This window comes from Jiangella anatolica (assembly GCF_003236295.1).
GTDB classification, from domain to species: Bacteria; Actinomycetota; Actinomycetes; order Jiangellales; family Jiangellaceae; genus Jiangella; species Jiangella anatolica.
Window position 1 is genome coordinate 1 of the sequence record NZ_POTW01000053.1, and the last position, 46473, is coordinate 46473.

Genomic DNA, 46473 nt, shown 5'->3' on the forward strand with positions numbered 1-46473 from the left:
CGGAGCTGACCGCAGCCAAGATCGTCGGCGAGACCGCCGGCATCACCCGGTTCGCCAGCGAAGCCAAGTACGCCATGCACGCCGGTGTCGCCCCCGTCCCCGTGTGGTCGGGCCGGACCAAGGGCCGCGTGCGCATGAACAAATCCGGCAACCGGCAACTCAACGCCGCCCTGCACCGCATCGCGGTCACCCAAATCAGACTGCACGGACTCGGCCGTGCCTACTACAACAAACGCATCGCCACCGGCGACACCACCACCGAAGCCCTGCGAGCCCTCAAACGACGACTCGCCCGAACCGTCTTCAACACCCTGAAGAACAACCCATCAACCGCAACCGCGCCGAACCTCGCAGCAGCGGCTTGACATAGGAGAAACGCATGACGCCCGAGTCCGAGCCCGCGGTCACGAAGATCCTCATCGTCGACGACGACGCGCTCGTGCGGGCCGGTCTGTCGATGATGCTGGCCGGCGCGCCGGACCTGGAGATCGTCGGCGAGGCGGCCGACGGCGCCGATGTGCCGGCGATGGTCGAGTCGGCCCGGCCCGACGTCGTGCTGATGGACATCCGGATGCCGAAGGTCGACGGGCTCGCCGCCACCGAGGCGCTGCGCCGGCGCGCCGACCCGCCCGAGATCGTCATCCTCACCACGTTCGACACCGACGACCACGTGCTGCGCGCGCTGCGGGCCGGCGCGACCGGGTTCCTGCTGAAGGACACTCCCCCGGCCGACATCGTCGCAGCGGTCCGCCGGGCGGCGGCCGGCGAGCCGATCCTGTCCCCGACGGTGACCCGGCAGCTGATCGCGCACGTTTCCGACGGCGACGGCGGCGGCCGCACGCAGCGGGCCAAGGCGCAGCTGGCCGGCCTGTCCGAGCGGGAGCTGGAGGTCGCGGTCGCGATCGCGCACGGCAGGTCCAACGCCGAGATCAGCGCGGAGCTGTTCATGAGCGTGGCGACGGTGAAGGCGCACGTGTCGCGGGTGCTGACGAAGCTGGACCTCAACAACCGGGTCCAGATCGCGCTGCTCGTGCACGACGCGGGGCACGTCTAGCCCGTGCGCTCCGCCCACTCCGTGGCCAGCATCGCGTAGTCGTACTCGCTCGCCCACACGCCCTTGACCAGCTCGTTCTCGATGAGGTGAGCCTCGCGGCGCATGCCGAGGCGCTCCATCAGCCCGGCGGACGCGGCGTTGTCGGCGTCGCAGCGGCCGATGACGCGCCGCATGCCCAGCGACCCGAACGCCAGCCGCAGCAGCTCCGTCGCCGCCTCCTGGGCGTAGCCCTGGCCGTGGTGCTCGGGATGGAACGCGAACCCGATCTCGGCGGTGCGGTGCTGCTCGCTGGCGATGTGCAGGTGCACCTCGCCCAGGTAGACCGCGCCGGCGGTCCGCTCGACGACGAGGTCCAGCGCGTCGCCCTCGCGCTCGGGCATGGTCTCCTGCATGCGCATGCCCAGCCGTTGCATCGCGTAGGCGCGCGACCACGGGTCCCGGTACAGGTACCGGGCGACGTCGGGGTTGGAGTGCAGGCGGTGGAACTCGTCCAGGTCGGTCTCGGTGTAGATGCGCAGCGTCAGGCGGTCGGTGGTCAGCGGGAACGGGAGTTCGGCCACCACGCCATCCTAGGCAGCGCCGACGCCAGGTCCGATTCCCGCCAGTACCGCCCCGGCCGGCGACGCAGGCTGGAGTCATGCACACCTACGAGTACCGCGCGATCCCGGCCGAGGTCACCGCCCGGCTGCGCGAGCGCGACGACGCTGGCCAGGTCCGCGAGCCGTTCACCGACGACGAAGGCGGCGCGCCGCTGCGCTGCTGCCTGACCCGCAGCGTCCGCGGCGACCGGCTGGTCCTGGTGTCCTACGCGCCGCTGCGCCGCTGGGCCGGCGAGCACGGCGCGGACCCGGGCGCCTACGACGAGACCGGGCCGGTGTTCCTGCACGCGCGGGACTGCGGCGGCCCGCGGCACGACGGGTTCCCTGCCGAGGTCGCGTCGTCGCGGCGGGTGTTCCGCGGCTACGACAAGCGCGGCCACATCGTCGGCGGCCGGCTGGTCGCGCCGGCGCCGGGCCACGCCGAGGAGGTCGCGGCGGCCGCGCTGGACGACCTGTTCGCCGACCCGGCGGTCGAGGTCGTGCACGTGCGGGCCGTGGAGTTCGGCTGCTTCCACGCCGAGGTGCGCCGGCCGGCCTGACGGCGGTTGACCCGGCCGCGAACGGGTACGAACCGGGGATGACTCACGGGAACGACGCCGCCGACCGGCTCGGCGAGGTGCGCGAAGGGATGACGGTGGTCGACGCCCTCGGAGAGGAGCTCGGCACCGTCGCGGAGGTCAAGTTGGGCGACCCGGAGGCGGTCACGACGGCCGGCCAGGAGCCCGCCGTCGGCGGTGACCTGCTCGGCACTGTCGGCCGGGCGGTCTGGAGCGGACCGGACCTGCCGGCCGAGGAGGTCGCCCGGCTGCGGCGAGCCGGCTACCTGCGGGTGGACCGGACGCTGGCCCGCGACCTCTACGCCGCGGCGGACGAGGTGCACCGGGTCGACGGCGAGATGGTCCGGCTGTCCGTGCCGGCCGACCACCTGCTGTCCTGACGGCTACGCGGTGACGCGCTCGCGGAACGTCCACCAGGTGAGCACCTGACCGGCGAGCAGGAGTGGCAGCATCGCGTAGACGGCCGGGACCAGCAGGTCCAGCGTCGCGCCGTCGGCGGCGGAGCCGGTCAGGTCCAGCCGCGCGCCCGCGGCGACGGGCAGCAGCGCCGCCAGCGTCGCGGTGACGGCGAACGTCGCCCGGTCCCCCGCGCCGCCGGAGACCGCGCGGGCCCGCTCGTAGGCGCGGCCGGTCAGCCGCAGCCGCGCGAACGCGAGCCCGTGCAGGACGAACAGCGCGACGACGAGACCGGCCAGCAGCACCACGTCGGCGCCACGAGCGACCGACGTCGAGCCGGTGAACAGCCCGGCCAGCAGCCACGCCCACGACCCGGCCACCGTCCACGAGCCCAGCGTCACCGCCGTGTCGCAGACCGCCGGCCAGACCCGGCCGCCGGCCCGGTTGCGCGTCCACAGCCCCATGTCGCGGACGATCCAGCCGGCCAGCAGCGCCACCACCAGGGGCAGCAGGCCGGGCAGCAGCCGCGCCTCCGCGTCGGGGAACGCGCCGATCAGCAGCCCGGCGGTCGCCACCAGCCACACCTCGTCGGCCAGGAAGAACGGCACGATCGCGGCGACGACCTGCCGCCGCTCACCGCCGTCGCGGCCCAGGAACGGCAGCAGCATGCCGGCCCCGATGTCGGCGCCGCCCAGCACGAAGTACCCGGCCGCGAAGAACCCGAGCAGCACGGCGGCCAGCGTCTCGGTCATACCAGCACCTCCAGCTCGACCCGTCCGGCCGGCTCCGGGCCGCGGCGCGCGTGCCGCGCCAGCAGCCACCCGTTGACGGCGATGAGCACGGCGAACAGCGACACGAACGCCGTGAACGACACCCGGATCGCGCCCGCCGACAGGTCCGACACCGCGTCCTCGGTGGTCAGCAGGCCGTCGACGACCCACGGCTGGCGGCCCAGTTCCCGGAACACCCAGCCGGAGATCATCGCGACGTACGGCAGCGGGATCGCCGCGATCAGCGCGACGTGCCACAGCCGCGCCGTCACGACGACCCGGCGCGACAGCGCCAGCAGCACGTTGAGCAGCGAGAAGAAGAACATCGCCGCGAACGCCGTCAGCATCAGCAGCGCGCCGATCCGGGCACCGCCGGCGCCGCCGGTGAACGCGTCCCACTTGTGCGGCTGGATCTCCTCGATCAGCTGCAGCTGACGCCCCCCGGTGACGGCCGACGCGAACAACGCCGGTGCCGCGACGAAGACGCCGATCCGCAGCGACCGGCCGAAGAACTCCTGCTCCGGCGTGCGCCGCAGCAGGTGCCACGCGCTCACCCCGGCGAGGAAGAACCCGGCCGTGACCAGGCCGCCGGCCAGCACGTGCCAGAACGCCTGCAGCGCGCTCGGGTTCGTCAGCACCGCCCCGGCGTCGGTGAGCCGCAGCCCGTCCGGGCCTGGCGCCGCGCCGACGGGGTGCTGCATGAACCCGTTCGCGACGAGGATCCAGTACGCCGACGCGTACGCCGTCAGCGTCACGACCCAGATCGTGGTCAGGTGCAGCCAGCGGTTCAGCCGGCCCCAGCCGAAGATCCACAGCCCGAGGAACGTCGACTCGACGAAGAACGCGACCAGCGTCTCCATCGCCAGCGACGCGCCCAGCACATTGCCGGCGAAGTGCGTCAGCCCGCTCCAGCTCAACCCGATCTGGAACTCCATGACCAGGCCGGTCACGATGCCCATCGCGTAGTTGATCACGTACAGCCGGCCCCAGAACCGGGTCATCCGCCGGTGGATCTCGCTGTCGCCCGCGGTGGCCCGGGTCTGCAGGACGGCGACGACGGTGGCCAGGCCCAGCGTCAGCGCGACGAAGAGGAAGTGGGCGCCCGCGGTCAGCGCGAACTGCAGGCGCGCCAGCTCCAGCACGTCCACGGGCTACCGTGCCGGTCCGGCGCCGACGGCGTCCGCGTCGTCCCGCGCCGGCGGCTCGGGCCGCTCCAGCGCGATGTGCGGCAGGATCCGGTCCAGCCAGCGAGGGAGCCACCAGGCCCGCTCACCCAGCAGGCTCATCACGGCCGGGACGATGAGGCAGCGGATGACGACGGCGTCGAGGAAGACCGCGACCGCGAGGCCGAGGCCGAACTGCTGCAGCATCCGGTCCGGGCTGAGCAGGAACGCCCCGAACACGACGACCATGATCGCGGCCGCGGCCGTGATGACGCCGCCGGTCGTGGCCAGGCCCTCGCGGACCGCGCGGACGGCGTTGCCGGAGCGGCGCCACTCCTCGTGCATCCGCGACACGAGGAACACCTCGTAGTCCATCGACAGGCCGAAGACGATCGCGAAGATCATCACCGGGACGAACGCCTCGACCGGCCCGGCGGAGACGCCGAACAGGCCCTCGCCGAACACCAGGGTCACGACGCCGAGCGATGCGCCGATGCTGAGCAGGTTCAGCAGCGCCGCCTTCAGCGGCACCCACACCGACCGGAACACCGCCATCAGCAGCAGCGCGGACAGCCCGACGACGACGGCGACGAACAGCGGCAGCCGGTCGCTGACGGCGGCGGCGAAGTCCTCCGCGGCCGCCGTCGAGCCGCCGACCAGGTACGTCGCGTCCGTCGACGACTCCAGCGGCGGGAGCACGTCGTCGCGCAGCCGGTGCACCAGGTCGGCGGTCGCGGCGTCCTGCGGCGCGGATTCCGGGAAGACGACGACCAGCGCGAGGTCGGTGTCCGGCAGCGGCTGCGGCGGCACGACGCCGGCCACCCCGGGCGTGTCCGTCAGCGCGGACGCGAGCGCGGCGCCGCCGTCGGAGGCGCCCTCGGCCAGCACGATCAGCGGGCCGTTGAAGCCCGGGCCGAACCCCTCGGCGAGCAGATCGTAGGCCTGCCGGCTGGTCGACGAGGTGGCCTCGTTGCCGGCGTCGGCGAACCCGAGCCGCATGCCCAGGGCCGGCGCGGACAGGGCGAGCAGGACGGCGACCGCGGCGATCAGCGGCGGCAGCGGGCGCCGGCGGACCGCGTCGGCCAGCCGCCGCCAGCGGGCGCCGGGCTGCCGCTTGGACTTGCCGGCGTGCGCGACGATGCGCTTCTCGATCCGACGGCCGAACACGGTCAGCAGCGACGGCAGCAGCGTCAGCGACGCGATCATGGTGACCAGCACTGTCAACGCGACGGCCAGCGCGACGCCCTGCAGCGAGCCCAGGCCCAGCACGAACAGGCCGAGCAGCGCGATGATCACGGTGCAGCCGGCGAAGATCACCGAACGGCCGGCGGTGTCCAGCGCGGTCCGGGCGGCCCGCTGGCGGTCGGCGCCGGCCAGCAGCTCGGAGCGGTACCGGGCGAACACCAGCAGCGCGTAGTCGATGCCGACACCGATGCCGACCAGCATCATCAGCGGCGGCGTGTAGGTCGCGATCGTGACGACGTTGGACAGCAGCACGATCACGCCGAGCGTGCTGCCGACCGCGAACAGCGCGGTGATCAGCGGCAGCGTCGCGGCCAGGAACGAGCCGAACATGAACACGAGGATCACCAGCGCGGCCAGCATCCCGGCGCCCTCGGCGGCGCCGCCGGCGGACTCCTCCGCGCCCCGGACGGCGTCGCCGCCCAGCTCGACCCGCAGGCCGTCCCCGTCGGCGGCCTGTGCGGTGTCGATGATGTCGCGGACGGCGTCGGCCGGCACGTCGGTGGCGGCGCCGTCGAGCGTCACGGACGCGTAGGCGATGGTCCCGTCCGCCGAGATCGCCCCCGGCGCGTCGAACGGGCTGGTCACGTACACGACGTGCGGCAGCATGCTCAGGTCGCCCAGCATCGCGTCGACGCGGTCGCGCTGGACCTCGACGCCGTCGCCGTCCTGCAGCACGACCTGGACGGAGTCGCCGGCCTGCGCGGGCGCGGCGCCCTCCAGGGTGTCGCTCAGCTGCTGCGACTCGGTGCCCGGCAGCCCGTGGTCGTCGTGGTAGTCGTCGCCGACGGCCTGCGACAGCGCCGTGACGCCGGCCAGCACGACCAGCCACAGGCCGATGGCCGGCCAGTGGTGCCGCTGCGACCAGGCGGCGAGCCGTTCCAGCCTCATGTTCGTTCCTTCCTCGTCCGTGCGGACTGCTCCGACACTGACGAGGATCGGCGGACGGTACGTGCCCGCGCGTCCGGCTGGGGCGGACACCTGGACTACACCCGCGGTTGTGCCCTACGGGGTTTCACGTACGCCTGGAGTCGACTGCCGTTCAGCCCAGCCAGCCGGGCGTCACCAGCCCGGCCTCGTAGGCGAGCACGACCAGCTGGGCCCGGTCGCGGGCCTGCAGCTTGGTGAGGATGCGGCTGACGTGCGTCTTCGCCGTCGCCGGGCTGAGCACGAGCCGCTCGGCGATCTCGTCGTTGGACAGCCCGGCCGCGACCAGCCGGAGCACCTCGCGCTCCCGCTCGGTCAGCGCGTTCAGCCGGGCGTTCGGCACCGGCTTGGCGGCCCGGCCGGCGATCTCGGAGATCAGCCGCCGGGTGATCGACGGCGCTATGAGCGCGTCGCCGCGAGCCACCACCCGTACGGCGTGGATCAGCTCCATCGGCTCGGTGTCCTTGACGAGGAACCCGCTGGCGCCGGCCCGCAGCGCGCCGTACACGTAGTCGTCGAGGTCGAACGTCGTGAGGATGACGACGCGCACGCCGGCCAGCGCCGGGTCGGCGACGATGCGCCGGGTGGCCTCCAGCCCGTCCAGCTCGGGCATCCGCACGTCCATCAGCACGACGTCCGGACGCAGCTCGCGTACCAGCGTCAGCGCCTCGGCGCCGTCGGCGGCCTCGCCGACGACCGTCAGGTCCGGCTCGCCGTCGAGGATGGAGCGGAACCCGGCGCGGACCAGTCGCTGGTCGTCGGCGAGCAGCACGGTCGTCGTCATGGCCGGCCACCGTACGGGAGCCGCGCCCTGACCCGGAACCCGCCGCCGGGCCGGTCGGCCGCCTCCAGCGTGCCGCCGAGCGCCTCGGCCCGTGACCGCATGCCGTCGATGCCGCTGCCGGTGCCGGCGCGGGAGCCGGCGCCACGCCCGTCGTCGCTCACGTCCACCGTCACATCATCGCGTCCGTAGCCGATCCTGACGGCGACCCGGCCGGCCCCGGCGTGCCGGGTGACGTTGGTGAGCGCCTCCTGCACGATCCGGTAGGCGGCGAGGTCGACCGCCGGTGTCAGCTCGGCCGGCTCGCCGTCGGTCTCGACGTCGACGGCCAGCCCGGCGGCCCGGCTCCGCTCGGCCAGCTCCGCGAGCCGGCGCAAGCCCGGCGCGGGCCCCGTCGGCGCCGCTTCGTCGACCTGGCGCAGCACGCCGAGGGTGCCGCGCAGCTCGCGCAGCGCCTCGCGGCTGGTCTCCTTGATCGCGGCCAGCGCGTCCGCGGCCGGGCCGCCCCGGCCGTCGCGCTCCAGGGCGTGCAGCGCAGCCCCGGCCTGGACGTTGATGAGCGAGATGTTGTGCCCGAGGACGTCGTGCAGCTCGCGGGCGATGCGCAGCCGCTCCTCCGTCGCCCGGCGGCGCAGCGCCTCCTCCCGCTCGCGCCGGGAGCTGTGCACGAACCCGCCGATCGCGACGGCCGCGACCAGCCAGCCGACCAGCAGGAACATGCCCGCGTCGCCGAGCGGAGAGGCGTCGGTGCCGTACTCGCCGAACGCCGAGCCGACGATCGCCAGCCCGCCGATGACCGCCGCCGCCACCGTCCGGCCCGTCGCCGCCAGCGTGTAGAGCGCGATGATCAGCGTGAGCAGGATGGCGCCGTCAGGGTTGACGACCGGGTAGTAGACGCTGGTCGCGACCAGCGTCACGACGGCGGTGGCGACGGGGAACCGGCGGCGCACCGCCAGCGCGGCGGACCCCGCGACGATCAGCAGCCAGCCCAGCGCCGGGACCGCCCGCAGCCCGACCGGGTCGCCGTCACCCACCACCGTCGTGAGCACCACGAACACCCCGACCGCGGCCGCGAGCAGCACGTCCGCGCGGGCGCCGTGCCGCCACGATCGCCGCTGCCCGCTCAACGACTCCTCATGTCTCGGGCCATGCATGTGGACTCCTTCGCTCCGGTCGTCTCACGGCCCGGACTGACGACTGGTGGGAGCCTCCGGCCCCCAGTCGCCGACAGTATGCCCGGCCCTCGACGGGTCGGCAGCTTGGATAAGGTCGGTGGAGTTCCGGCCACGTCCTCGCTAGGAGTCGCGACACATGAGCACTCGTTTCCCCGACGGCTTCCTCTGGGGGTCGGCGACGGCCTCGTACCAGATCGAGGGCGCGGCGAAGGAGGGCGGCCGCGGGCCGTCCATCTGGGACACGTTCTCGCACACGCCCGGCAAGACCCTGAACGGCGACACCGGCGACGTCGCCGACGACCACTACCACCGCTGGCCCGAGGACCTCGGCCACATCGCCGACCTGGGCCTGGGCGCGTACCGGTTCTCCACGGCGTGGCCGCGGGTGCAGCCGGGCGGGCGCGGCCCCGCCAACCGCGAGGGGCTGGACTTCTACTCGCGTCTCGTCGACGGCCTGCTGGAGCGCGGCGTCAAGCCGGTCCTGACGCTGTACCACTGGGACCTGCCGCAGGATCTCGAGGACGCCGGCGGCTGGGCCACCCGCGACACCGCGTACCGGTTCGCCGACTACGCCGAGATCGTGGCCCGCGAGCTGGGCGACCGCGTCGACCTGTGGACGACGTTGAACGAGCCGTGGTGCAGCGCCTACCTCGGGTACGCGTCCGGCGCGCACGCGCCCGGCCGGGCCGAGCCGGCCGCCGCCCTGGCCGCCGTCCACCACCTCAATCTGGCGCACGGCCTGGGCGTGCAGGCGATCCGCTCGGTGCTGCCGTCGGCGCGCGCCTCGGTCACGCTGAACCTGCACGTGATCCGGCCTGTGGACCCGTCGTCGGAGGAAGACCGCGACGCCGCCCGCCGGGTCGACGCGCTCGCCAACCGCGCGTTCACCGGGCCGATGCTGTCCGGCGCCTACCCCGACGACCTGCTGGCCGACACGGCACAGGTCACCGACTGGTCGTTCGTCCGCTCCGGCGACACGCAGATCATCCACCAGCCGCTCGACGTGCTGGGCGTCAACTACTACTCGACCGGGCTGGTCCGCCGCTGGGACGGCGTCAGCCCCCGCTCCGAGGACGACGGCCACGACGACGCCCTCGGCTCCCCCTGGGTCGGCGCCGACGACATCGAGTTCGTCCGCCCCGAGGGCCCGTACACGGCGATGGGCTGGAACATCGACCCGAGCGGGCTGGTCGAGCTGCTGCTGCGCGTGCACCGCGAGCACCCGGGCCTGCCGATGATGATCACCGAGAACGGCGCCGCCTTCCCCGACACCGTCTCCCCCGACGGCGCGGTGAACGACCCGCTGCGCATCGACTACATCGCCCGCCACCTGTCGGCCGTCGCCGAGGCGATGGAGCAGGGCGCGGACGTGCGCGGGTACTTCGCGTGGTCGCTGCTGGACAACTTCGAGTGGTCCTACGGCTACGACCGCCGGTTCGGCCTCATCCGCGTCGATTACGACACGCTGGAGCGGACCTGGAAGGACTCCGCCCACTGGTACCGCGACGTCATCGCCCGCAACGGCCTGGACTAGCCGCGCCCTGCCGCAACAGAACGACCCTGGCGAAGCGTCTCACTCCTAGAAGCCGACGCAGCGGAGGAGTCGCAGATGGAGCTGGAGGAGTACGTCCAGGCACGAGGCCGGGCCCTGCTCGGTCTCGCCTGGCTGCTCACCGGCAACCACCACGCGGCCGAGGACCTCACGCAGGCGACTCTGACGAAAGCGCTGAGCCGGTGGCACCTCGTGAGCGCAGCCGCGGACCCCGACGCCTACATCCGCCGGATCTGCGTCAACCTGCACCTCAGCTGGGTCCGCCGACTCGCCAGCCGGGAGCGCCCGACGGCCGACCGCCCGGACGAGGTGGCGACGTCCACTGCCGAGTTCGACGCGGTGGGCCACCGCGACGAGCTCGGCCGGGCGCTGAGCCGGCTCCGGCCGAGGACGCGAGCCGCGCTGGTCCTCAGGTACTACGCCGATCTCGACGACCAGGCGATCGCGGACCTGCTGGGCGTCAAACGCGCCACCGTGCGGTCGTTGATCCACCGAGGTCTGCACGATCTGCGAGCACTCGTGCCGGAGGGCAGCCATGAGTCCTGACGTGGAGGAGTTCCTTCGAGAGTCGATGAAGGCCGAGGTCCAGGCGTTGCCGATGCCCCCTGGCCTGGCTGCGGCGGCACGACGCCGGCTGCGGCGCCGCCGGGCGACGGCTGTCGGCGCGTCGGTTGTCGCAGCGTCGGTCGCGATCGGGCTCGGGGTCGCCACGACGATAGGCGGGGAGACGCCCGAGCCGGTGGCGACGGCGCCCGCTGAGACGCACCCGCTGCCCGACTCCGGCTGGCCGGGGTCCGGCCTCGCCGGGCAGGCTCGGATCGAGGGCGTGCTCGCGGCGACGGAGGACGGCTGCTTCTACCTCGAGCTCGACGACGGCCTGCATCCGGTGAGTCTGTTGTGGCCGCAGGGCTGGTCGTGGAGCGAACGACCCGACGGCACGCTCGTCGTGCTGACCGATCGCGGCTACCCGGTCCTGTCGCCCGGCGACCGCATCGAGTTCGGTGGCGGGTTCACGACCAACGAACCGGACGAGCCCGACCCGTGCGGTGTCGGGGCCCGAGGAGCCGCCCCGATGAACAGCGTGCCGAGGAAGCTGCCCTGAGCCTGATTCAGCTGGGCAGCACGACGACCACGAGGAACCAGGCGGCGAATGCCAGCCACAGCAGTCCCGCGGCCAGGAGCAGGACGCGGCCGCGGGCCGAGGCGCGGCGGGCGGTGAGGACGATGCCGGCCGGGCCGGCGAACAGCAGCAGCCCCAACCACGGCACGGCCGGCGGCACGCCCACGACCAGCTGCGTGGGCAAGGCGTTCGACGCCGTCCAGAGCAGGCCGCCCACCGCCAGCACGAACACCGTCCCGGCCACCGGAGCGAGCCCCGCCGCCAGCGTCGAACCACCGCCGGCGCCACGCCGCCGCCCGACCACGACCGGCGCCAGCCAACCGGCGAGCCACGCGAGACAGAGCAGCGCGAACGCCGCCGGCAGCGCGACCGCGAGCCAGTCGCCGTCATCCGCGGCGAGGGCGGCCTGGGCGAGCCGCGACGTCGGGTGCAGATCGCCGGAGCCGACGACCGCGTAGGCGGGGGTGGAGCGGTCGCAGACGTCGGCGACGGAGCGGGAGGGGTCGGCCAGCCAGGCGGCGATGGTCTCGCGCCCGCACCGGCTGTTCAGCAGCACCCCATGGCCGACGCCGGCGAACTCGAGGAACTCGCGGGACGGCAGCCCGGCCGAGGCCGCGTCCGCGACCGGCGCGGCCGTCACGGGGTCCTCCGATCCAGCCAGCACCAGCGCCGGCTGGGTGAACGCGACCGGCGCGGGCGGCCGCGGCGGCGCCGGCAGCCCCAGCTCGGCGCAGACCACCTCGTCGGCGACCAGCCACTCGATCAGCGGCGACGCGCGCCCGGCCCCGGCCCGCCGGTACGGCACCTCGTCCTGGCACTGCATCGTCCAGTACTGCCCGAGCGTGTGGCCGGTCAGCTCATCCACACCGACGTCGACCAGCGTGCGCAGCGCACCGGTGTGCCCGCCGGCCAGCCGGTCCAGCAGATAGGGGATGACGGGGAGCAGCTCGACGTCGTACAGGCCGGCGTGGACGAACGTCACCAGGTCGTCGCCGGTGAGCCGGAACGTGACCGGCTCGCCGGTGACCGGGTTGTGCCCGTCGACGGCGACCGGGTCGGCGTCGAGCAGGTCGGCGGCGGCCAGCAGGTCGGCGTACGGGTCCGGGAAGTCGCCGCCGGAGCGCTCGCCGAGCCGGTCCAGCGACAGCTCCAGCCCTTCGTACGCGGTCGCGGCGAAGTCGCGGTCCGGCGCGCTGAACGAGTCCATCACGACGGCGTCGACGCCGGCCGGGTCGATCCGGGCCAGCTCGGCCATCACCTGCGTCGACCACGACAATCCGTAGACCGTCCAGCTGTCGTAGCCCAGCGCCTCGCGCAGATCGCGCAGGTCGAGGGCCGTCTCGGCGACGGTGTAGCCGCGCGGGTCACCGCCGGCGGCCTCGAACTCGTCCAGGCAGTCCCGCATCGCGATCGCGGCCGGCTCGAACTCGTCGTACGGGTCCTCGGTCGTGGTGAACGCGTCGGCCATCGCCGCGGCCGCGCCCGGACACTGCAGCGACGGCGTCGCCCGGGCGCCGCCGCGCTGCTCCAGCACGACGACGTCGCGGCTGGCACGCAGCCCGAGCCCGTGCGAGAAGTAGCCGGCCAGTTGCACCGATCCCGAGCCCGGGCCGCCGTTCATGAATACCAGCGGCGGCTCGGTGGGATTCTCCGAGCGGACGAGCACGTACGGCAGCTCGACGGTGCGCTCGCCGGGGCCGCCGGCGCGGTACTCCGGGACGGTCAGCACGCCGCACTCGCCACCGTCGGGAACCGCGACGACGCAGTCGCCCGGCCGCACCTCGGCCGCCGCCGCGACAGCGCCCGAAGCACCCGGCGCGACGCCCGTGAGCAGGGCCGCCACGGCCAGGATCGTCGCCGTTCGCCGCAGCCGCCTCAGCACGGCGGCCAATCTAGCCCAGCGGCCCTCCGGCGGGTCCGGCGGAACCACTTGCCCGCGGAAGCGCCTACCTCCAAGATCACCCGGTACGATTTCACAGCTACCGGGTCATCTCGGAGGTAACAAGGCGTGTCGGCCAGCAATGAGATCGACGATTTCGCGAGTCTGCTGCGGCGGCACCGGCTAGCGGCCGGTCTGTCGCAGGAAGAGCTTGCCGAAAAAGCCGGTCTCAGCTCCGACGCCGTCGCCGCCCTCGAGCGCGGCCGCCGCCGCGCGCCCCGTCCGCTGACGGTCCGGCTGCTGGCCACCGCGCTGAGCCTGTCCGACCGGGAGCTCGCCGAGTTCACCGAGTCGTTGCGCCGCTCCCCCGCGGGCTACCCGCCGCAGGTGCAGGGGCCGCCGCTGCCGCCGGACACGCTGATCGGCCGGGCCACGGAGCTGACGGAGCTGACGTCGCTGCTCGGCCACGGCGGGGTCCGGCTGGTCACGCTGACGGGGCTGGGCGGCGTCGGGAAGACCCGGCTCGCGGTCGCCGTCGCCAACGGCGTGCGCCGCCAGTTCGAGGCCGGCGTCTGCTGGGTGCCGCTAGCCGCGCGCCCCGACGGCCCCGAGGTCACCGACGCGGTCGCGGCCGCCGTCGGGCTGCGGCCGGCCTCCGACGCCGCCGAGGTCGACGCCCTGACCGAGCACATCGGGTCGCGGCAGCTGCTGGTCGTGCTGGACAACTGCGAGCACGTCGTCGAGACCTGCGCCTGGCTGTGCACCGTCCTGCTGCAGCGCTGCCCCCGGCTGACCATCCTGGCCACCAGCCGCGAGCTGCTGCGCGCGCCCGGCGAGGTGGTCCGGCAGGTGCAGCCGCTGGCCGTGCCGCCGTCGCGTGCGCCGCTGGAGGAGATCCGCGACGCCGACGCCGTCCGGATGTTCCTGGCCCGCGCCGCCGCCCACGGCGTGCACCCGCGCGACGACCGGCTGCTGCAGGTCAGCCGCGTGTGCCGGAGCCTGCAGGGCATCCCGCTGGCGATCGAGCTGGCCGCCGCCCGGGTCAACGTGCTGACGATCGAGCAGATCGCGGACGAGCTCGACACGTCGTCGCGGATCCTCTCCGGCGGCAGCCGCACGGCGCCGCTGCGCCAGCAGACCATCGACGCCGCGCTGGACTGGAGCTATCAGCTGCTCAGCGCCGAGGAACGGGAGTTCTTCGAGGCGGTGTCGACGTTCTCCGGCGGCTGGACGCTGACCGCCGCGGTCGCCGTGTTCTGCGCCGAGCAGACCGACGCCTGCCACGAACGCGTCCTCGACCTCACCGGCCGGCTGATCGACAAGTCGCTGATCCTCGTCGACCGCGACGCCGCCGAGGCCCGCTACTCGATGTTCTCCGTCATCCGGCAGTACGCCGCCCGGCGCCTCGACGACGGCGGGCAGCGCACCGTCATCGAGCAGCGGCACCTGCGCTACTACGTCGAGCTGGCCGAGCAGGCCGAGCGCGGCCTGGGCACCGGCCAGCAGGGCCCGACGCTGGAGCGCCTGGACATCGAGCTGGACAACCTGCGGGTCGCGCTCGGCCGGGCCATCAGCCGGGAGCTGAGCTCGGAGTCGATGCGGCTGGCCGCGGCGTTGTGGCGGTACTACTACCTGCGCGGCCACTACTCCGAGGGACGCGACTGGCTGGAGTCGGCGCTGCGCATCGCCCGCACCGCCCCTGACCCCGCCGCGCCGACCGAGCCGGCCGCACTGGCCGCCGCCTCCCGCGGCGCCGGCTACCTGGCGTTCCTGCAGTGCGAGTACGACGTCGCGGCCGAGCGGCTGGAGGAGGCGCTGGACCTCTACCGCCGGCTCGACGACACCGCCGGCGCCGCGCTGACCCTGCGGCACCTGGGCAGCATCGCCCGTGAGCGGGCCGACTACGACCTGTCGCACGACCTGCACGAGCAGAGCCTGCACCTGTACCAGCAGCTGGGCGACAAGTCCGGCATCGCCTGGGCCCGGCACTACCTGGGCTTCATGTCGTGGCTGCGGCTCGACCTGGACCGCGCCCGCGACTACTCGGAGGCGGCGCTGGTCTACTTCCAGCAGGCCGGCGACGCCGAGGGCATCACCTGGTCGCAGCTCAACCTCGGCGCCGTGGCGCTGTACAGCGACGACCTCGAGACCGCTGAGCAGCTGCTGCACCAGAGCCTGGGCCGCGCGCAGCGGCTCGGGTACCGCGAGGGCGTCGGCTGGTCGCTCAACCAGCTGGGGGTGGTCGCCCGCCGGCAGGGCCGCCTCGAACGGGCGATCCACCTGCTCGACGAGAGCCTGGCCGAGCAGCAGGAGCTTGGCGACAGGTGGCGGGCGGCGAGCGTCCTGGAGGCGCTGGCCGGAGTGGCGCAGGAGCACGAGAACACCGCGTACGCCGCGTTCCTGCTGGGCGCGGCCGCCGCGGTCCGCGACACGATCGGCGCACCTGTCCCGCTGTGTGAGCGGCCCGGAACCGAGCAGACGACGGCCGAGGTGCGCCACAAACTGGGCGAACGGGCGTTCGCGCACGCTTGGGGCGCCGGGCAGGGCACCCCCCTGCACGCGGTCGCCGACGGCTATCCGCCGGACAGCCTCAGCACGCTCGACGCACCCTGGTGACCGGGTGGGCCCGGTCGGCAGCGGTCTTGCCCCCCGCTAGACACGCTGCCGACCAAGCTGTGCGGCGCCGGCGCCTCGCCATGTCCACCCACATCTGCCAGGGGTTCCGGCACTTCATCCCCCCGCGGGAACAAGAATGTCGTGCCTGGCCGCCAGGGAACAGCTACAGCACCCTGACAACTCCCTGACAATGTGCGCCCCGGCTGGTCAGCGGCGCCCGCCGGGCACCCGGACGTCGACCCAGACGAGCCGGTGGTCGCTGGTCGGGAACGGGAACTCGCCGGTCAGCCGCGACAGCGGGTCCGAGCGCACCGGCCAGAACACGCCCGCCCCGACCGGGCGCAGCTGCCGCGACGGCAGGACGTAGTCGGCGCGCAGGTTGCCCGGCGCGGTGTCGGCGAAGTCGGCGGTGTCGTAGCGCGGGTGGCCCTCGTGCGAAGTGTTCGCGCCGCCCTGCAGGACGGCCGCCTCGGGGGCGCCGGCCGACGTGGGCAGCGGGTCGACGACGCGGGGGTTCTCCAGCAGCTGCTGGATGGCGCCCTCGACGGAGTCGCCGTCGACGGGGTCGCTGTTCTGGTCGCCCATGATCACGAACGACGAGCCCGGCTTCAGACCGCCGCGAGCGCCCTCGTCGTCGTAGATCCAGTCCGCCCGGCCCGGGCCCACGTACTCGGCCCAGAAGCGGATCTCGTCGTGGTTGCGGGTGCCGTTGCGGTCCTCGGGACCGTCGAACGTGGGCGGCGTCGGGTGCGAGACCAGCACGTGCACGGTCCGGCGGCCGACCTGCACGGGGACGTCCCAGTGCGACTTGCTGGACAGCCGCAGGATGGCCCGCTCCTCGGGCGAGTAGAAGTCCGTCGGGAGCAGCGCGCCCGGCATGTCCTTCCAGAGGAACTTCTGGAAGGTGCGGACGTCGTCCTCCAGGATCGGGTACTTCGACAGCACGGCCATGCCGTACTGGCCCGGGAACAGCCCGAACCCGAAGGCGTCGTCGCCGCCGCCGATCGTCCCGTTGTTGTTGAGGTCGAAGCCGGTCGGGATGCCGGTGTTGGACGGCGCGACGTAGGCGTACGGGTACTCGATCGGGTCGGCGCCGCCCTGGCCGACCTCGAGGTAGTTGTCGCGGAACAGGTCGGCCGCGACGCCGCCCTCGACGTAGTCGAACTCGTTGAGCAGGACGATGTCGGGCCGGGTCCGCTGGATGACCTCGGCGACCGCCTGCGCCTGGGTGTCGGCGCCGGTGGAGAGGTCGGCCTCCAGCTCGCCCTCGACGGCCCGGTTGAGGCTGAGGTTGTAGGTGGCGACGCGGACGGTGCCGGCGCCGGCCGGCTGGTCGTCGCGCCCGGCGGTCGCCGGAGCCGCGGCCAGCACCGCTCCCGCCGTGGTCAGGGCCGCCGTCACCGCGACGGCGCGGGTCGAGATGCGCATGGGTGTCCTTCCGGTGATGGAGCAGAACCGGGCAACCCTAGAGCTTACGGGCGAACACCAGGCGTCACGGCGATGACGGGGCGGCGATCTCCAGCACCCGCCGGGCCAGGGCGGCGTCGGCGACGAGGGTGGTGACGAAGCCGCCGCGGACGGCGGCCAGCGCGGCCTCAGCCCGGCGCGCGCCGTACGCCGTCGCGATGACGACCGGGGTATCGCGCAGGTCCTGCAGCGTCACGCCCACGACGCGCTCGTCGACGTCGCCGGTGACGTCGCGGCCGTCGGCGTCGAACAGGCGGGCGCCGGACTCACCGACGGCGCCGCGCGCCAGCGCCTCGGACCGCTCGGCCTCCGTCACCGCCTCCCATACCGTCGACAGCCCGGGCCCCCAGCTGCCGACCGACACGACGGCGACGTCCAGGGCCTTCGACCGGTCCAGCGCGCGGGCGATCTCACGCTGTCGCCGCAGCCCGGCCGCCGTCGCCGCGTCCTCGACCACCAGCGGCGCGTAGATCGGCAGCGCCTCTCCCCCGGCGGCCGCCGCCACCGACCGGACCACCTCGACGGTGCCGGCCGAACCGCCGTCGACGGCGATCGAGCCGGCCAGCTGGACGACCGTGCACGGCGCCAGCCGGTGCAGCCGCCGCGACATCGCCTCGATGGTCCGGCTCCACGTCAGGCCGAGCACCTGACCTGGGCGGACGGTGTCGGCGACCAGCTCGGCGACGACGCCGGCCAACTCGTCGCGGGTCGCCGCCTCGGGCTGCTCGGGCGCCTCGACGACGACCGCCTCGCGCACCCCGGTGGCGTCGCGCAGCGCCAGCGACAGCTCGTCGTCGAGGTGGCCGGGCAGCGTGATCTCGACCCGCACCCAGCCGCGCGCCCGCGCCTCGGCGAGGATCCGCGCGACCTGGAACCGGGACAGCCCGAACTCCTCGGCGATCTCGACCTTCGACCGGCCGTCGGCGTAGTGCCGGCGGGCCACCGCGCCCGCGAGCACGAGGTCCGACGGGCCCATCGACGGACCGCCGTCGCCCGGTGGCCGGCCCCTGCGTGGCATGACAACCCCCTTGACCGTTCCAGGACAGCGCGATACAACCTCATCATACACATATGAGCATTTAATTCGCTCATATGAGCACCACAAGGTGTCTCAGCGAGGAGGCTGCATGCGCGCCGTCGTCATCGAGAAGCCGGGCGAGATCTCCGTTCGCGACGTGCCCGATCCGGCCCCCGGACCCGGCGACGTGATCGTCGCGGTCGGTGCCTGCGGGCTGTGCGGCACCGACCTGCACATCGCGGCGGGCGAGTTCCCGCCCAGCCCCTACCCGCTGGTCCCGGGGCACGAGTTCGCCGGCGTCGTCGCCGAGGTCGGTCCCGGCGTGACGACCGGCCTCGCCGTGGGCGACCGGGTCGCCGTCGACCCGTCGCTGTTCTGCGGCCACTGCCGCCAGTGCCGCCGCGGCCGCGGCAACCTGTGCGAGAACTGGGGCGCGATCGGCGACACCGTCGACGGCGCGTTCGCCGAGTACGTCGCGGTGCCGGCGGCCAACTGCTACCGGCTGCCGGACGGGCTGACGTTCGCGCAGGGCGCGCTGATCGAGCCGGTGTCGTGCGCGGTGCACGGGCTGCGCCGGCTCGGCGTCGAGCCCGGCGAGCGGGTGCTCGTGCTCGGCGCCGGGACGATGGGCCTGATCACGACCCAGCTGCTGGCCGCCGCGGGCGCCCGGGTCAGCGTCGTCGACCTGGCGGAGAGGAAGCTGCCGCTGGCGGCGGAGCTCGGCGCCGCCGAGGTCGCGACGTCGGTGCCGGAGCTGCCGACCCAGCGGTTCGACGCCGCCGTCGACGTGACCGGCGCGGTGCCCGCGCTGGAGGCGGCGTTCGGCGCGCTGGACCGCGGTGGCCGGCTGCAGGTGTTCGGCGTCGCGCACGCCGACGCGCGGCTGGCGCTGTCGCCGTTCCGCATCTACAACGACGAGATCACCGTCGTCGGCTCGATGGCGGTGCTGCACAGCTTCGGCGACGCGGTCGGGCTGGTCGCGTCCGGCCAGGTGCGGACGTCGCCGCTGGTCTCGCACACGTCCGGCCTGGACGGGTTCCCGGACGTGCTCGACCTGGTCCGGTCCGGCGCGACGATCAAGGCGCAGGTCACGCCCGGCGGTGCGGCATGAGGCGCCGGAGCATGCGGCTGGCGGCCGTCCTGGGTGCGGCCGCCGCGCTGTCCGCCTGCGCCGGCGCCGGCGCGCTGACCTCCGGTTCGGGCGACGGCACCACGATCGTCGTCGCCGTCGTCTCGAACCCGCAGATGACCGACGCGATCGCGCTGGCCGACGACTTCCGCGCCGCACACCCCGGCGTCGACGTCGACTTCGTGTCGCTGCCGGAGAACGAGTCGCGGGCCAAGATCACCGCGTCGGTGGCCACCGGCGGCGGCGAGTTCGACGTCATCATGGTGAGCAACTACGAGACCGCGATGTGGGCCGAGAACGGCTGGCTGGTCGACCTGCAGCCGTACGCCGACGCGACCGACGACTACGACACAGACGACTTCATCGCGCCGGTCCGCGAGTCGCTGTCCTACCAGGGCGACATGTACTCCGTCCCGTTCTACGGCGAGTCGTCGTTCCTGGTGCACCGGGAGGACCTGTTCGAGGCGGCCGGGCTGACGATGCCGGAGCGGCCGACCTGGCCCGAGGTGCGCGAACTGGCCGCCGCCATCGAGGAGGCCAACCCGGGCATGAACGGCATCTGCCTGCGCGGGCTGGCCGGCTGGGGCGAGAACCTGGCGCCGCTGAACACCGTCATCAACACGTTCGGCGGCCAGTGGTTCGACGAGGACTGGAACGCCCGGCTGGACACCCCCGAGGTCCGCGAGGCGGTCGAGTTCTACGTCGACCTGGTCCGCGAGCACGGCCAGGCCGGCGCCGCGACCAGCGGGTTCGCCGACTGCGCGACGCGCTACGGCCAGGGCCAGGCGGCCATGTGGTACGACGCGACGTCGATGGTCAACGTGGTGGAGAGCCCGGAGGACTCCGTCACCGCCGGCCGCAACGGCTACGCGCCGGCGCCGGTCGTCGAGACCGAGGCCAGTGGCTGGCTGTACACGTGGTCGCTGGGCATCCCGGCCTCGTCGGAGCACCCGGACGAGGCGTGGGACTTCATCGCCTGGATGACCGACAAGGACTATCCGCACCTCGTCGCCGAGGAGCTGGGCTGGGAGCGGGTGCCGCCGGGCAGCCGCACGTCCACCTACGAGATCCCCGAGTACGCCGAGGTCGCGGCCGCGTTCGCCGAGCCGACGCTGTCGTCGATGGAGGTCGCCGACCAGGACCACACGATGACCGCGCCGGTCCCCTACGACGGCATCCAGTTCCTCGCCATCCCCGAGTTCCAGGACCTCGGCACCCGCGTCGGCCAGCAGATCTCCGCCGCCATCGCCGGGCAGATCAGCGTCGACGAGGCCCTTGACCAGGCGCAGCGCTACGCCGAGACCGTCGGCGAGTCATATCAGGAGGAGGGCTCGTGAGCACCGACGTCGCCACCACCGCCGTCCCGCCGCGGCCGGTCAGCCCACCGCCCGCCCCGGCCTTCTCCGCCCGTCGCGAGGGCTGGCGCCGCCGGGCGCCGCTGCTGCCCGCGCTGGTCTTCGCCATCGTCGTGACGCAGATCCCGTTCCTCGTCACGCTCTGGTACTCGCTGAACTCGTGGAACCTGGTCCGGCCCGGCTCGGAGCGGTTCGTCGGGCTGTCCAACTACGCCGACGTCTTCGCCGACCGGGTGTTCCGGCAGGCCGCGCTCAACACGATCGTCATCACCGCCGGCTGTGTGATCGTCGCGATGCTGCTGGGCGTCGGGCTGGCGCTGCTGCTGGACCGCAAGTTCACCGGCCGGTCGGTGGTGCGGACGCTGATCACCACGCCGTTCCTCATCATGCCGGTGGCCGGGGCGCTGGTGTGGAAGACCACGATGCTGGACCCGCTGTTCGGCATCGTGAACTTCGTGCTGTCGCCCTTCGGCGTGGGCGACTACGACTGGACCAGCTCCGCGCCGCTGGTCTCCGTCGTCGCCGCGCTGGTCTGGCAGTGGACGCCGTTCATGACGCTGCTGGTGCTGGCCGGGCTGCAGAGCCAGGGCCGCGACGTGCTGGAGGCCGCGCAGGTGGATGGCGCCGGCCCGGCCCGGACGTTCCGCTCGATCACGCTGCCGCACCTGCGCCGCTACATCGAGCTCGGCGTGCTGCTGGGCGCCATCTACGTGGTCAACACGTTCGACCAGATCTACATCATGACGCAGGGCGGTCCCGGCACCGCCAGCTCGAACCTGCCCTTCTACATCTACCAGCGGGCGTTCCTCGGCTTCGACGTCGGCCAGGCCGCGGCCATGGGCGTGGTCGTCGTCATCGGCACCATCGTCGTCGCGACGCTCGCGCTGCGGCTGCTGTTCCGCTCGTTCGCCCAGGAGGACCGATGACCACCGCCGCCGTCGCCGTCACCGGGCCGCGCCGCCGGTCCGCCGGCCTGCTCACCGCGCTCACCTGGATCATCGGGATCGTCTTCTTCTTCCCGGTGCTCTGGATGGTGATCACCGCGTTCAAGCACGAGGCCGACGCCTACACCGACCCGCCGCGGCTGTTCTTCACCCCGACGCTGGAGCAGTTCCGGGCGCTGTTCGACGCCGGCGCCTGGCCGTACTTCCTCAACTCGCTGTTCGCCACGACGGTGTCGACGCTGCTGGTGCTGCTGCTCGCGGTGCCGGCGGCGTACGCCCTGGCGATCCGGCCGGTGAAGAAGACGCAGGACGTGCTGTTCTTCTTCATCTCGACGAAGATGCTGCCGGTCGTCGCCGTCATCGTGCCGATCTACGTGATCGCCGGGCGGATCGGCGCGCTGGACAACATCTGGACGCTGGTCGTGCTGTACACCGCGATGAACCTGCCGATCGCCGTGTGGATGATGCGCTCGTTCCTGCAGGAGATCCCGGCCGAGGTGCTGGAGGCGGCGGCGATGGACGGCGCGTCGCTGCGGCAGACGCTGCTGCGCGTCATGCTGCCGATGGTCGCGCCCGGGCTGGCGGCGACGGCGCTGATCTGCGTGATCTTCTCCTGGAACGAGTTCTTCTTCTCCGTCAACCTCACCGCGTCGCAGGCCGCGACGGTGCCGCTGTTCCTCGTCGGCTTCATGACCAGCGAAGGGCTCTACTGGGCCCAGCTGGCCGCCGCCGCGACGCTGGCCTCGCTGCCGGTCGTGCTGGCCGGCTGGGTGGCGCAGAAGCAACTCGTCCGCGGCCTGTCCATGGGCGCCATCAAGTAGCGGCTGGCAACGGTGTGCGATCACTGTGGCCCCCACGACAGCAACGCCGCAGCGTTTTCGCAGCGATCCCACACCGCCGATGCCCGCGAAACCGGCGGATACCGAGCGGTGCCGGCCCCGAACCGTCGCCGTGGCGCGCATCCGCCGGTTTCGCGGGCATGACTAGCTCCTTCCCGTGAGCAGAGCCCACACCAGACGAGCCGAAATGATCACGTGAAGTTGGCCTGCTCCCGCTTCCCCAGGCACGCATGCCTCGTGAAGCGAGAGCAGGCCTGCTTAACGTGATCATTTCCGCGCGCGTCCAGCATGTGGACGGTGCTTGATTCCTAGTGACTCACTGGGGATTATCGTCCGCATGCGCTGCTGTTGCTGACCTCCGGCCCCCACCCTCCTTCCGCACGTCCACCGGAGCTCAGATGACCATCGCACCCACCCCCGTCGCGCTGCGCGACCTCGTCGACCTGACCCGCACCGTCGCCGCCGACGTGCGGGCCGGCCACCACTCCGTCCGCTTCGACCCGGACGAGCGCTGGTCGGTGCGGCTGTCCAGCGACCCCTACACCGACGTCTGGCTGATCAGCTGGACGCAGGAGCAGTCCACCGAGCTGCACGACCACGCCGGCTCGCTCGGCGCGCTGACCGTCGTGTCCGGCGCGGTCACCGAGCGGTTCTGGACCCCGGCCGCCGGCGGTCTGCGGGAACGGCGGCTGCGCGGCGGCCGCGGCGTCGGGTTCCCCGTCGGCCACGTCCACGACGTGGTCAACACCGACCCCGAGCCGGCCGTCACCGTGCACGCGTACTCGCCGCCGCTCACCGCGATGGGCTACTACGAGGTCGACGACGCCGGCGCGCTGCGGCGGGTCCGGACGATCCTCACCGACGAGCCCGAGCCGGGGACGGTCCGGTGACGGCGCGGGTCGACTCGCTGCTGGACGCGGCCCGGTCCCGGCTGGTCCGGCTCACGCCCGAGCAGGCCGCGCACGCCGTCACCTACGAGCGGGCGCTGCTGGTCGACACCCGGCCGGCCGCGGACCGGGAGCGCTACGGGACCATCCCCGGCGCGTTGATCGTGGAGCGCAACGTGCTGGAGTGGCGGCTGGACCCGACCAGCCCGCACCGGCTGGAGCAGGCCGACGACCCGCGGCGCACCGTCATCGTGTTCTGCAACGAGGGCTACGCCTCCAGCCTCGCGGCCGCGTCGCTGCGCGAGCTCGGGCTGGTCAACGCGACCGACCTGGCCGGCGGGTTCCACGCCTGGGCGGCGGCCGGGCTTCCCGTCACGGGGACGTCGCCCGGGCTCTAGGCTCGGGTCCATGACGTCTCCGGACCCGCTGGAACGCGGTGTCTACGCCAATCGCACGCTGAACCTGCGCTCGGTGCAGGCGATCGGCTACGACATGGACTACACGCTCATCCACTACCGCACCGAGGCGTGGGAGCGGGCCGCGTTCGAGCACGCCACCCGGGTGCTCGCGGCCGGCGACTACCCCGTCGCCGGCCTGGTGTTCGAGCCGGACCGGTACCTGCAGGGCCTGGTGATCGACCTCGACCTCGGCAACCTCGTCAAGGCGAGCCGGTTCGGCTACGTCATCCAGGCCCAGCACGGCACCCGGCAGCTGTCCTTCGACGAGCTGCGCACCACCTACAACGGCGTCACCGTCGACCTCAACAACCCGCGCTTCCGGTTCATGAACACGCTGTTCACGATCTCGGAGTCGGCGCTCTACGCCCAGTTCGTCGACCGGCTCGACGACGGCACCATCCCCGGCCCGCTCGGCTACGACGAGCTGTACCGGATCGTGTCCGCCGCGCTGGACGAGTCGCACACGACCGGCGCGCTGAAGGCCGAGATCGTCGCCGACCCGGACCGCTTCTGCGACATCGATCCCGACACCGCGCAGACCCTCATGGACCAGCGGCTGGCCGGCAAACGACTGCTGCTGATCACGAACAGCGACTGGTCGTACACGAAGGCGATGATGAGCTACGCGTTCGACCGGCACGTGCCGTCGGGATCGTGGCGCGACCTGTTCGACATCGTCGTCGTGGCGGCCGCCAAGCCGCGGTTCTTCTCCCAGGTCGAGCCCGTGTTCCAGGTCGTCGACGCCGAGCGCGGGCTGCTCAAGCCGCACTGGGGCCCGTTCCGCACCGGCGAGATCTACCACGGCGGCTGCGCCCGCCAGGTCGAGCAGAGCCTCGGCCTCACCGGTGCCGAGATCCTCTACGTCGGCGACCACCTCTTCGGCGACGTGCACGTCACCAAGTCCGCTCTACGCTGGCGGACCGCGCTGATCATGCGCGAGCTGGAGGCCGAGATCGCCGCCGCCCAGGCGTTCGCCTCCGACGAGCGCGAGCTGCGCCGCCTGATGGCGGAGAAGGCGGCCCTGGAGGACCGCCTCGCCCACGCCCGGCTGGCGCTGCTGCGCCCCGGCGACGACGCACCGGCCGAGACCGTCGAGGCGCTACGGGAGGCACTGCGGACCCTGGACGAGCGGATCGTGCCGCTGGCGCGCGCCGCGGCCGAGCTCGGCAGCCCGACCTGGGGCCCGATGATGCGGGCCGGCAACGACAAGAGCCTGTTCGCCCGTCAGGTCGAGAAGTACGCCGACATCTACACCTCGCGCGTGGCCAACCTCGGGCGGCGCACACCGTACGCGTTCCTGCGGGCGGCGCGGACGTCGCTGCCGCACGACCTCATGCCGCGGGAGATCGCGCCGGAATAGGTCCAATCCGGACAACCCGCGGGAGAATTCTGCGCAGAAAAAGACCGTCCGCGCATGCCCCGGGGAATCCCGGAGGCATACGCGGACGGGGGTGGTGGGGAGCCGCCAAGCGCCCACCAGATGGAGAAGGGCTATGCCCCGCGATTCAGCCGAGCAGGCCGGTCACGGTCCCCAGCAGCTGGTTGACCAGCGCGACGATGGTGTCGAGGAGGCCGGAGAGTGCGTCCATGTGCGTGACTCCTTGAGTGAAGAAACCTTCGGGTGGCGAACCGCGGGATCAAGCTTTTCGTCCGGACGACCCCGTGTTCTTGTCTGCGAGTCTAGGCAGCCCAATTGGATTCGCAAGGAGAAACGCAGAAAAACTCTCCGGTGTGTCGGGCATTAAGCATTCTCCACATACTGAATGTCGTTCAAAGACGGACATACCTTCCTTGACATGCACCATCACAGGCCTGTCATGGCTAGTCGCGACGGCCCGCCGCAGCTCAGAGGTACTCTTGGTGGCATGACACAGCGCACTCGAACGATGGCCGGCCCCCACCCGGGGCCCGTCGCCGTGCGCTGACACGACACCACGAAGCCCCTGCTCAGCGGGGGCTTCGGTGTGCGTTGCGGCTCCCCCGCCGGGTGGGACGGAGGGAGCTCACCATGACCATCGGCCGCTATTACGTCACCACCTCGATCCCCTACGTCAACGGCGCGCCGCACCTCGGGCACGCGCTGGAGCTGGTGCAGGCCGACGTGCTGGCCCGGCACCGGCGCCGGCGCGGCCGCCCGGTGCGGTTCCTCACCGGCACCGACGACAACGCGCTGAAGAACGTCACCGCCGCCCGTGCGGCCGGCGTGCCGACCGCGGAGTTCGTCGGCGGCAACGCCGATCGGTTCGCCGCACTGCGCGAGCCGCTCGCGTTGTCGCCCGACGACTTCATCCGAACCGGCGCCGACCCGCGGCACGCCCCGGGCGTGCTCCGGCTCTGGCAGCGCTGCGCCGCCCGCGGCGACCTCCACCGGCGCCGCTACACCGGCCGCTACTGCCCGGGCTGCGAGCAGTTCTACACCGACGCCGAGCTGCCCGGCGGCGTCTGCCCCGAGCACGGCGTCGCCCCCGAGGAGATCAGCGAGGAGAACTGGTTCTTCCGGCTGTCCCGCTACCAGGACCGGCTGCTGCGCGTCCTGGAGTCCGGCGACGTCCGGATCGAGCCGGCCGCCAAACGGGCCGAGGTGCTCGCGTTCGTCCGGGCCGGCCTGCGCGACGTCAGCGTGTCGCGGCCGGCCGAGCGGGCCGCCGGCTGGGGCATCCCGGTCCCCGGCGACCCGTCGCAGGTGATCTACGTGTGGTGGGAGGCGCTGGCCAACTACGTGACGGCGCTCGGCGACGGCGACGACTTCCGCGACTGGTGGGCCGGGTCGGCCGACCGGGTGCACGTCATCGGCAAGGGCATCGTCCGGTTCCACGCCGTCCACTGGCTGGCCCAGTTGCTCTCCGCCGGGCTGCCGCTGCCGACGACGATCCTGGTGCACGACTACCTCACCGCGGACGGCGCCAAGCTGGCGAAGAGCACCGGCGGCGGCGCCGACCCGGCCGAGCTGGCGCGCCGGTACGGCGCCGACGCACTGCGCTGGTGGCTGCTGCGTGAGGTGCCGCGCACCGGCGACACCGACTTCACCGAGGACCGGCTGGTCGCCCGGCACGACCGGGAGCTGGCCAACGGGCTGGGCAACCTGGTGCAGCGCACGCTCACGCTGGTCCACCGGCGGGCCGACGGCGTCGTCGGCCCGCCGCCCGCCGGCACCGAGCTGGCGGCCGCCGTCGAGGCCCTGCCCGCCGCCGTCGACCGGGCGGTGGACGGGTACGACCTGCGCGCAGCGACCGGCGCGCTGCTCGCCGTCACGGACCTCGCGAACCGGACGATCGAGGCGGAGCGGCCGTGGGAGCGCCGGCCCGGCGCGGACGCCGTGCTGCCCGGGCTCGTGCACGCGTGCCGGGTCGTCGCCGCCGAGCTGGAGCCGTTCCTGCCCGGCGGCGCCGCCCGGCTGCGGGCCCAGCTCTCTGAGGGCGAACGGGTCGGGGACCCCGAGCCTTCGTTCCGACGGCTGGCCCGAGCCTAAACTCAGTCACGGTTCGCCGGCGAGAAGGGACACATCATGGGCCAGGGCGTGCACATGCAGGAACTGCCGGGCATCGGCAAGCGGTACGACATCGACCTCGGCAGCCCGACGCAGCGGATCTCGGTCGTGGTGCGGCAGGGCCACATCCGTGACCTCTACGTCTTCACCAGCAAGGGGGACGAGCCGACGGCCGTGCTGGAGCTGACGAGTGAGCAGGCGCTGAAGCTGGGCGCCGTGCTGACCGGCACGTTCTTCGAGGGCTAGGGCGGTGCACGCCGACCTCATCGGGCTGGGCGGCATCGTCCTGCTCGCCGGGCTGCTGGCCCGGCTCGGACGCCGGTACGGGTTCCCGACGGTGCCCTGCTACATGCTGGTGGGGATCCTGCTCGGCCCCGGCACCCCCGGCCCGGTGCTGATCGAGCACCCGGAGGACATCGCGATCCTCGCGTCCCTCGGGCTGGTGCTGCTGCTGTTCCACCTGGGCGTGGAGTTCCCGGCCGAGCAGGTGCTGGGCAGCGGGAAGCGGCTGTTCATCGCGGCCGGCGTCTACATCGGGCTGAACGTCAGCGCCGGCCTGGCGCTGGGCTTCGCGCTGGGCTGGGGGACGTCCGAGGCGCTGGTGATCGCCGGCGCGCTGGGCATCTCGTCGTCGGCGATCGCGACGAAGCTGCTGATCGAGCTGCGCCGGCTGACCAACGCCGAGACGCCGATCATCCTCGGCATCATCGTCATCGAGGACATGTTCCTCGCCTTCTACCTGGCGCTGCTGTCGCCGGTGCTGAACGACTCCGGCTCGACCGCGGACTTCGTCGTCGACCTGCTGGTCAGCTTCGGCTTCCTGGTGCTGCTGTTCGCGCTGGCCAGGTGGGGCGCGCGGGCCATCTCGATGGTCCTGAACAGCCGCGAGGACGAGCTGCTGGCGATCCTCATGGTCGGGCTGGTGGTGTTGGTCGCCGGCATCGCGCTGGAGGTGGGCGTCTCCGAGGCCATCGGCGCGCTGATGATCGGCCTCGTGGTGTCGCGGACGTCGCTGAAGGAACGGGTCGAGCAGCTGGTGCTGCCGCTGCGCGACGTGTTCGCGGCGATCTTCTTCGTGTCGTTCGGGCTGACGATCGACGTCGGCGACCTGGGCGGGGTGGCGCTGCCGGTCGCCATCGCCGTCTGCGTCACGCTGCTCACGAACATGACGGCGGGCATCGTCACGGCCCGGCTGTTCGGGTTCAACCAGCGCGCCGCCACGAACATCGGGCTGACGGTGCTCGGCCGCGGCGAGTTCTCGCTGATCCTGGCCACGCTGGCGATCACCGCCGGCCTGGACGACCGCATCGGCCCGTTCGTCGCGCTGTACGTGCTGGTGCTGGCGATCGCCGCGCCGTTGCTGGCGTCGCAGTCGCGCCACTTCGCGCGGTTCGTGCCCGACCGGCTGCTGCGCTCGCGCTGGCGCTACGTCCAGTCCGAGACCATGAGCACGTCCTGCATGCACCAGGACCAGATGGAGATCACCGAGACCGACATCGACGTCTGCCAGCAGTGCGTCGCCGACGGCGGCACCTGGGTGCAGCTGCGGCTGTGCATGAAGTGCGGGCTGGTGGCCTGCTGCGACGATTCCCCCGCGCGGCACGCGCGGGCGCACTACGAGGACGAGCATCACCCCGTCATCCAGTCGCTGCAGCCCGGCGCGGACTGGCAGTACTGCTACGTCGACGAGATCCTGGTGCGCGAGCCGCTGGGCCGGTCGCGCACTACGTCGTGACGTAGATCCACTCCAGGCCGTCGAAGCCGAGCCCGTCGAGGTGCTCGGCCCTGATCAGCCCGGCCCGGACGGCGACCCGCTGCGAGGCGTGGTTGTCCGGCCGGATCCGGGCGACCACCTTCACCCCGGGCAGGTGCTTCGCGGCCCAGCCGACGGCGGCCCGGGCGGCCTCGGCGGCCAGCCCGCGCCCCCACCACGCCGGGTCGAAGCCGTAGAACAGGTTCGTCACCTGGTCGTCGTGGAACCACATGTACTTGAGCCCGCAGAACCCGACCGGCCGGTCGGACTCGTGCCGCAGCACCGCCCAGTAGCCGAACCCCTCGGTCCGCCAGTGCTCGTTCCAGCTGCGGAACAGGCTCTCCGCGCCCTCGCGGTGCCGCAGCAGGTTCGACGGGTTGTGCTCGCTGGCCCGCGGGTCGCGGTAGATGTCGAAGATCACGTCGACGTCGCCGGGGCACGGCCGCCGCAGTCGCAGCCGGTCCGTCACGAGCGTCGTCTCGCCGCCGTCCGTCACCGCCGTGAGGTTACCCGCCGCTCGTGACGAGCATGCGAACGGCCAGCACCACGATCACCGCGCTGGACACGAACGCCGTCGCCAGCCGGCCGCGCGGGCCGGTCACGAACCGCCCGAGCAGCGCTCCCCCGCCGGCCAGCAGCAACTGCCAGCTGGCCGAGGCGGCGAACGCGGCGGCGACGAACACGACGCCCTCCAGGCCGGCGGCCAGCTGGGCGCCGCTGCCGATGACCAGCGCGGCGAAGTAGACGACGGTCATCGGGTTGATCGCGGTGATGCCGGCGAACGTGACGAACGCCCGCGCCGGCGTGACCCGATCCGCGCGGCCGTCGTCCGGGTCGTCGGCGCCGCTCGTGCCGGCGCGGTGCCGGCGGATCGCGGCGACCGCCCCGATCACGGCCATCGTCAGCAGCACCACGGCCGACGCCCAGCGCAGCGGGACGGCGTACGGCTCGATCGCGCCGGCCAGCGCGGCCCCGCCGAGCACGGCGGCGATCGCGTAGCCACCGTCGACGGCGGCGATGCCGAGCGCGGCGCCCGCGCCCACGGACAGCGACGTGCGCGCCGTCAGGGCCACCAGGTAGGCGCCCACCGCGCCGACCGGGATCGCGATGCCGTAGCCGGCGAGCAACCCCGCGACGATCGCCGCGGTCATGGCGCGAGGACGAGCGGCCTCCGGCCCCGGCGCGGCCGCTGCTGCTTCGTCACCACGGGCCGGGTGACGAGGGACAGCGAGCGGGCACCGGGAGTCGAGGTCATGCGGGGATGATGGCAAACGACGACCGGGGACTCAACGGGGTTTCCGGTGACCTACCCTGTGAGCCATGCCCGAACCGCCCGAGCACTACTACGCGAGCACGCCCGGCGTGGCCAGCTCGAGGCGGACCATCGAGGTCGAGCTGCCGGACCTGCGGCTGGAGCTGGTGACCGACACCGGGGTGTTCTCACACCGCCAGCTCGACCCGGGCACCCGGGTGCTGCTGGAGCAGGCGCCGCCGCCACCGGTCCGCGGCGACCTGCTCGACCTCGGCTGCGGCTACGGTCCGATCGCGCTGGCGCTGTCGCAGCGGATGAAGCGGCGCCGGGTCTGGGCGGTCGACGTCAACGAGCGGGCGCTGGAGCTGGTGCGCGAGAACGCCGCCGCGGCCGGGCTGGGCGGCGTGCGCGCGGCGCTGCCCGACGACGTCCCCGATGACGTGCGGTTCGCGGCCGTCTACTCCAACCCGCCGATCCGCGTCGGCAAGGCGGCCCTGCATGAGCTGCTGCTGCACTGGCTCGCGCGGCTGCTGCCCGACGGCGCCGCGTACCTGGTCGTGCAGCGTCACCTGGGCGCGGACTCGCTGGCCACGTGGCTGAACGAGGCGGGCCACCCGACCCGGCGTCTGGCCTCGCGGATCGGCTACCGGGTGCTCGAGGTCCGGCCGGCAGAATCGGAGCGGCGGTAGTGCGACAGCTCGGCGGAACGGAACTGAAGCGACTGCACCGGTCGTGGCGGCGGAAGGACTCCTTCCGGCTCGCGCTGCTGCTGGAGGACGTGCAGTCGCCGTTCAACGTGGGGTCGATCATGCGGACGGCGGCCGCGCTCAGCGTCAGCGAGCTGTTCGTCTCCGGGCGCACGGCCGCGCCCGGCTCGCCGAAGGCGCAGAAGACGGCGCTGGGCACCGGCCGCTACCTCACCTGGAGCACGCACGAGGACGTCGCGACGGCGGTCCGCGCCGCCCGCGCCGACGGCTACCACGTCGTCGGGCTGGAGCTGGCCGACGAGGCCGAGCCGCTGGCCGCGATGGACCTGCGCCGCGACGTCTGCCTGCTGATCGGCAACGAGGACCGCGGGCTGTCGGCCAGCGCGCTGGGCCTGTGCGACGCGGTGGGCTACGTGCCGCAGACCGGCCGGGTCGGCTCGCTCAACGTCGCCGTCGCCACCGGCGTGGCCTGCTACGAGGTGCGCCGGCAGGCCTGGGCCGACGCGCCCGCCGTCGACTCAGGGGACGCCGAGTAGCCGCAGCACCGCCGCCGTGCCCGCGGCGGCCAGCACCACGACGACGAACGGGGCCCGCCGCCAGGCCAGCACCGCGCCGACAGCGACACCGGCCGGCCGCGCGACGCTGTCGAACTCGCCGCCGTCCAGCAGCGTCGTCGTCGCGACCAGCGCGGCCAGCAGCACGACCGTCGCCACGCCGAGCAGCCACTCCGCCCGGGGCGGCAGCGTCATCCGGTCGCGCAGCGCCGGGCCGGCGTAGCGGAACGCGAACGTGCCCGCCCCCAGCACGAGCACGGCCAGGACCAGCGCGGGCGTCGACATCGTCATGCGGGCACCTCCGCTCGCGGCCGGGCCAGCGCGACGACGACGCCGGCCAGCGCCAGCAGCACCGGGAGCCCCGCCTGCAGGAACGGCGCCGTCGCCAGCGCGATCGCCACGCCGGTGGCCGCCGCGAGCGCCGTCGTCCGGTCCCGCAGCGCCGGCAGCACCAGCGCCAGCAGGACGGCCGGGAACGCGGCGTCCAGCCCGAGCGCGGCCGGGTCGCCGACGACCGTCCCGATCGACGCGCCGGCCAGCACGCCGAGGTTCCAGCACCCGAACAGCAGCACGCCGCAGCCCCAGTAGGCGGCTCGGCGGCGCGCCGGGTCGGGCTGGGCCAGCGCGAACGCGACCGACTCGTCGACCATGACGTGGCTGCCGGCCAGGCGCCGCCAGCCGCGGCCGAGCAGGTCGCCGACGGTGAAGCCGAACACGACGTGCCGGACGTTCACCAGCAGCCCGGCCAGCACCGCGGCGACCGGGTTCCCGCCGGAGGCGATCAGGCCGACGAAGACGAACTGCGCCGCGCCGGCGAACACCACCACCGACAGCAGCGTCGGCAGCCAGAGCGGCAGCCCCTCGCCGACCGCGATCGCGCCGAACGACAGGCCCACGACCGCGTCGGCGAGGCACACCAGCCCGATGTCGCGCGCCAGCTCGCGGTCGGCGCGTAGTGTTCGGTAGATCGAACGCATGGCCATTACACTGGACCATACGCGCATCGTTCGTCAAGACGAACGACCGACCGATGGAGCGAACGACCGATGAGCCAGTCCCCCGGCGCCCCGCTCGCCGTCATCGCCGCGTCCCTGCAGCGCGAACGGCGCCGCACCGGGCTGTCGCTGGCCGAGGTGGCCCGCCGCGCGGGCATCGCCAAGTCGACGCTGTCGCAGCTGGAGTCCGGCGCCGGCAACCCCAGCGTGGAGACGCTGTGGGCGCTGAGCGTCACGCTCGACGTGCCGTTCGCGCAGCTCTTCGAGCCGAACCGGCCGCGGGTGCGGGTGGTCCGCAAGGGCGAGGGCCCGGCGGTGGCGTCCGAGCGCGCCGACTACGTCGCCACCGTCCTGTCCCCGAGCCCGCCGAACGCGCGCCGCGACGTGTACCTCGTCACCGCACAGCCGGGCGAGGAGCGCGCGTCCGACCCGCACATGCCCGGTGTCGTCGAGCACGTGGTGCTCAGCACCGGCCGAGCGCTGGTCGGGCCGGCCGACGACCCGGTCGAGCTGGCGCCCGGCGACTACATCGCCTACCCCGGCGACCTGCCGCACACGTTCCGGGCGCTGGAGCCGGACACGATGGCGGTGCTGGTGTCCGAGCACGTCTGAGATCTTCCTCCGCCGGGGTGTCGATTCCGGCGGCGGCCGCGTGTCGAGGTATCGAGGTACCCGACCACGAGAGGAGTCACCATGGCTCAGTACGCGATTCTGATCTTCGAGCGCGAGGCCGAGGGCGGCCAGGCGCCGGAGCTGCCGCCGGAGGTCCTGGAGGCGCACGGCGCGCTGCCCGGACGCATCCGCGAGCACGGCGGCAAGGAGCTCGGCGGCATCGCGCTGGAGCCCAGCGCGACCGCCACGTCCATCCGCGGCGACCTGGTCACCGACGGCCCGTTCATCGAGACGAAGGAGGCGCTGGCCGGCGTCTTCGTCATCGAGGCGCGCGACCTGGACCACGCGATCGAGCTGGCGCGGATGACGCCGATCGTCAGCGGCGGCGTGGAGGTCCGGCCGCTGCTCGGGCTCGACTTCTCCGGGCTGACGTCCTGACCGTCGAGTCCGCGGTCGCCGACGCGCACCGCCGCGAGTGGGCCTTCGTGCTCGCCGCGACGGTGCGCGTCACCCGCGACCTCGACGCCGCCGAGGAGGCCGTCCAGGACGCCTATGTCCAGGCGCTGACCCGGTGGGGCCGCGACGGGGTCCCGGCCAAGCCCGGCGCCTGGCTGACGACGGTGGCCCGGCGGTCCGCGCTGAACAACCTGCGGCGGCAGCGCACGCTGCGCGAGAAGCTGCCGCTGCTGATCGTCGACGCCGCCGAGCCGGCCGCGGCCGTCGAGACGCTGGCGCTGCGCGACGACGCGCCGATCTCCGACGACCGGCTGCGGCTGATCTGCACCTGCTGCCACCCGGCGCTGTCGCGGGAGGCGCAGGTCGCACTCACGCTGCGGCTGGTCTGCGGCGTCAGCACCCCCGACATCGCGCACGCGTTCCTCGTCGCCGAGCCGACGATGGCGGCCCGGATCACCCGGGCGAAGAAGAAGATCGCGTCCGCGCGCATCCCGTACGCCGTGCCGGCCGCCGCCGAGCTGCCGGCCCGCGTCGACGCCGTGCTGATGGTCGTGCACCTGCTCTACGCCACCGGGCACACCGCGCACTCCGGCGAGAACCTCGTCCGCGACGAGCTGACCGGCCGCGCCCTCGACCTCGCCCGGCTACTGCCGGCGCTGCTGCCGTCGGAGCCGGAGACCGACGGGCTGCTGGCCCTGCTGCTGGTGCACCAGGCCCGCCGGGCGACCCGCACCGACGCCGACGGGCGGCTGCTGCGGCTGGAGGAGCAGGACCGGTCCCGCTGGGACCCAGGGCTGATCGCCGAGGCGGACCGGCTGGTCGTCGGGGCGCTGCGGGCCGGGCCGCCCGGGCGGTTCACGCTGCAGGCCGCGATCGCCGCGCTGCACGCCCAGGCGCCCAGCTACGCCGAGACCGACTGGCCACAGATCCTCACCCTCTACGACGAGCTGCTGCGCCGCTGGCCGTCGCCGGTCGTCGCGCTGAACCGGGCCGTCGCCGTCGCGATGGTGGACGGTCCGGCGGCGGCGCTGGCCGAGGTCGTCGCGCTGGAGGCGGACGGGCGGCTGGCCGGCTACCGCTACCTGCCGGCCACCAAGGCCGACCTGCTGTCCCGCCTCGGCCGGCACGCCGAGGCCGCCGACGCCTATCGGGCGGCGCTGGCCCTGAGCGACAACGCCGCCGAGCAGGAGTTCCTGCAGGACCGGCTCAGCCGTACGCTGCCATCGTGACCCGCGCAGCCAGCTTCGTGGTGCTCCTCGCGGTCGCGGCCTGCGGCCCGGACAAGGATCTCGAGGGTGGCGCGGACGGGTCGGTCGACGGCCCGGTGCTCACCTCCGGCCCGGCCGACGGCGACGAGGGCCATGACGCCCTGGTGTTCGGCACGGTGGCGCTGGACGGCGACTGCCTGCTGCTCGAGAACGAGGGCGGGCGCCATCTGGTGATCTGGCCGCACGGCACCGGCTGGCAGGCCGACCCGCCGGCCGTCGTGCTCTCCGGCGGCGACATCGTCGAGATCGGCGGCTCCGTGACGGGCGGGGGCGGCTACTCCACCGGCGTCGCCGACGGGTTTCCGTCCGGCTTCGGCGATGCGGTCGACGACGCCCTCTCGGCCTGCGAGGGCCTGGCCGGCGAGGTCGCCGTCTTCAATCCCGGCAGCACGGTCGAGGCGCGCTGACCAGCCTCAGCTCGCCCAGTGCGGCGGGCGGTCCAGCCCGGCCGGCAGCCGGGTCGACGCGTCGCCGACGGCGGCGTTGACCTGCGGCTGGGTGAGGAACAGCGCCGTCGACAGGTCGGCGCCGCGCAGGTCGGCCGCGCGCAGGTCCGCGCCGATGAGGTCGGCGCGGTCGAGCCTCCTGCCGCGCAGGTCGGCGCCGATGAGGTAGGCGCCCTGCAGGTTCGCGCCGGTGAGGTCGCCGCGCGGCTTCTTGCCGATCAGGTCGGCGCCGCGCAGGTCGCGGGCCGGCGTGCCGGCGCGGGCGAGCCGGGACGCCTCCTGCAGCAGGACGTGCGCGTCCCCGCGGAGACCGACGACGTCGATCTCGGCGAGCGATGCCGCGGGCGCCGCGGCCAGCTCCGTCACCCGGCTGACCTGCTCGTCCAGCGCCGGGCGCAGGGCCGCGGCGGCGGCGATGCCCCGCGCCGCGTCGAGGTGCCAGAGCAGCTCGTGCAGCGGCCGCAGGACCGCGAACGCGGCCAGCAGCTCGTCCCGCGGCTGCGACGACGCCCCGCCGAAGGTCACCTGGACGGTCTGCTGACCGGCGCCGAAGCAGTCGTACACGGTGCAGCCGGGGAAGCCGCGCTCGCGCAGGTGCGCGTGGATGCCACAGCGGTGGTCGTCGCGCAGGTTGGGGCACGGCTGCCCGGCCGGCTTGTCGATGGCGAAGTCGGCCGAGCGGGTCAGCGCCGGTCCGACGCAGCACAACCCGGCGCAGCGGGCGCAGTCGGCACGTAGCTCGAGCACGCCCGCCAGCATATGAGCCTCAGGCCGGCACGAACCCCACGTGGACGGCCTTCTCGCCGGCGGTGAACCCGGTGCACCGATAGCCCGGCACGCCCACGCCGTCGTCGAACAGCCGCTCGCCACCGCCAAGGAGGATCGGCGAGATGGCGATCTCCAGCTCGTCGATCAGCCCGGCCCGCAGGTACTGCCGGATCGTCGCCGCGCCGCCCGCGACCAGCACGTCCTGGCCGCCGGCCGCGGCGAACGCCTGGTCGCGGGCCGCCTCGATGCCGTCGGTGACGAAGTGGAACGTCGTGCCGCCCTCCATCTCGACCGGCGGGCGCTCGTGGTGCGTCAGCACGAACACGTGGTGGTGGTACGGCGGGTTCGGGCCCCACCAGCCGGTCCAGCTCTCGTCCGGCCAGGAGCCGCGGACCGGGCCGAACATGTTGCGGCCCATGATCGTGGCGCCGATGTTGCGCCAGTTGCGCTGGACGTACTCGTCGTCGACGCTGACGGGCGCGGCGGCGGTGGGGTCGGCGGCGCCGAAGGTCGGGGTGACGACCGCCCAGTCGTGGAGGTCCTCGCCGCCGATGCCGAGCGGGTTCTCGACGCTCTGGTCAGGTCCGGCGCCGTAGCCGTCGACGGACACGGAGAACATGTGGACGCGGAGCTTCTGTGTGTTGGTCATGTCCATAGGTCGGAGTCGGGGACGGGACTTCTACATCATGCCGCCGACTTCTTCCGCGTGGACGATTTCTTCGCCGCCGCCGTCTTCTTCGCCGCCGTCTTCTTCCTGGCCGGCGCCTTCTTCCTGGCCGCGGTCTTCTTCGCCGGGGCCTTCTTGGCGGGGCGCTTCTTCTTCGCCGCGGCGACGCTCTCCTGCAGCGCCGTGAGCAGGTCGGTCGCGCCGGTGGCGGTGGCCGGGGCGCTCTCCGTCACGACCTCCTTGCCCTCGCGCTTGGCGTCGACGAGCTCCTCGACCCGCTCGGTGTACGTGTCGTGGTACCGCTCGGGCTTCCAGGGCTCGGTCATCGCCTCGATGAGGTCGACGGCCATGCCCAGCTGCTTGCCCTTCGACGACGCCTTCGGCAGGTCGCCGAGTTCCTTGACCGGGTCGCGGATCTCGTCGGCGAAGTACATCGTCTCCAGCACGAGCACCGGACCGGACGCCCGGACGCAGGCCAGGTACTCCTTGCCGCGCATGACGAACGTCGCGACGGCGGCGCGGCCGGTCTGGTCCAGGGCCGTGCGCAGCAGCGCGTACGACGAGGCGGTGTCGTCGTCGCTCGGACCCAGATAGTAGCTGCGCTGGAAGTGGATCGGGTCGATCTCGGCCAGCTCGACGAACTGCTCGATGTCCAGCGACCGGGACCGGCCCGGCGCGATCTCCTCCAGCTCGTCCCGCTCGACGATGACGTAGTCGCCGCCGCCGACGTCGTGGCCCTTCACGATGTCGTCGTAGTCGACCTCGTCGCCGGTGCGCTCGTTGACGCGCTTGTACCGGATCCGGTCCGACGTGCCCCGCTCGAACTGGTGGAAGTCGACCTCGTGCTCCTGCGTCGCCGAGTACAGGCGCACCGGGATCGACACCAGCCCGAAGCTGAGGAAGCCACTCCAGATCGACCGTGCCATGCCCCGCCCGTACCCGGGCCGGACGCATGACATGCACGGCCACCGGGTAGCGGGCAGGCATGCGAGCCGTCTTCCTCAACTGCACGCTCAAGCCGTCGCCGCAGCCATCCAACACCGGCGCCCTGGCCGGCGTCGTCGCGGGCGCGCTGCGCGAGGGCGGCGTCGACGTCTCCGACTTCCGGCTGGCCGACCTGAAGGTCCCGCCCGGCGTCCAGACCGATCTCGGCGACGGCGACGACTGGCCGCGGGTGCACGAGGCGATCCTCGCCGCCGAGATCCTCGTGCTGGCCAGCCCCACGTGGGTCGGCCGGCCGTCGTCGCTGGCGCAGCGGGCGCTGGAGCGGATGGACGCGATGATCTCCGAGACCGCCGCCGACGGCCGGCCGGTCGCGTTCGACAAGGTCGCGGGCGTCGTCGTCACCGGCAACGAGGACGGCGCGCACCACGTCATCTCCGAGCTGTGTGGCGGCATGGTCGACATCGGGTTCACCATCCCGGCGCAGGCCTGGACCTACTGGCACCTCGGCCCCGGTCCCGGGCCGGACTACCTGGACGAGACCAAGGGGCACGACTGGGCGCACTCCACCGGCCGGACGATGGCGGCGAACCTGCTCGCGACCGCCCGCGCGCTCGCCGCGACGCCGCTGCCGAGGCCGGCCGGCTAGACCGCCGTCCGGAACGGGCGGAAGAACTCGCGCAGCTCCTGCGCGTACAGCTCCGGCTGCTCGAACGCCGCGAAGTGGCCGCCGCGGTCCGGCTCGGTGGCCCGGACGAGGTTCGTGGTGCGCTCCAGCCAGGCCCGCGGCGGCCGCACGACGTCGCCGCGGAAGATGGCGAACCCGGAGGGCACCTCGACCCGCCGGGTCAGCTGCGCGGGCGGGATCGCGGCGTTGGCCTGGTACATGCGCATCGTCGCGCCGATGGTCCCGGTCAGCCAGTAGATCGTCACGTTGGTGAGGATCTCGTCCTTGCTGAACGCCTTCTCGACGTCGCCGTCGCAGTCGCTCCAGGCCTGCAGCTTCTCGACGATCCAGGCCGCCAGGCCGGCCGGCGAGTCGGTCAGGCCGGCGGCGAGGGTCTGCGGCTTGGTGCGCTGGATCGCGGCGTACCCGCCCTCTGTCGCGCCCCAGGACTGCACCTCCCGCATCCAGTCGCGCTCCTCCTGGGTCAGCTCGGCCGGGTCGCCGGTGAACAGCGGCAGGCCGGCGTCGGTCCGGTGCGCGGCGACGACCCGGTCCGGGTGGTCCAGGGCGAGGTAGCGGGTGACGTGGCTGCCCAGGTCGCCGCCGGCGGCGCCGAACCGCTCGTACCCGAGCCTGCTCATCAGCCGCGCCCACAGCCCGGCGGCCGCGATGCTGTTCAGCGGTCCGGCCGGGCGGTCGGACCAGCCGAAGCCGGGCAGGTCCGGCACCACCACGTCGAACGCGTCGGCCGGGTCGGCGCCATGCGCGGCCGGGTCGGTGAGCAGCGAGATCACCTTCGTGTAGCGCCAGAACGAGTCCGGCCAGCCGTGCGTGAGCACCAGCGGCAGCACCGGCCCGGCCGGCGCGACGGCGCGCGCGTGCACGTAGTGGATGCCCAGGCCGTCGATGGATGTCCGGAACCGGGGCAGCCGGTTCAGCGCCTCCTCCTGCGCCGGCCAGTCGAACCCGTCGGCCCAGTACTCGACCAGTTCGCGCAGGTACCCGACGTCGGTGCCCAGTGACCAGCCCCCGTCCTCCGGCGCGTCGGGCCAGCGGGTGGCCCGCAGCCGGGCCCGCAGGTCGTCGAGCTCGGCGGCGGTGGCGCGAGGTGCGAACGGTTGCGGCTGATCGATGGTCATGGCAACCAGCCTAGGAGGGCTACTGGCTGACGCCGTCGGCGCGGGGCAGCACGGAGTCGGCCAGCTCGCCGTCGGGGTCGTACACCGCGCACATGACGGCGCGGTCGCCGTCGGCCCAGGTCTCGGCCGTGGGCAGGATCGGGTAGTAGTCCAGGCCGGACGCGTCCTGGCTGGTCCACTGCTGCTCGAAGCCCTTGCCGCACTCGTCCCAGCCCAGCTCGGCGACGGCGTCGCGGTCCCACGGGCCGTCCGGCGCGTGCACGAACAGGTACGACTGGTTGTCCGCGCCCTCGGGGCAGGCGACGTAGCGGACGACGTCCTCGCCGGCCAGGTCGGAGTACTCGGGGTCGGTGAAGCACTCGGTCAGCTCGATGTCCAGCAGCCCGGTCACGCCGGCGTCGACGAACGTGTCGTCCTTGTGGGTCGCTCCCCCGCAGGCGGCCGCCGTCAGCGCCAGCAGGACGACTCCGGCGAGCGGGACGAGGCGGGGCACGGCCGGATCGTAGGCATGCCCGGGTGAACGCCGGCCGACGCCGCGGTGGCGGCCGGACCGACCGGACGTGGCCGGCAGCCGTCGCGGCCTGCGACCCCGTCGCAACAGGAAAATCGTTTTCAGCTGTTCACCGCCGGGTCAACGTGCCGTGTCCCGCCCGTTCTCACCGTTTCCGCCGGGTCTGGGATGAATCGACCATGGTGCCGCGACCTGCGGCAGCGTTCGAGAGTGTCCTGGGAGGAGACTCAACGTGAGTGAAGTGAGGAAGCGCGGGCCGTTCGGCTCTCGCCGTGCGGCCGGTGCCGCCATCGGCGCCGCGCTGCTCGGTGGCGGGCTGATCGCCGTACCGGCCGCAGTCGGTGCGGACAGCGAGCCGCCGGTGAAGGTGCCCGACGCCGAGGTGTACGAGCCGTCCGCGCTGCCGGACCGCATCATCCTCGTCCCGACGGAGACGCCGGCCACCACGCAGAAGGTGACCTGGCGCTCCGAGACGGGCGGCGAGTACGCGCAGGCGCAGATCCTGAAGGCGCCGATCGCCCTCGGTGACGTCCGCCCCGCCGACGGCGCCGTGCGGACCGTGATGGCCGGCTCGACCAACCCGGTCAACACGACGCTGGGCTACGCCTCGGTCTACCACCAGGTGGAGTTCACCGGCCTGGAGCCCGACACGCGCTACACCTACCGGGTCGGCGACGGCGTCAACTGGAGCGAGTGGACCGACTTCACCACGGCCACCGCCGGGTTCGAGCCGTTCTCGTTCATCTACTACGGCGACATGCAGAACTACATCGACTCCGCCGGCCCGCGGGTGTTCCGGCAGGCCTTCGCCGACCGCCCGGAGGCGAAGGTCATCGTCAACGCCGGCGACCTCGTCAACACGGCCAACAGCGAGCTCGAGTGGGGTCAGTGGCACGCCGCCGACGGCTTCATCAACAGCCAGATCAACAACATCTCGATCACCGGCAACCACGAGTACAGCGGTGGCCAGCTGTCGACGTTCTGGCAGCCGACGTTCCCGTACCCGGCCAACGGCCCGGACTTCGGTGACGCCGCCACCAACGCCGCCCTGCGCAACACCATCTACTCGGTGGACTACCAGGGCGTCCGCTTCATCGGCCTGAACAGCAACGTCCAGAGCCTCGCTCCGATCATGGCCGCGCAGACCGCGTGGCTGGAGCAGCAGCTGGCGAACAACCCGAACAAGTGGACCGTCGTGACGTTCCACCACCCGGTCTACTCGGTCGCGTCGGGCCGCAACAACCCGACCGTCCGCGCGCAGTGGGGCCCGTTGTTCGAGGAGTACGGCGTGGACCTGGTCCTGCAGGGCCACGACCACACCTACGGCCGCGGCTCGACGGCGGCGTCTCGGCGGTCGGTGACGGTGCACGACAGCACCGTCTACGTCACGTCGGTGTCCGGCGGCAAGATGTACGACGCCGTCGACACCAACTGGACCGAGAACGGCGCCGACCAGATGTCCGTCGGCCAGGACATGCAGCTCTACCAGTTGATCGACGTCACCGAGGACAGCATCAGCTACGAGGCGCGCTACGCCAACGGCGAGCACCACGACGGCGTCGTCGTCCGCAAGAACGACGCGGGCGAGCGCACCGTCCAGGAGATCCGCACGCCGGAGAACACCGTCGGCGAGCAGGTCGCGGTCGACGTCCAGAACGTCGACTTCCGGGGCACCGTCAACGTCTCGGCCTGGGGCTACGACCCGGGCGAGACGGTGAACGTCTATGTCCGCAACGTCGAGCGCGGCCAGGACGTCCTGGTCGGCGAGGCGACCGCGGACGAGCTGGGCCGGCTGCTGGAGCTGCCGGTGCGGTTCCCGTCCTCGGCGAAGAAGCTGAGCACGCAGGTCGTGTACCTGGAGAGCGTGAACCAGCAGATCACCAGCCCGGAGATCACCGTCAACCGCTAAATGATCACGTTAAGTCGGCGTGCTCCCGCTTCCCCAGGCATGCATTCCTGGGGAAGCGGGAGCACCCGTGCTTAACGTGATCATTCAGCCGAGGTCGGAGGCGGCGGCCGCGCGGACGAGGGCGCCGCGGTCGCGGCCGGTGATCAGCCCGGCGGCGACCAGCTGGTCGGCCAGCTCGGTCGTGTGCCGGACGAACGCGCCGTGGTTGGGCCAGTCCTCCCCGTCGAGGACGTGGTCGTTGACGGTGCAGGTGCCGGCCAGTCCGTGGTTCGCGACGCCGGTGTCGACGCCGTCGATGACGACCGTCGGGCGGGTGTCCTCGGCGCCGCAGATCGGCAGCGCCAGCGGGCCGCCGACGACGGGCAGCGCGGCCGTCGTGCCGGCGAGGTCGACCGACAGCTCGGTGCCCGGCTGCGGCCGCAGGGTGAACTCCGAGTCCGTCGACCAGATCATCAGCCCGATCCGGGAGCCGGCCGGGACCACCTGGTCGTCCGGCTGCAGCGGCACGGTCACGTCGACGAACTCGCCCGGGACGAGCGGCTTCTCCTTGGTCAGCGAGTCGCGGTTCAGCGGGTCGGCCCAGCCGCGCGTGATGACGCTGGTCGTGGAGCGCTGCGTGCTCGACGTGCAGCCGGAGTCGCCGGTCCACGGCAGCCGCACCAGCGCGACGGACAGGTTGGCCCGCGCCTTCGACGCCGCCATCCGCACCGTCACCTCCGTGACGCCGGACAGGTGCACGTTCTCCGTCAGCGTCGGCGTGGTGTAGAGCAGCCGGTTGTTCGACGGCGTCGTGGCCAGCAGGCCCGCGTTGCAGGCCGCGTTGCCGGCGTCGACCAGCGTCTCGGTGGCGTCGTCGGCCAGCGCCAGCGAGGTCAGGCCGCCCGCCGTCGCGCCACCGGCCTGCAGGTTCAGCGTCGCCGGCGCGGCGGCCGGGTTCGGGTAGTCGGCGTACGGGGTGACCGTGCTGCCGCCGAGCTCGTTGCGGACGACGAACGCGGTGTTCGTGTCGTCCTCGATGCCGTTGTCCTGGCCGTAGAGGTACTGCGAGAACCATCGGTTCATCATGTCCAGCGGCGGGTTGCCGCCGTGTCCGCCCTGGTGGAAGTACTCGTGGACGGTGATCCCCTTGGCCTCGAGCGCCTCGGAGATGCGGACGCTGTGCTCGGGCACGACGTTCCAGTCGTTGAACGCGTGCGCCATCAGCACCGCGGCGCGCACGTCGTCGAGCTGGTCGAGGTAGTCGCGGCCGGCCCAGAAGTCGTTGTAGTCGCCGGTGACGCGGTCGTGCTCGGCCTGCATGACGTCGCGGACGGTGTCGCGGCAGTACTGCCGCGTCTCCAGGTCGCCGCTGTTGATGTAGTCGAACAGGTAGTCGACGTCCTCGCCGAGCCAGCCGCCCGGGTTCCGCACCAGGCCGTTGGACCGGTAGTAGTGGTAGTACGACGTGTTCGGCGCGACCGGGATGATCACCTCGAGGCCCTCGACGCCGGTGGTCGCGGCGGCCAGCGGCAGCGTCCCGTTGTACGACGTGCCGGTCATGCCGACCCGGCCGGTCGACCAGTGCGCCGTCACCTCCTCGCCGCCGTCGGCGCTGGTGTAGCCCTTGGCCCGGCCGTTGAGCCAATCGACGACGGCCTTCGGCGCCAGCGACTCGTTCGGCCCGCCCACCGTCGGGCAGCCCTCGGACAGCCCGCTGCCCGGCGACTCGGAGTGCACGACGGCGAAGCCGCGCGGCACCCAGGTGTTGATCAGGCTGGACGAGATGCGCGGGCTCGTGCCGCCCGGCGCACGCGGGGCGTCGGGCAGGTCGTCCGGCGACGTGCGCAGCGGCGGCTGGGCACCCAGCTCCACGTTGACGTCCCAGAAGAACTTCCGGTCGACGCTCGCCGTGCCGGAGTAGTACGGGCTCGACTCGTACACGACCGGCACGTCCAGGCCGGCGCTCTCGGTCTCGGCCGGCCGCGTGACGTCGACGTGCATGCGGTCCGGCTCGCCGTCGCCGTCGGTGTCGAACTCGGTCTCGACCCACAGCTCCTGCTGGATGAACGGTCCGGTGAAGACCGGCTGCGCCAGGCCGCCGGCGAACGTCGGCTCAGCCGGGGCGGGCGCCGGGGCGGCGGTTGCTGTTCCATGGCTGAGCAGGGCGGCGGTACAGACGCCGGCGGCGGCGAGTGCCGCGCCGGCTCTGGTCCGGGATCGGCGCAGGGCCATGAGCGGTCCTTCCTCGAAGGGGAATCCTCGGACGCTAATGGCGGGCCAGTGCAATGTCATCCGACAGCTGTCGCATGACAGCCGGTGTGAACTCGACAGAACGTCCGGCGCGGGTCACTCCGGCCGGAACCAGCGGTGCCCGTACGCCTCCAGGCGCAGGTCGTCGCCGGGCGCGTGGTCGTCGGTCCCGAACAGGTCGACGAGCCGCTCCCAGCCGTCGTCGGCGGGCAGCCGCACGGTCGCCGTCGAGCCGGAGAGGTTGTGGACGGCGACGATCGTGCGGTCCTGCCAGTCGCAGCGGTGCGCCAGCACCGGCCCGGACGCCTCGAGCAGCCGCAGCCGGCCCCAGCCCAGCTCGGGGCACTCCTTGCGCCGCCGGATCAGCCGCTCCATCCAGTTCAGCAGCGATTCCGGGTCGCGCCGCTGCGCCTCCACCGTCGTCGACACGTCGTCCGGCAGCGGCCGGGCCAGCCGGGCGCCCTCCGGCGCCGGCGAGAAGCCGGCGTGCCGCTCGTCCGACCACTGCATCGGCGAGCGCACGCTGAGCCGGCCCTCGATGGCGAGGTTCTCGCGCATGCCGATCTCCTCGCCGTAGAACAGCGCGGGCGTGCCGGGCAGCGCGAACATCAGCGAGTAGACCATGCGGATCCGCCGCTCGTCGCCGTCGAGCATGCTCGGCAGCCGCCGCCGGATCCCCCGTCCGTACAACTGCATGTCCGGCTCCGGGCCGAACGCGGCGAACACCTCGGCGCGCTCCTTGTCCGAGAGCTGGTCCAGCGACAGCTCGTCGTGGTTGCGGACGAAGTTCACCCGCTGGCAGTCGTCGGGCAGCTCCGGCTGCGCCTTCAGGGCCTTGCCCAGCGGCCCGGCGTCCTCGCGGACCAGCGACAAGTACAGCGCCTGGTTGACGGTGAAGTCGAAGGCCATGGTCAGCTCGTCGCCGGTCTCGCCGAAGAACTCCAGCGCCTGCTTCGGCGGCAGGTTGACCTCGCCGAGCAGGACCGCGTCGCCGCGGCGGCGGGTCAGGTAGGCGCGCAGGTCGCGGATCAGCTCGTGCGGCTCCTGCGCGGTCGCGCGGTCGGACTCCTCCATGAGGAACGGGACGGCGTCGACGCGGAAGCCGGCCAGCCCGAGGGCGAGCCAGAAGCCGGCGATCTGCGCGATCTCGTCGCGGACCGCCGGGTTGCCGGTGTTCAGGTCCGGCTGCTCGGTGTAGAAGCGGTGGTAGTACCACCGTTGCGCCTGGTCGTCCCAGGCCCAGGTCGAGCGCTCCTCGCCGGGGAAGACGAGGTCCGCCGGCTTCTCGTCCGGCTTCTCGTCGCTCCACACGTAGAAGTCGTGGAACGGCGCGTCACGGCCTTTGCGCGCCGACACGAACCATGGGTGGTGCTGCGACGTGTGGTTGAGGACGAAGTCGACGATGACCCGGATGCCGCGGTCCTGCGCCGTCCGCACCATCTCGACGAACGCGCCCAGCGTGCCGAGCCGCTCGTCGATGCCGTAGAAGTCGACGATGTCGTAGCCGTCGTCGCGTTCGGGCGACGGCTGGAACGGCATCAGCCACAGGCAGGTCACGCCGAGCCCGTCGAGGTAGTCGATCCGCTCGGTCAGCCCGGCGAGGTCGCCGCAGCCGTCGCCGTCGGCGTCGAGGAAGGTCTGCACGTCCAGGCAGTAGATGACCGCGTTCTTCCACCAGAGGTCGCCGGCGCTGCGGCGGCGCCGGCTCACGCCGTCACCGCCGTGAGCACGCGTTCGCCGACGGCATCGATGAACCTCGATTGGTCTTTGCCGACGTGGTGCAGGTACACGGTGCCGAAGCCGAGCTCGCCGAGATCGTGCAGGTGGGCGGCGATGCGGCCGAGGTCGGCGGTGACGAGCACGCTGCCGCGGACGTCGCCGGGGCGGACGTGTTTGCCGGCCTCGTCGAACTCCTCCGTCGTCGCCAGGTCCCAGCACAGCGGCGACGAGAACACGTTCGTCCGCCACTGGTCGTGCGCGATGCGCAGCGCCTCGTCCTCGTCCGGAGCCCAGCTGACGTGGATCTGGACGGCGATCGGCTTGCCATCGCCGCCGTTGCTGTTGAAGGCGTCGACGACGCGGCGGAGCGTGTCGAGCGGCTGGCCGACGGTGACCAGGCCGTCGGCCCACGCGGCGGCCCAGCCCGCGGTCTCGGGACTGACGGCGGTCGCGTAGAGCGGCGG

General features: G+C 72.9%; 47 protein-coding genes. 26 read left to right on the plus strand and 21 right to left on the minus strand.

Annotation, left to right across the window (positions count from 1 at the left end; translation table 11 throughout):
• Together C1I92_RS20015 and C1I92_RS20020 are read left to right on the plus strand one after the other, a co-directional pair.
• The coding region (locus C1I92_RS20015) for a transposase (RefSeq protein WP_146604968.1) at positions 1 to 365 on the plus strand (365 nt) is incomplete at its 5' end.
• A 14-nt stretch (positions 366 to 379) separates the two neighbouring features.
• The gene (locus C1I92_RS20020) at positions 380 to 1054 is read left to right on the plus strand and encodes a response regulator (protein ID WP_111256416.1); all 675 of its coding nucleotides are present in this window, start codon (positions 380 to 382) and stop codon (positions 1052 to 1054) included.
• Here C1I92_RS20020 and C1I92_RS20025 read toward each other — a convergent pair.
• Positions 1051 to 1614, minus strand: coding sequence for a GNAT family N-acetyltransferase (locus C1I92_RS20025; protein WP_111256457.1), 564 nt, complete (start codon positions 1612 to 1614; stop codon positions 1051 to 1053). The two genes, C1I92_RS20020 and C1I92_RS20025, sit on opposite strands and share 4 nt — an antisense overlap.
• 77 nt (positions 1615 to 1691) lie before the next feature.
• Here C1I92_RS20025 and C1I92_RS20030 point away from each other — a divergent pair, with 77 nt between their 5' ends.
• Together C1I92_RS20030 and C1I92_RS20035 are read left to right on the plus strand one after the other, a co-directional pair.
• On the plus strand, positions 1692 to 2192 hold the full coding sequence (locus tag C1I92_RS20030) for a DUF1203 domain-containing protein (RefSeq protein ID WP_111256417.1): 501 nt from the start codon (positions 1692 to 1694) through the stop codon (positions 2190 to 2192).
• Positions 2193 to 2230: 38 nt separating this feature from the next.
• Positions 2231 to 2590, plus strand: coding sequence for a hypothetical protein (locus tag C1I92_RS20035; protein WP_111256418.1), 360 nt, complete (start codon positions 2231 to 2233; stop codon positions 2588 to 2590).
• Positions 2591 to 2593: 3 nt separating this feature from the next.
• On the opposite strand, the gene C1I92_RS20040 is transcribed toward C1I92_RS20035, so the two are convergent.
• From C1I92_RS20040 to C1I92_RS20060, 5 genes are all read right to left on the minus strand, one after another.
• Complete coding sequence (locus tag C1I92_RS20040) at positions 2594 to 3358, minus strand: cytochrome d ubiquinol oxidase subunit II (RefSeq protein WP_111256419.1); 765 nt, start codon at positions 3356 to 3358, stop codon at positions 2594 to 2596.
• Positions 3355 to 4524, minus strand: coding sequence for a cytochrome ubiquinol oxidase subunit I (locus C1I92_RS20045; protein WP_111256420.1), 1170 nt, complete (start codon positions 4522 to 4524; stop codon positions 3355 to 3357). The genes C1I92_RS20040 and C1I92_RS20045 overlap by 4 nt, the downstream gene beginning before the upstream one ends.
• Before the next feature lie 3 nt (positions 4525 to 4527).
• Positions 4528 to 6672, minus strand: a complete 2145-nt coding sequence (locus tag C1I92_RS20050) for an MMPL family transporter (RefSeq protein WP_111256421.1) — start codon at positions 6670 to 6672, stop codon at positions 4528 to 4530.
• 151 nt (positions 6673 to 6823) lie between these two features.
• Positions 6824 to 7492, minus strand: coding sequence for a response regulator (locus tag C1I92_RS20055; RefSeq protein WP_111256422.1), 669 nt, complete (start codon positions 7490 to 7492; stop codon positions 6824 to 6826).
• Positions 7489 to 8643, minus strand: a complete 1155-nt coding sequence (locus C1I92_RS20060; RefSeq protein ID WP_111256423.1) for a sensor histidine kinase — start codon at positions 8641 to 8643, stop codon at positions 7489 to 7491. Before C1I92_RS20060 ends, C1I92_RS20055 begins: the two co-directional genes overlap by 4 nt.
• Before the next feature lie 157 nt (positions 8644 to 8800).
• Between C1I92_RS20060 and C1I92_RS20065 the strand changes: the two genes are divergently transcribed.
• The 3 genes from C1I92_RS20065 (at position 8801) to C1I92_RS20075 (ending at position 11318) form a co-directional block, all read left to right on the plus strand.
• Complete coding sequence (locus C1I92_RS20065; protein WP_111256424.1) at positions 8801 to 10198, plus strand: GH1 family beta-glucosidase; 1398 nt, start codon at positions 8801 to 8803, stop codon at positions 10196 to 10198.
• A gap of 75 nt (positions 10199 to 10273) precedes the next feature.
• On the plus strand, positions 10274 to 10762 hold the full coding sequence (locus tag C1I92_RS20070; RefSeq protein ID WP_111256425.1) for a SigE family RNA polymerase sigma factor: 489 nt from the start codon (positions 10274 to 10276) through the stop codon (positions 10760 to 10762).
• Complete coding sequence (locus C1I92_RS20075) at positions 10752 to 11318, plus strand: hypothetical protein (RefSeq protein ID WP_146605212.1); 567 nt, start codon at positions 10752 to 10754, stop codon at positions 11316 to 11318. The genes C1I92_RS20070 and C1I92_RS20075 overlap by 11 nt, the downstream gene beginning before the upstream one ends.
• A gap of 7 nt (positions 11319 to 11325) precedes the next feature.
• Here the strand turns inward: C1I92_RS20075 and C1I92_RS20080 are convergent, their stop codons facing one another.
• The gene (locus tag C1I92_RS20080) at positions 11326 to 13218 is read right to left on the minus strand and encodes an alpha/beta hydrolase (protein WP_146605213.1); all 1893 of its coding nucleotides are present in this window, start codon (positions 13216 to 13218) and stop codon (positions 11326 to 11328) included.
• A 126-nt stretch (positions 13219 to 13344) separates the two neighbouring features.
• Here C1I92_RS20080 and C1I92_RS20085 point away from each other — a divergent pair, with 126 nt between their 5' ends.
• Positions 13345 to 15831 carry an ATP-binding protein gene (locus C1I92_RS20085; protein WP_111256428.1) on the plus strand — a complete coding sequence of 829 codons (2487 nt, stop codon included), beginning with the start codon at positions 13345 to 13347 and terminating at the stop codon, positions 15829 to 15831.
• Between the two features lie 207 nt (positions 15832 to 16038).
• On the opposite strand, the gene C1I92_RS20090 is transcribed toward C1I92_RS20085, so the two are convergent.
• Together C1I92_RS20090 and C1I92_RS20095 are read right to left on the minus strand one after the other, a co-directional pair.
• The gene (locus C1I92_RS20090) at positions 16039 to 17259 is read right to left on the minus strand and encodes an endonuclease/exonuclease/phosphatase family protein (RefSeq protein ID WP_111256429.1); all 1221 of its coding nucleotides are present in this window, start codon (positions 17257 to 17259) and stop codon (positions 16039 to 16041) included.
• A gap of 64 nt (positions 17260 to 17323) precedes the next feature.
• Positions 17324 to 18316: a sugar-binding transcriptional regulator gene (locus C1I92_RS20095; RefSeq protein ID WP_199521409.1), complete on the minus strand. Its 993-nt coding sequence runs from the start codon at positions 18314 to 18316 to the stop codon at positions 17324 to 17326.
• A 109-nt stretch (positions 18317 to 18425) separates the two neighbouring features.
• Between C1I92_RS20095 and C1I92_RS20100 the strand changes: the two genes are divergently transcribed.
• From C1I92_RS20100 to C1I92_RS20145, 10 genes are all read left to right on the plus strand, one after another.
• Positions 18426 to 19427, plus strand: coding sequence for a zinc-dependent alcohol dehydrogenase family protein (locus C1I92_RS20100; protein WP_111256431.1), 1002 nt, complete (start codon positions 18426 to 18428; stop codon positions 19425 to 19427).
• Entirely contained in the window at positions 19424 to 20782 is a 1359-nt protein-coding gene (locus tag C1I92_RS20105; protein WP_111256432.1) for an ABC transporter substrate-binding protein, read from the plus strand. The genes C1I92_RS20100 and C1I92_RS20105 overlap by 4 nt, the downstream gene beginning before the upstream one ends.
• A gap of 101 nt (positions 20783 to 20883) precedes the next feature.
• Positions 20884 to 21726 carry a carbohydrate ABC transporter permease gene (locus C1I92_RS20110; protein ID WP_369124123.1) on the plus strand — a complete coding sequence of 281 codons (843 nt, stop codon included), beginning with the start codon at positions 20884 to 20886 and terminating at the stop codon, positions 21724 to 21726.
• Positions 21723 to 22565 (plus strand): carbohydrate ABC transporter permease, encoded by an 843-nt coding sequence (locus tag C1I92_RS20115; RefSeq protein ID WP_111256434.1) that lies wholly within the window; start codon positions 21723 to 21725, stop codon positions 22563 to 22565. Before C1I92_RS20110 ends, C1I92_RS20115 begins: the two co-directional genes overlap by 4 nt.
• Positions 22566 to 22981: 416 nt before the next feature.
• Entirely contained in the window at positions 22982 to 23473 is a 492-nt protein-coding gene (locus tag C1I92_RS20120) for a cysteine dioxygenase (RefSeq protein ID WP_111256435.1), read from the plus strand.
• Positions 23470 to 23868 (plus strand): rhodanese-like domain-containing protein, encoded by a 399-nt coding sequence (locus tag C1I92_RS20125; RefSeq protein ID WP_111256436.1) that lies wholly within the window; start codon positions 23470 to 23472, stop codon positions 23866 to 23868. Before C1I92_RS20120 ends, C1I92_RS20125 begins: the two co-directional genes overlap by 4 nt.
• 10 nt (positions 23869 to 23878) lie before the next feature.
• Positions 23879 to 25288 (plus strand): HAD-IG family 5'-nucleotidase, encoded by a 1410-nt coding sequence (locus tag C1I92_RS20130; protein ID WP_111256437.1) that lies wholly within the window; start codon positions 23879 to 23881, stop codon positions 25286 to 25288.
• Between the two features lie 648 nt (positions 25289 to 25936).
• Positions 25937 to 27397, plus strand: a complete 1461-nt coding sequence (locus tag C1I92_RS20135; protein WP_111256438.1) for a methionine--tRNA ligase — start codon at positions 25937 to 25939, stop codon at positions 27395 to 27397.
• A 36-nt stretch (positions 27398 to 27433) separates the two neighbouring features.
• Positions 27434 to 27661, plus strand: coding sequence for a cation:proton antiporter regulatory subunit (locus C1I92_RS20140; RefSeq protein ID WP_111256439.1), 228 nt, complete (start codon positions 27434 to 27436; stop codon positions 27659 to 27661).
• A 4-nt stretch (positions 27662 to 27665) separates the two neighbouring features.
• A complete protein-coding gene (locus C1I92_RS20145) occupies positions 27666 to 29150 on the plus strand; it encodes a cation:proton antiporter domain-containing protein (RefSeq protein WP_233507119.1) in 1485 nt (494 codons plus the stop codon).
• Here the strand turns inward: C1I92_RS20145 and C1I92_RS20150 are convergent.
• Together C1I92_RS20150 and C1I92_RS20155 are read right to left on the minus strand one after the other, a co-directional pair.
• Entirely contained in the window at positions 29140 to 29664 is a 525-nt protein-coding gene (locus C1I92_RS20150) for a GNAT family N-acetyltransferase (RefSeq protein WP_111256440.1), read from the minus strand. The two genes, C1I92_RS20145 and C1I92_RS20150, sit on opposite strands and share 11 nt — an antisense overlap.
• Before the next feature lie 10 nt (positions 29665 to 29674).
• Positions 29675 to 30319: a LysE family transporter gene (locus C1I92_RS20155; RefSeq protein WP_111256441.1), complete on the minus strand. Its 645-nt coding sequence runs from the start codon at positions 30317 to 30319 to the stop codon at positions 29675 to 29677.
• A 169-nt stretch (positions 30320 to 30488) separates the two neighbouring features.
• On the opposite strand from C1I92_RS20155, the gene C1I92_RS20160 reads away from it, so the two are divergent.
• Together C1I92_RS20160 and C1I92_RS20165 are read left to right on the plus strand one after the other, a co-directional pair.
• Positions 30489 to 31109, plus strand: coding sequence for a class I SAM-dependent methyltransferase (locus C1I92_RS20160; protein WP_111256442.1), 621 nt, complete (start codon positions 30489 to 30491; stop codon positions 31107 to 31109).
• The gene (locus tag C1I92_RS20165; RefSeq protein WP_111256443.1) at positions 31109 to 31663 is read left to right on the plus strand and encodes a TrmH family RNA methyltransferase; all 555 of its coding nucleotides are present in this window, start codon (positions 31109 to 31111) and stop codon (positions 31661 to 31663) included. The genes C1I92_RS20160 and C1I92_RS20165 overlap by 1 nt, the downstream gene beginning before the upstream one ends.
• On the opposite strand, the gene C1I92_RS20170 is transcribed toward C1I92_RS20165, so the two are convergent.
• Both C1I92_RS20170 and C1I92_RS20175 read right to left on the minus strand, forming a co-directional pair.
• Positions 31646 to 31966, minus strand: a complete 321-nt coding sequence (locus tag C1I92_RS20170; protein WP_111256444.1) for an AzlD domain-containing protein — start codon at positions 31964 to 31966, stop codon at positions 31646 to 31648. The genes C1I92_RS20165 and C1I92_RS20170 overlap by 18 nt on opposite strands.
• A gap of 2 nt (positions 31967 to 31968) precedes the next feature.
• Positions 31969 to 32658, minus strand: coding sequence for an AzlC family ABC transporter permease (locus tag C1I92_RS20175; protein ID WP_111256459.1), 690 nt, complete (start codon positions 32656 to 32658; stop codon positions 31969 to 31971).
• 69 nt (positions 32659 to 32727) lie between these two features.
• On the opposite strand from C1I92_RS20175, the gene C1I92_RS20180 reads away from it, so the two are divergent.
• From C1I92_RS20180 to C1I92_RS20195, 4 genes are all read left to right on the plus strand, one after another.
• Positions 32728 to 33288: a helix-turn-helix domain-containing protein gene (locus C1I92_RS20180; protein WP_111256445.1), complete on the plus strand. Its 561-nt coding sequence runs from the start codon at positions 32728 to 32730 to the stop codon at positions 33286 to 33288.
• A gap of 81 nt (positions 33289 to 33369) precedes the next feature.
• Positions 33370 to 33726, plus strand: a complete 357-nt coding sequence (locus tag C1I92_RS20185; protein WP_111256446.1) for a YciI family protein — start codon at positions 33370 to 33372, stop codon at positions 33724 to 33726.
• A 47-nt stretch (positions 33727 to 33773) separates the two neighbouring features.
• A complete protein-coding gene (locus tag C1I92_RS20190; RefSeq protein ID WP_111256447.1) occupies positions 33774 to 34973 on the plus strand; it encodes an RNA polymerase sigma factor in 1200 nt (399 codons plus the stop codon).
• Positions 34970 to 35419 carry a hypothetical protein gene (locus tag C1I92_RS20195; RefSeq protein WP_111256448.1) on the plus strand — a complete coding sequence of 150 codons (450 nt, stop codon included), beginning with the start codon at positions 34970 to 34972 and terminating at the stop codon, positions 35417 to 35419. Before C1I92_RS20190 ends, C1I92_RS20195 begins: the two co-directional genes overlap by 4 nt.
• A 6-nt stretch (positions 35420 to 35425) precedes the next feature.
• Here C1I92_RS20195 and C1I92_RS20200 read toward each other — a convergent pair whose 3' ends face one another.
• Genes C1I92_RS20200 through ku form a run of 3 tightly spaced genes read right to left on the minus strand, consistent with a single transcriptional unit; the run spans position 35426 to position 37819 of the window.
• Positions 35426 to 36217 (minus strand): pentapeptide repeat-containing protein, encoded by a 792-nt coding sequence (locus C1I92_RS20200; protein ID WP_111256449.1) that lies wholly within the window; start codon positions 36215 to 36217, stop codon positions 35426 to 35428.
• 7 nt (positions 36218 to 36224) lie between these two features.
• Positions 36225 to 36875 carry a dihydrofolate reductase family protein gene (locus C1I92_RS20205; protein WP_111256460.1) on the minus strand — a complete coding sequence of 217 codons (651 nt, stop codon included), beginning with the start codon at positions 36873 to 36875 and terminating at the stop codon, positions 36225 to 36227.
• Positions 36876 to 36910: 35 nt separating this feature from the next.
• Positions 36911 to 37819: a non-homologous end joining protein Ku gene (gene ku, locus C1I92_RS20210; protein ID WP_111256450.1), complete on the minus strand. Its 909-nt coding sequence runs from the start codon at positions 37817 to 37819 to the stop codon at positions 36911 to 36913.
• Between the two features lie 59 nt (positions 37820 to 37878).
• Between ku and C1I92_RS20215 the strand changes: the two genes are divergently transcribed.
• The gene (locus C1I92_RS20215; RefSeq protein ID WP_111256451.1) at positions 37879 to 38484 is read left to right on the plus strand and encodes a flavodoxin family protein; all 606 of its coding nucleotides are present in this window, start codon (positions 37879 to 37881) and stop codon (positions 38482 to 38484) included.
• On the opposite strand, the gene C1I92_RS20220 is transcribed toward C1I92_RS20215, so the two are convergent.
• A complete protein-coding gene (locus C1I92_RS20220) occupies positions 38481 to 39641 on the minus strand; it encodes an epoxide hydrolase family protein (protein WP_111256452.1) in 1161 nt (386 codons plus the stop codon). The two genes, C1I92_RS20215 and C1I92_RS20220, sit on opposite strands and share 4 nt — an antisense overlap.
• A gap of 19 nt (positions 39642 to 39660) precedes the next feature.
• Positions 39661 to 40134, minus strand: coding sequence for a hypothetical protein (locus C1I92_RS20225; protein ID WP_111256453.1), 474 nt, complete (start codon positions 40132 to 40134; stop codon positions 39661 to 39663).
• 250 nt (positions 40135 to 40384) lie between these two features.
• Between C1I92_RS20225 and C1I92_RS20230 the strand changes: the two genes are divergently transcribed.
• Complete coding sequence (locus C1I92_RS20230; RefSeq protein ID WP_111256454.1) at positions 40385 to 42061, plus strand: purple acid phosphatase family protein; 1677 nt, start codon at positions 40385 to 40387, stop codon at positions 42059 to 42061.
• Between the two features lie 84 nt (positions 42062 to 42145).
• Here C1I92_RS20230 and C1I92_RS20235 read toward each other — a convergent pair whose 3' ends face one another.
• The 3 genes from C1I92_RS20235 to C1I92_RS20245 all read right to left on the minus strand — a co-directional run.
• Positions 42146 to 44272 carry a Xaa-Pro dipeptidyl-peptidase gene (locus C1I92_RS20235; RefSeq protein ID WP_111256455.1) on the minus strand — a complete coding sequence of 709 codons (2127 nt, stop codon included), beginning with the start codon at positions 44270 to 44272 and terminating at the stop codon, positions 42146 to 42148.
• A gap of 114 nt (positions 44273 to 44386) precedes the next feature.
• Positions 44387 to 46000, minus strand: a complete 1614-nt coding sequence (locus C1I92_RS20240; protein WP_111256456.1) for an alpha-amylase family protein — start codon at positions 45998 to 46000, stop codon at positions 44387 to 44389.
• Positions 45997 to 46473 (minus strand): LLM class flavin-dependent oxidoreductase (locus C1I92_RS20245; protein WP_146605214.1); only part of this gene is annotated, 477 nt, incomplete at its 5' end. The genes C1I92_RS20245 and C1I92_RS20240, both read right to left, overlap by 4 nt.

Coding starts and splice junctions, on each gene's coding strand:
- C1I92_RS20175 (WP_111256459.1), bottom strand. CDS start 32,658: ATGCGTTCGATCTACCGAACACTACGCGCCGACCGCGAGCTGGCGCGC.
- C1I92_RS20220 (WP_111256452.1), bottom strand. CDS start 39,641: ATGACCATCGATCAGCCGCAACCGTTCGCACCTCGCGCCACCGCCGCC.
- C1I92_RS20140 (WP_111256439.1), top strand. CDS start 27,434: ATGGGCCAGGGCGTGCACATGCAGGAACTGCCGGGCATCGGCAAGCGG.
- C1I92_RS20185 (WP_111256446.1), top strand. CDS start 33,370: ATGGCTCAGTACGCGATTCTGATCTTCGAGCGCGAGGCCGAGGGCGGC.
- C1I92_RS20180 (WP_111256445.1), top strand. CDS start 32,728: ATGAGCCAGTCCCCCGGCGCCCCGCTCGCCGTCATCGCCGCGTCCCTG.
- C1I92_RS20065 (WP_111256424.1), top strand. CDS start 8,801: ATGAGCACTCGTTTCCCCGACGGCTTCCTCTGGGGGTCGGCGACGGCC.
- C1I92_RS20090 (WP_111256429.1), bottom strand. CDS start 17,259: ATGCGCATCTCGACCCGCGCCGTCGCGGTGACGGCGGCCCTGACCACG.
- C1I92_RS20050 (WP_111256421.1), bottom strand. CDS start 6,672: ATGAGGCTGGAACGGCTCGCCGCCTGGTCGCAGCGGCACCACTGGCCG.
- C1I92_RS20115 (WP_111256434.1), top strand. CDS start 21,723: ATGACCACCGCCGCCGTCGCCGTCACCGGGCCGCGCCGCCGGTCCGCC.
- C1I92_RS20155 (WP_111256441.1), bottom strand. CDS start 30,319: ATGACCGCGGCGATCGTCGCGGGGTTGCTCGCCGGCTACGGCATCGCG.
- C1I92_RS20095 (WP_199521409.1), bottom strand. CDS start 18,316: ATGCCACGCAGGGGCCGGCCACCGGGCGACGGCGGTCCGTCGATGGGC.
- C1I92_RS20075 (WP_146605212.1), top strand. CDS start 10,752: ATGAGTCCTGACGTGGAGGAGTTCCTTCGAGAGTCGATGAAGGCCGAG.
- C1I92_RS20070 (WP_111256425.1), top strand. CDS start 10,274: ATGGAGCTGGAGGAGTACGTCCAGGCACGAGGCCGGGCCCTGCTCGGT.
- C1I92_RS20120 (WP_111256435.1), top strand. CDS start 22,982: ATGACCATCGCACCCACCCCCGTCGCGCTGCGCGACCTCGTCGACCTG.
- C1I92_RS20200 (WP_111256449.1), bottom strand. CDS start 36,217: ATGCTGGCGGGCGTGCTCGAGCTACGTGCCGACTGCGCCCGCTGCGCC.
- C1I92_RS20040 (WP_111256419.1), bottom strand. CDS start 3,358: ATGACCGAGACGCTGGCCGCCGTGCTGCTCGGGTTCTTCGCGGCCGGG.
- C1I92_RS20215 (WP_111256451.1), top strand. CDS start 37,879: ATGCGAGCCGTCTTCCTCAACTGCACGCTCAAGCCGTCGCCGCAGCCA.
- ku (WP_111256450.1), bottom strand. CDS start 37,819: ATGGCACGGTCGATCTGGAGTGGCTTCCTCAGCTTCGGGCTGGTGTCG.
- C1I92_RS20030 (WP_111256417.1), top strand. CDS start 1,692: ATGCACACCTACGAGTACCGCGCGATCCCGGCCGAGGTCACCGCCCGG.
- C1I92_RS20170 (WP_111256444.1), bottom strand. CDS start 31,966: ATGTCGACGCCCGCGCTGGTCCTGGCCGTGCTCGTGCTGGGGGCGGGC.
- C1I92_RS20205 (WP_111256460.1), bottom strand. CDS start 36,875: ATGACCAACACACAGAAGCTCCGCGTCCACATGTTCTCCGTGTCCGTC.
- C1I92_RS20100 (WP_111256431.1), top strand. CDS start 18,426: ATGCGCGCCGTCGTCATCGAGAAGCCGGGCGAGATCTCCGTTCGCGAC.
- C1I92_RS20160 (WP_111256442.1), top strand. CDS start 30,489: ATGCCCGAACCGCCCGAGCACTACTACGCGAGCACGCCCGGCGTGGCC.
- C1I92_RS20055 (WP_111256422.1), bottom strand. CDS start 7,492: ATGACGACGACCGTGCTGCTCGCCGACGACCAGCGACTGGTCCGCGCC.
- C1I92_RS20130 (WP_111256437.1), top strand. CDS start 23,879: ATGACGTCTCCGGACCCGCTGGAACGCGGTGTCTACGCCAATCGCACG.
- C1I92_RS20235 (WP_111256455.1), bottom strand. CDS start 44,272: ATGGCCCTGCGCCGATCCCGGACCAGAGCCGGCGCGGCACTCGCCGCC.
- C1I92_RS20020 (WP_111256416.1), top strand. CDS start 380: ATGACGCCCGAGTCCGAGCCCGCGGTCACGAAGATCCTCATCGTCGAC.
- C1I92_RS20105 (WP_111256432.1), top strand. CDS start 19,424: ATGAGGCGCCGGAGCATGCGGCTGGCGGCCGTCCTGGGTGCGGCCGCC.
- C1I92_RS20060 (WP_111256423.1), bottom strand. CDS start 8,643: ATGCATGGCCCGAGACATGAGGAGTCGTTGAGCGGGCAGCGGCGATCG.
- C1I92_RS20035 (WP_111256418.1), top strand. CDS start 2,231: ATGACTCACGGGAACGACGCCGCCGACCGGCTCGGCGAGGTGCGCGAA.
- C1I92_RS20135 (WP_111256438.1), top strand. CDS start 25,937: ATGACCATCGGCCGCTATTACGTCACCACCTCGATCCCCTACGTCAAC.